Source organism: Streptomyces sp. NPDC055099 (assembly GCF_053607685.1).
On record NZ_JBSGUA010000011.1, the window covers coordinates 274,495 to 330,327 of the forward strand.

Genomic DNA, 55,833 nt, shown 5'->3' on the forward strand with positions numbered 1-55,833 from the left:
GCCGCGTGGCGCTGACGATGCGGAGTCACAGCACCCTCCGCACTCTCCGCCCCCGCCGCCCGCGTCGGCACGCTTCCCCGACGCGCCCCCGCCGCCGCCGACGAGGCGGACACCCGCGCGCACCGCGGACCCTGCCCAGCCCCCGCCACCCCCTGCGGCTCCGCCGCACGTCGCCGACTCGTACATGGAGGAGGAGCGGCACACCGCGGAGTACGGGTTCCGCCCGCTCCCCGACGCACCGCCGCCGTCGGCGACGACGCGGACACCCGCGCGCGCCGCGGACCCCGCCCAGCCCCCGCCGCCCCCTGCCGCTCCGCCGCACGTCGGCGACCCGTACATCGAGGAGGAGCGGCACACGGCGGAGTACCGGCTCCGTCCGCTCCCCGACGTGCCCCCGCCGTCTGGGGCGACGAGGGCATCCGCGCACACCGCGGACCCTGCCCCGGGCGCCACTCAGCCCCCGCCGCACGTCGGTGACCCGGACGCGGAGGAGGAGCGGCACACGGCGGAGTACCGGCTCCACCCCCCGCCGCACATCGGCGACCCGGACACGGAAGAGGAGCGGCACACCGCCGAGTACCGGCTCCGGCCGCCGATGCCTTCGGTGGCGCCGCCGGACGCGACGGTGGTGGGCATACCTGGCGAGCCGTCGCGACTGGTCACCGGTTCCGTGACCGAACCCGTGGATACCGGCGCCGTGGCACCCCCTTCAGAACCCCCGCCCGTCCGCGAGGCAAGGAGCCCCGTGGCCCCGCCCGCCCCCGCACACCCCCACACACCCGAACCCATATCCCCGCCCCCGCCGTCCCCCCGAACGGCCGCTGCCCGCCGCGCCGTCGGTGCCGTCGATCTGACGCCCGGGCCCGGAGCGGGGCGGCCCTTCGTGTCGTTCGCCCGGCCCGCCATGTACGACGACAGCACCACGCGGCTGCGTCCCGTCCGGGCCTGGGCACAGCCCCGCGTGACCGCCGCCGCTGCCTGTGTCGTGCTCGGTCTCGGCCTCATCGGCGGCGCGGCGACGGGGAGTTGGCTGACCGGGGGCTCCGAAGGAACGGCCGTCACGCGCAACGCGTACGCCGCGGCGGGCGAGCTCTGGCACAGCGTGCCCGTCGACCAGCTCTTCCCGGCCACCATCAAGGGAGAGGGCGCGGGCCCCGGCGGAGCCGACCGCACCTGGACCCGCGTCGCCGTCGCCCCCGACTCCCACTGCAAGAGCGCCTTCGATCCCCTCCTGCGCAAGGCCCTGGCCCCCGCGGGCTGCCTGCGGCTGCTGCGCGCCACGTATACGGACGCCACCCGCAGCCATGTCACCACCGTGGGCCTGCTGTTCACCAAGGCCGACGCCGACGCGATGCGCTCGCTGCGCACCCGCTTCACGGAGGAAGGCCTCGACCGGCGCCCCGACCTGATGCCACGGCCGTACGCCGCCAAGGGCACCCCGGCCGCGGACTTCGGCGACGCCCAGCGCGCCTCCTGGACCGTCTCCGTGCTCCCGGACGCCCCCGTGGTCGCCTTCTCCGTCTCCGGCTTTGCCGACGGCCGCACGCTCACCGAACCCGAGCCCGCCGAAGAGGCCATGAAGACCTCCGCCACATCCGCCCCCGCCCAGGCGGGCCTCGGGCATGAGGCGCAGGGCATCGCCGACCGCGTGGAGCGGCGCCTGCGCAAGACCATCGCGGCCACGGAGGAATCATGAGAATCCGCCGGCCGGCCGTCGTCGCCCTCGCCGTCTCGCTCGCCCTCCTGCCCGCGACCGCCCACGCCGACGACGGCATACGAGCCCAGCAGTGGGCCCTCGACGCCATGCACACCAGCCAGGCCTGGCAGACCACGAAGGGCAAGGGCATCACCGTCGCGGTCCTGGACACCGGCATAGACGGCGACCACCCCGACCTGGCCGGCAGCGTCCTCGAAGGGAAGGACATGGTCGGCTTCGGGGCGAAGAAGGGCGACCGCCCCTGGGCCCGGCACGGCACCGCCATGGCCGGCATCATCGCGGGCCACGGACACGGCGCGGGCCGCGAGGACGGAGTGGTCGGCATCGCGCCGGAGGCCAAGATCCTGCCGATCCGCGTGATCCTCGAGGACGGGGACCCGGACCGCTCGAAGGCCCGCAACACCCGGGGCAACGCCCTCGCCGACGGCATCCGCTGGGCCACCGACCACGGCGCCGACGTCATCAACCTCTCCCTGGGCGACGACTCCAAGTCCGCGCACCCGGAGCCCGCCGAGGACGCCGCCGTCCAGTACGCCCTGAAGAAGGGCATCGTCGTCGTCGCGTCGGCGGGCAACGGCGGCGAACGCGGCGACCACATCTCGTACCCCGCGGCCTACCCCGGCGTCATCGCCGCCGCCGCCGTCGACGAGAGCGGCGAACGCGCCTCCTTCTCCACCCGCCGCTGGTACGCCACGGTCAGCGCCCCCGGCAAGGACATCGTCATCGCCGACCCGGACCGGGAGTACTACGAGGGCTGGGGCACCAGCGCAGCCTCGGCGTTCGTCTCCGGCGCCGTCGCCCTCATCCGCGCCGCCCATCCCGGCCTGACCCCGGCCCAGATCAAGCAGCTCCTCCAGGACACCGCCCGCGACGTGCCGAGCGGCGGCCGCGACGACTCACGCGGCTTCGGCTTCATCGACCCGGCGGCCGCGATCGCCGAGGGCGGCAAGAAGAAGCCCGAGGGCCTGAAATCGGCGACGTACGGAAAGAAGTACTTCGGCCCAGGCCCGGACACGGACCGGGGCGACGACGGACCCGCCGGCTGGGTGGGGCCGGTGGCGGGCGGTCTCGGCGTCGTCCTGCTCGGCGCGGGCGTGTATCTGTGGCGTGGCCGCAGGGAAGCCCGCCCCGGCACCGCCCGAGAGGGCCGGGCCGGCGGTCGATAGGCTCGTGACCGTGGCGAACAAGAACATCCCCGACCCCGGCTTCTCCGACGACGACGGCTCAGCCGACCCCCGGCTCACCGCGGCGCTGACCGCGTGGGCCGAGGACCGCACGGCCCACGGCCCCGTCCTGGAGGCGCTCACCGGCGCCCGGCTGCTCGTCCCGGTGGTCGCCGTACTGGGCGAGGTCGAGGAGGACGAGAACGGCCTGCGCCGCGAGAAGTCCAGCGACATGGCGGTGCCCACCCTCAAGGCGGGCGACCGCAAGGCCCTGCCCGCGTTCACGTCGACCGAGGCCCTCGCCCTGTGGGACCCGGCGGCCAGGCCCGTCGCCGTCCCCCTGCACCAGGCGCTCCAGGCCGCCGCGCACGAGCAGGCCGACACGATCGTGCTCGACCTCGCGGGACCCGTCGCCTACGAGATCAACCGGCCCGCCCTGATCGCCCTCTCCGAAGGCCGCCACACCCCGGACCCGCTCTCGGACCCCGCGGTCACGGCCGCCGTGCGTGCGTCCGTCGCCGCCGAGCCCGCCGTCCTGCGCGCCTACCTCGGCGCGGGCACCGCGGACGGCACCCTCGCGCTCGTCCTGGACCCGTCGGCGGACCCCGCCGAAGCCGCCCAGCGCGTGGCCCGGCACATCGCGGCCGACGAAACACTGAGGGCCCGCCTGGTCAGCGGCCTCGACCTGGCACTGCTGCCTGCCGAGGCGACGCCACCGGGCGAGCCCTTCTACGTACGTCCGTGACGCACGTGGTGCACGTGTCCCACGTGACCGCTCAGCCGAAGACCGGGCCCGTGTACTTCTCGCCCGGGCCCTGCCCCGGCTCGTCCGGGACCTCGGACGCCTCGCGGAAGGCCAGCTGCAGCGACTTCAGGCCGTCGCGCAGCGGGGCCGCGTGGAACGAGGAGATCTCCGTGGCGCTCGCGTCCATCAGGCCGGCGAGGGAGTGGATCAGCTTGCGGGCCTCGTCGAGGTCTTTGTGGCCCTCGCCGCCCTCGGCGAGACCGAGGTTCACGGCCGCCGCGCTCATCAGGTGGACGGCGACCGTGGTGATCACCTCGACCGCGGGGACGTCCGCGATGTCACGGGTCAGGGTGTCGAAGTCGGGGGAGTCGGGCCCGGGGGCCGCGGACTCGGGAGTGGGGGTCGCGTCGCTCATGTCCCACACGATAAGCGGAGCCCCGTCCGGAGCGGTCCGCGGGAGGCCGCGGCAGCCCGTGGGCGCCGTTGGTTAGCCCCACCCCCGCGGAGCTGCTAACCTTGTGTAACGACCGGCCGGACACTCGCGTGCCACGCAGAGATCCGGCCCACAAGTGGAGGCTCCGCTTCCCACCTGGCCGCTCCCAGAGCGGCGGGTCACCGGTCAGGCGGCCGCAGTCCCCGAGACTACGGCAGGCCCGAGTTGCGCCCCGCGATCACCGCGGAGGTGCTCCGGTAGTAATGGAGCCCCTTCCTGTGATCGGTTGGGGCATTTTTTGTGTACTCACTCGGTTGGTCGAGATAACAGACGTAACGCGGCTGTCCGCCAGACCGCCGCGTGGTGCTACCGAGGAGGATCCATCAGCGCCGAGCCCCGCATCAACGACCGGATTCGCGTTCCCGAGGTGCGACTTGTCGGTCCCAGCGGCGAGCAGGTCGGGATTGTTCCGCTTGCCAAGGCCCTTGAGCTCGCACAGGAGTACGACCTCGACCTGGTCGAGGTGGCGGCGACCGCCCGTCCGCCCGTGTGCAAGCTCATGGACTACGGGAAGTTCAAGTACGAGTCGGCCATGAAGGCCCGTGAGGCGCGCAAGAACCAGGCGCACACGGTCATCAAGGAGATGAAGCTCCGGCCGAAGATCGACCCGCACGACTATGACACCAAGAAGGGTCACGTCGTCCGGTTCCTCAAGCAGGGCGACAAGGTCAAGATCACGATCATGTTCCGTGGTCGCGAGCAGTCCAGGCCGGAACTCGGCTACCGATTGCTGCAGCGTCTCGCGAACGACGTCGAAGACCTCGGGTTCATCGAGTCGAACCCGAAGCAGGACGGCCGAAACATGATCATGGTCCTCGGTCCGCACAAGAAGAAGACCGAAGCCATGGCCGAGGCTCGCGAGGCCCAGGCGGTCCGCAAGGCGGACGCGAAGGCCAACCCGGGTCGCTCGCAGAACTCCGCCGAAGGCGAGGAGCCCGCAGGGGCCCCTGCCGAGGCCGCCGCCGAAGCTCCTGCCGAGGCCCCGGCCGAGGCTCCCGCCGAGGCCTGATCCCAGGACGCGAGTCCGGGGATCGCCAACTGACACATACGGTTCCCGGATGCCCGGTTTCACGACCGGGCATCCGAGTGCCACTGACGAGGAGAGAACGGCGCTATGCCGAAGAACAAGACGCACAGCGGTGCCAGCAAGCGCTTCAAGATCACCGGCTCCGGCAAGGTGCTCCGCGAGCGCGCCGGCAAGCGCCACCTGCTCGAGCACAAGTCGTCCCGTCTGACGCGTCGCCTCTCCGGCAACGCCGAGATGGCCCCGGGCGACGCCAAGAAGATCAAGAAGCTTCTCGGCAAGTGAGTTCCGGCGCACACCGCGCCTGAACTCTGACCGGGACCCAATCGATACCGGGTCGTGTGAGTCCAACCACGGCCCCGCTACAAGGAGTTAACAAGTGGCACGCGTCAAGCGGGCAGTCAACGCCCACAAGAAGCGTCGGGCGATCCTCGAAGCGGCCAGCGGCTACCGCGGCCAGCGTTCGCGCCTGTACCGCAAGGCCAAGGAGCAGGTCACCCACTCCCTGGTCTACAACTACAACGACCGCAAGAAGCGCAAGGGCGACTTCCGTCAGCTGTGGATCCAGCGCATCAACGCCGCTGCCCGCCAGAACGGCATGACGTACAACCGCCTCATCCAGGGTCTGAAGGCCGCCAACATCGAGGTGGACCGCAAGATCCTCGCGGAGCTCGCCGTCAACGACGCGAACGCGTTCGCCGCGCTCGTCGAGGTTGCCCAGAAGGCTCTGCCTTCGGACGTCAACGCACCCAAGGCCGCCTGAACCTTGCGTTGAGCTGTACGTGACCGGACCCGCAAGCCTGTGGCTTGCGGGTCCGATTGCGTCCGCTGTCCGCCGACCGCGGGCCGTGGGGGCTTGTCGCGCAGTTCCCCGCGCCCCTGACGGGGCCCCGCGCGCGCCCCGATCCGTTCTCGTTCCACGAAGGTGACTTGATGCCCGCCGCCCCCGAGTTGATCTCCCCCAAGTCCCCCCGCGTCAGCGCCGCCCGGCGGCTCGCCAAGCGGAACTTCCGGGGGAAGGAGCAGCTGTTCCTCGCCGAGGGGCCGCAGGCCGTGCGGGAAGGGGCCGCGCATCCGGACACGCTCGTCGAGCTGTTCGCCACCGTCGAGGCCGCCGAGCGGTACGCCGACATCGTGGGGGAGGCCCGTGCCGCGGGGGCCCGGGTGCACCTCGCCGACGAGGACGTCATCGCCGACATCTCCACGACGGTCACGCCGCAGGGGCTCGTCGGTGTCTGCCGGTTCCTGGACACCTCCTTCGATGGCATCCTGGCCGCAAGGCCGAAGCTGGTCGCCGTCCTCGCGCACGTCCGTGACCCCGGGAACGCCGGCACCGTGCTGCGGTGCGCCGACGCGGCGGGGGCCGACGCCGTCGTCCTGACGGACGCCTCCGTGGATCTCTACAACCCCAAGTGCGTGCGCGCCTCGGTCGGTTCGCTGTTCCATCTGCCCGTCGCCGTCGGCGTACCCGTGGAGCGGGCCGTCCAGGGGCTGAAGGACGCGGGCGTACGCATCCTCGCCGCCGACGGAGCGGGCCAGGACGACCTCGACGACGAGCTCGACAAGGGCACCATGGGCACGCCCTCCGCCTGGGTCTTCGGCAACGAGGCCTGGGGGCTGCCGGAGGAGACCCGCGCACTCGCCGACGCCGTGGTGCGCGTTCCGATCCACGGCAGAGCCGAAAGCCTCAATCTCGCGACGGCCGCGGCCGTGTGCCTCTATGCGTCCGCCCGTGCACAGCGTGCGGCTGGAGGGTGCCGTTCCGTCACTCCCAGCTAGTAGGGTGACGGGCTCGGAGGCCTCCTGCGCCGGTCCGAGAGGTGGGGTACGGGGAATGAGCATCGGCACGAGCAGATCACCGGGAGTACGGGACATTCTGTCCACTCGCGCGGACCATGGCGCCCTCGGTGACCTCGGCGGCCTCGGTGTCGACCCGGACGACCTGCCCGACGGCCTCGTGGTCGCGGACGAGGCGGGCCACGTCATCTGCTTCAACGCGGCGGCCGTGCGGATCACCGCGGTGGACGCCGACGAGGCCCTGGGCGCGCCACTGGAACGAGCTCTTCCGTTAGAGGACCTCGAAGGCCGCCGCTGGTGGCAGCTGACCGATCCGTACGGCGGCCTCGCCACCCGCTTCGCCCAGCCCGAGCGCAATCTGCTGCTCCCCGGCGGGCGTGAGGTCCTCGTCTCCGCGCGCTATGTGCGCACCGCGCCCACCGGCCCCGTCCGCCGCGTCGTCGTCTCCCTGCGCGACACCGAGGCCCGCCGCCGCACCGAGCGCAGCCACGCGGAGCTGATCGCCACCGTCGCCCACGAGCTCCGCTCGCCCCTCACCTCCGTGAAGGGCTTCACCGCGACGCTGCTCGCCAAATGGGAGCGCTTCACCGACGACCAGAAGAAGCTGATGCTGGAGACGGTGGACGCCGACGCCAACCGCGTCACGCGGCTCATCGCCGAACTCCTCGACATCTCCCGCATCGACTCCGGCCGCCTCGAGCTGCGCCGCCAGCCCGTCGACATCGGCGCCGCCGTGGGCCGCCACATCCAGGCCCATGTCGCCTCCGGCCAGGACGCGGACCGCTTCCTCGTCCGGATACAGCAGCCGCTGCCCGACTGCTGGGCCGACCCCGACAAGATCGACCAGGTGCTCAGCAACCTGCTGGAAAATGCCGTGCGGCACGGCGAGGGAACCGTCACCATCGACGTGGCAGCAACCTCGTCGATGGCATCCCCGCGTGAGCGGGGCGGGGCCGAGACGGCCGTGACCGTGAGCGATGAGGGCACCGGCATTCCGGAGGAATCGATGGGCCGCGTCTTCACCCGCTTCTGGCGGGGCAGCAAGCGCGGCGGGACGGGACTCGGCTTGTACATCGTGAAGGGCATCGTGGAAGCGCACGGCGGGACGATCACCGTCGGCCGCGCGCCCGGCGGCGGCGCCCAGTTCCGATTTACGTTGCCCGTGGGCACTCCGGCGTATCTCCTGTGACCTTCCCCGGTCACCACTGATCACCTCTGATCCGCCTGAGCACCGCCCGCGGGCTCATTCACCCGCGTCACCCCCGTTAGACTCGATCCTTGGCACGTTTGCGTCCCTGATCTGTGGACGATTCGTCTCCGAGTCGTAGACGGGGACCATCACCAGCCAACCGGAAGCACGGGAAGAGATGTCGGCACCGAACAAGTCGTACGACCCTGTTGAGGTCGAGGCACTGAAACCTGAAGAGATCGAGCGCATGCGGGACGAGGCGCTCGCCGCCTTCGCCGCCGCCGGCGACCTCGAAAAGCTCCAGGAGGCCAAGGTCGCGCACACCGGCGGCACCTCGCCGCTGGCCCTCGCCAACCGCGAGATCGGCGCGCTGCCCCCGCAGGCCAAGGCCGAGGCCGGCAAGCGCGTCGGCATGGCGCGCGGCGCGGTCAGCAAGGCGCTCGCCGCCCGCCAGACCGAGCTGGAGGCCGAGCGCGACGCCCGGGTGCTCGTCGAGGAGGCAGTGGACGTCACGCTGCCGTACGACCGCGTCCCGGCCGGTGCCAGGCACCCGCTGACCACGTTCATGGAGCGTGTCGCCGACGTCTTCGTCGCGATGGGCTACGAGATCGCGGAGGGCCCCGAGGTCGAGGCGGAGTGGTTCAACTTCGACGCCCTGAACTTCACCCCGGACCACCCGGCGCGGCAGATGCAGGACACGTTCTTCGTCCAGGGCCCGAAGGGTACTGATGGGGACGAGTCCGGTGTCGTGCTGCGGACGCACACCTCGCCCGTGCAGGCCCGCGCGCTGCTCGAACGCCGCGAGCCGCCCGTCTACATCGTCTGCCCCGGCCGCGTGTACCGCACGGACGAGCTGGACGCGACGCACACCCCGGTCTTCCACCAGATCGAGCTGCTCGCGGTGGACGAGGGCCTGACCATGGCCGACCTCAAGGGCACCCTGGACCACATGGTCCAGTCGCTCTTCGGCGCGGACATGAAGACCCGCCTGCGCCCGAACTACTTCCCGTTCACCGAGCCGTCCGCCGAGATGGACATGGTCTGCTACGTCTGCCGTGGCGAGTCCGTGGGCAACCCCGACCGCCCCTGCCGCACCTGCGGCAGCGAGGGCTGGATCGAGCTGGGCGGCTGCGGCATGGTCAACCCGAAGGTGCTCACCGCCTGCGGCGTCGACCCCCAGAAGTACAGCGGATTCGCCTTCGGGTTCGGCATCGAACGGATGCTGATGTTCCGCCACAACGTCGAAGACATGCGAGACATGGTCGAGGGTGACATCCGGTTCACCCGGCCGTTCGGGATGGAGATCTGATGCGGGTCCCGCTTTCCTGGCTGCGGGAGTACGTCGATCTCCCCGCCACCGAGACCGGCCGTGACGTCCAGGCCAAGCTGATCGAGGTCGGCCTCGAGGTCGAGACCGTCGAGCAGACCGGCGCCGGACTGACCGGCCCGCTGGTCGTCGGCAAGGTCCTCACCATCGAGGAGCTGGAGGGCTTCAAGAAGCCCATCCGCTTCTGCACGGTCGACGTCGGCCAGGCCAACGGCACGGGCGAGCCGCAGGAGATCGTCTGCGGCGCGCGCAACTTCGCCGTCGGCGACAAGGTCGTCGTCGTGCTGCCCGGCGCCGTCCTGCCCGGCGACTTCAAGATCGCCGCGCGCAAGACGTACGGCAAGACGTCGCACGGCATGATCTGCTCCGGCGACGAGCTGGGCATGGGCGACGACGGCAGCGGCGGCATCATCGTCCTGCCGCCCGAGCACGAGGCCGGCACCGACGCGATCAAGCTGCTCGAACTGGTCGACGAGGTCCTGGACATCGCCGTCACGCCCGACCGCGGGTACGCGCTCTCGATGCGCGGTGTCGCCCGCGAGGCCGCCATCGCGTACGGCCTGCCGCTGCGCGACCCGGCGCTCCTGGACGTGCCCGCGCCGAACGCCCTCGGCTACCCGGTCAAGATCTCCGACCCGATGGGCTGCGACCGCTTCACCGCGCGCACGGTCACGGGCCTGAAGCCCGAGGCCCGCTCGCCGATCTGGCTGCAGCGCCGCCTGCAGAAGGCGGGCATGCGCCCGATCTCGCTCGCCGTCGACATCACCAACTACGTGATGCTGGAGCTCGGCCAGCCCCTGCACGCCTACGACCGCTCCCGCATCGAGGGCACGATCGGCGTGCGCCGTGCCGAGCAGGGCGAGAAGTTCACGACGCTCGACGGCGTCAAGCGCGTCCTGGACGCCGAGGACCTGGTCATCACCGACGACCGCGGCCCGATCGGCCTCGCGGGCGTCATGGGCGGCGCCAACACCGAGATCGCGGACCACGAAGAGGCCGCCGGGACCACCGACGTCGTCATCGAGGCCGCGCACTTCGACGCGATCTCCATCGCCCGCACGGCCCGGCGCCACAAGCTGCCCTCCGAGGCGGCCAAGCGCTTCGAGCGCGGCGTGGACCCGCAGGCCGCGTCCGCCGCCGCGCAGCGCACGGTGGATCTCCTCGTGCTGCTCGCGGGCGGCACCGCCGAGGCCGGCGTCACCGAGGTCATCGCGCCCTCCGCGCCGCACACGATCGCCATGCCCGCCGATCACCCGGACAAGGTCGCCGGTGTGGAGTACGGCCGCGAGACCGTCGTGCGCCGCCTCCAGGAGGTCGGCTGCGACGTGTACGGCCAGGACGCCCTGACCGTCACCGTGCCGTCCTGGCGTCCCGACCTCGCCGAGCCGAACGACCTCGCCGAAGAGGTCATCCGCCTGGAGGGGTACGAGAACCTCCCCTCCACGCTGCCCAAGCCCCCCGCGGGCCGTGGCCTGACCGACCGGCAGCGGCTGCACCGCCGCGTCGGCCGCGCTCTGGCCGGAAGTGGCTTCGTCGAGGCGCCGAACTACCCCTTCATCGGCGAGCAGGTCTTCGACCAGCTGGGACTCGAGCCCGGCGACCCCAAGCGACGGGTCGTGAAGCTGGTCAACCCGCTCTCCGACGAGGAGCCCGCTCTTCGTACGACGCTGCTGCCGGGTCTGCTCGGCGCGCTGCGCCGCAACGAAGGCCGCGGCAGCCACGACCTGGCGCTCTTCGAGACCGGCCTGGTTTTCCAGCCTCGTGACGAAGCCCGCGTCGCGGTCCGGCTGCCCGTCGACCGGCGTCCCACGGACGAGGAGATCGCCTCCCTGACCGAGGCGCTCCCCGTGCAGCCGCGGCACGCCGCCGTCGTGCTGTCGGGCGCCCGTGAGCAGGCCGGCTGGTGGGGCAAGGGCCGGCCGTCCGAGTGGGCCGACGCGATCCAGGCCGCCCGCGTCCTGGCCGCCGAGTCGGGCACCGAACTGCTCGTGCGCCAGGGCCAGTACGGCCCGTGGCACCCGGGCCGGTGCGCCGAGCTCGCCGTCGTGATCGACGGAGCGGAGCAGGTCATCGGGCACGCGGGCGAGCTGCATCCGCGCGTCGTCAAGGCGCTCTCGCTGCCCGCGCGCACCTGCGCGATGGAGCTGGACCTCGACCGTCTGGAGGAGGCGGGCACCGGCGTCCCGCAGGGCCCGAAGATCTCCACCTTCCCGGTCGCCACGCAGGATGTCGCGCTCGTCGTCGACGGGGGCGTGCCCGCCGCCGACGTGGAGAAGGTGCTGCGCGAGGGCGCGGGTGAACTCCTGGAGTCCATCCGGCTGTTCGACGTCTTCGAGGGCGAGCAGATCGGTGAGGGCAAGAAGTCCCTGGCGTACGCGCTGCGCTTCCGTGCGGCCGACCGCACGCTGACCGTCGACGAGGCCTCCGCGGCCCGGGACGCGGCCGTCGCCCTGGCGGCCGAGCGGACCGGCGCGGTGCTGCGCGGAGCGTAGTCACCGCCAGTAGTCGCCGCCAGGCGCACAAGAGGCGCAAAGAAGGGCGTATCCGGACCTCCGGATACGCCCTTCACTCGTTTGAGTGACAACTAAGCCCTCTATGGTCCGATCGGCTCATACGGTCGACAGAATCGGTGCGGCCGCAGGGCCTTGATCTGTACGGCCTGCGCGGTCCGCACGCTGAACAGGGCCGTAGGGGGGCCGTCGGCATGATCCGTATCAGGGCTGGAGATCCCCGCCGGGCGTTGCTCCGGGCGAGGAGCCGGGCCAGGCTCCGGGTGAAGGCCGGGACGCGGGTGTCCCGGGTGGAGCCGCCACGCGTCCGGCGCGTCCTCACGCTCGGTCTTCCCACGGCGTGGGGCGCGGCCGCCATCACGTACAAACTCGTCTGCCCGCTCGCCCAGCAGGACGGCCTGGGGGCCCGGATCGTCACCAGCGCGGTCTTCTTCGCGGTCGGCACCGGTCTGATATTGCAGGTCCGCGGCGCTCTGCTGCGGGAGCTGCGCCAGCTCCGGGAGATCGCGGGCGCCGCACAGAACGTCCTGCTCCGCCCGCTGCCGCCGCGCGTCGAGGGCCTCACGGTCGCGGCAGGACGGGTCTCCGCGTCCCGCGGCGCCTCCGTCGGCGGGGATCTGTACGAGGTGATGGCCACCGATCATGGCGTGCGGGTGGTCATGGGCGATGTGCGCGGGCACGGCCTGCCCGCCGTCGGCACGGCCGCCGCGGTGCTCGGCAGCTTCCGCGAGGCGGCGCACGAGGAGCCCGAACTGCCTCATGTGCTGCGGAAGTTGGAGCGTTCCCTGGAGCGGCATCTACGGGAGCGGTCGCGGGCCGAGCATCCGGCCAACGGCGCTCCGGTGCCGGAGAGTCCACCGGCCGAGGAGTTCGTCACCGTCCTGCTGATGGAGATCGGCCCCGAAGGCGAGCTGACCGCGCTCAACTGCGGTCATCCCTGGCCGTACCGCCTGAGCGGGCACGCCGAGCCGGTCTCCGACGGGGACCCGCTGCCGCCGCTCGGCCCCTTCCCGCTCCCCGCCGAACTGCCCCTGCTGCACTGCGGGCCGCTCCTGCCGGGGGAGGCGCTCGCCCTGCACACGGACGGCATGGAGGACGCGCGGGACGCGGCCGGCCGTTTCTTCCCGCTCCAGGCGGCGCTCACCGAAGCGGTGCGGGTCCCGCCGGTCGCACCCCAGTCGGTGATCCGTGCGGTGTACGCCCAACTCGCGCGCCACGCGGGGCGGTTGCCCACCGACGACGCCGCGCTGCTGGTCCTGCGGAACGACCGCCGACGGGTGCCGGTCCAGCAGGGGGAGACGGTGCGTCGGCAAAGCACCATGACGTGACGCACCGTCAACCTCCACCGGCCTTGCGCCGCCCGGTCCCGCCTGTAGGTGTCGGGCAGACGGCGGGGCGGGCGGCGCCGGTGTGGGCCGCCGTACTTTTCGAGGGGGAGCCGGCGGCCCGGCCGGCCTCCTTGTGAGGAATCTCAGTCAAGCGTGACGGGAGTGGCGACGGCAGAGCGCACACCCCCCGGATTCGGGCGTTCCGTTCACACCCCGTGTGAAGTCACCTCTACTACGCTGGCCACACCGAGCCACCGGAGGGCCTCCATGCAGCCCAATACCCTGCTCGACGCGATCCTCGACGAGGCGGGAATCTCCCACGCGGGCCTGGCTGCCCACGTCAATCAGGCGGGGAAGAGGCGAGGCCTCGCCCTGCGGTACGAACACACCGCCGTGTCACGGTGGCTGAAGGGCCAGCGCCCACGAGGCCAGGTGCCCGACCTGATCTGCGAGGTACTGGCGGGGCGGCTCCAGCGCACCGTCACCCTCGACGACATCGGCCTCGGCGTGCCGGGGCTGCCGGCCGTCGGGCACCACTCCATGGCCTCGACGCTCTCCGGGTTCGTGGAGCGGGCCACGGCCCTGTGGCGCTCGGACGAACAGCAGCGCCCGCACCTCCTCGGCGCACCCGCGGTCACGGGAACCCCCGCGGTGATGCCGGTCTGGGAGTGGGAGAACCCGCCCGAGGACGTGGACGTCTCACGGGGTGGCAGGCATCCGGTGAGCACGGCCGACATCGACATGATGCGCGCGGCCCGCGCCCACTACGAGCAGATGTACCGCAAGACCGGCGGCATCGCGACCCGCACCCGCATCGTCGGTTTCCTCAACGCCGAGGCCGCGCCGCTGCTGCGCGGCAGCTACACGGACGAGACGGGGCGCCAACTGCACAGATCCACCGGCGGGTTGGTGGCCATCGCGGGGATCTGCGCCTACGACTCGGACGCGCACGGCCTGGCCCAGCGCTACTTCCACCAGGCCCTGCGCCTGGCGAAGGCCAGCGGCGACAGGGGCCTTGGCGCCTACGTCATCGCGCTGCTAGTCAACCAGTCGCTGTTCATGCGCGAGTACCGCCAGGCGGTGGCCTTCGCGGAGGCCGCGCTGCGCGCCGCGGGGCGCGAGCTGACCCCGGCCCTGGCCTCCGATCTCTACGCCATGCAGGCCAAGTCGTACGCACACCTGGGCGATGGCAGCAGCGCGCTGTCGTGCATCCGGCGTGCGGAGGTCGCGGCGGATCGCATCCGGCGCGGACGTGAGCCGGACGAAACCGGCTATGTCCAGCCCGGACTCGTCAACGTACAAGTGGCGGAGGCGCTGCTCAGCCTCGGAGACCTCTCGGGGGCGTACGAACACGCGGCCGCGGCGGTGGACACTCCGGCACATGACAGGGGCCGGGTCCACCGGCTCGCCATGCTCAGCCAGATCGAACTGCGCCAGGGGAACACCGACGAGGCAGTGGCCACGGCGGTGGAAATGGCAGAACAGGCACGGGGGATGGAGTCCCAACGGCTGCGCGACCGCCTCCGGGCCGTGCGGGAACATCTGGTGCGCAGTGACTGCGCGGGCACGGCCGAGGCAGCCGAACTCATCGACGGGGCGTTGCGCGTACCCCTGTGACGTGCACCGCCCGGCACTGCTCTGAACACCCTCCTGCTGCGATATTGCCATCTACTCGGCGGAAGGTGGCAGAACCGTGCAGTGGACGAAACAAAGCGAACAAACTGTGTATGGAAATCGATGGTTCACGGTCAATTTGGCAGACGTGGAGCTGCCCGACGGCCGGCACCTCGATCACTTCCTGATACGGCTGCGGCCCGTCGCCGTGGCCACCGTGGTCAATGAGGCCAACGAGGTGCTGCTGCTCTGGCGGCACCGCTTCATCACCGACAGCTGGGGCTGGGAACTCGCGGCCGGCGTCGTCGAGGACGGGGAGGATCTCGCGTACGCGGCCGCCCGGGAAATGGAGGAGGAGACCGGCTGGCGGCCGGGCCCGTTACGACACCTGATGAGTGTCGAGCCGTCCAATGGGCTCACCGATGCAAGGCACCACATCTACTGGTCCGACGAGTGCACCTACATCGGTCATCCCGAGGACGACTTCGAGTCCGACCGCCGTGAATGGGTCCCACTCAAACTCGTCCCTGACATGGTGGCCCGCGGAGAAGTACCCGCCGCCAACATGGCGGCGGCACTACTCCTCCTGCACCACCTGCGTCTGGGCCAGGACGCGCACTAACGGCCGATGGCCTGCCAGATCGCCACGGCGAGCGCGCCGACCGCCGTCAGGGCGAGCAGGGCGGGCAGCGGCCATCGAGTGTGCTCGAGTGCGGTGATCCTTACGGTCAATTCATCCTGGTTCTTGACGCTTTGTTCGTCATGTTGGGTGAGCAACGCCAGCTCTCCGTCGACGCGGGTCAGCCCCACGTCCAAGCTGCGGCGTAACTCGGCGAGTTCGTGCGGGACCACGCGATGCTCGGGGTCGGCGGTCACTGGTCCGCTCCTCTCTGTAGCTGTCGATCCCCCTGCTACGCACGGAAAAGTGAACCTGCCTGGTGGCCGGGACGGGAGAGTGTGCGAAGGGCATATGCGAGCCCATGGCGCACACGGTGTGTGAACGCCGCGGGCCCGGCACTCGATCGAGTGCCGGGCCCGCGTGCGGTGCGAAGCGCCGGGTGCAGGTGTGAGCCGCCTCAGCCGTAGGGGTAGAAGCCCGAGCCGGACTTGCGGCCGAGCCTCCCCGCGTCCACCATCCGCTGGAGCAGCGGGGGAGCGGCGTACAGCGGCTCCTTGTACTCGGCGTACATGCTGTCCGCGACCGAGGCGACGGTGTCGAGGCCGATCAGGTCGGCGAGCTTGAGCGGACCCATCGGGTGGGCGCAGCCCATCTCCATGCCGTTGTCGATGTCCTCGCGGCTGGCGATGCCCGACTCGAACATCCGGATCGCGGAGAGCAGGTACGGGATGAGCAGGGCGTTCACCACGAAGCCCGAGCGGTCCTGGGCGCGGATCGCGTGCTTGCCGAGCACCTTCTCGACCATGGACTGCGCGCGGCTGATCGTCCCCTCGGACGTCGTGAGCGCGGGGATCAGCTCGACGAGCTGCTGCACCGGTGCCGGGTTGAAGAAGTGGATGCCGATGACCGCGTCCGGGCGGGACGTCGCGACGGCCAGCTTCACCAGCGGGATGGACGAGGTGTTGGAGGCGAGGATCGCGTCCTGCCGGGTCACCACCTGGTCGAGCACCTGGAAGATCTCGGTCTTGACCGCCTCGTTCTCGACGACCGCCTCGATGACGAGGTCGCGGTCGGAGAACTCCCCGAGGTCGGTCGTGAAGCTGAGCCGGGCGAGCGTCTCGTCCCGCTCCTCCTCCGAGATCTTGCCGCGTTCGGCGGCCTTGGAGAGAGAGTTGTAGAGCCGGGTGCGGCCGATCTCCAGGGCCTCGCCGGTGGTCTCCGCGACCATCACATCCAGTCCGGAGCGGGCGCAGACCTCCGCGATCCCGGCGCCCATCTGGCCACAGCCCACTACTCCGACGCGTGCGATGTCGGGCATAGAGTCGGTCACCTCGTGCCTTTCGCTGATCAACGGGCGGGCAGTCCCCCGTACGGTTGCGGTGTCTGCCCCAGCGGTGAACGTTACCGCCGAACCTCCGGTGCATGACGTGCCGGGTCGGGCATGCTGTCCGGTACAAGCAGCGGTTCCGGCGGATATGCAGGCCAGGGGGCGAGCGGATGAGGCGTATGTCACGCCGAGGTTTCACGATTGCGGCAGCCGCGATGGTGGCGGGGCTCACAGCCGCGGGGGACGCGGCCGCCGTGCCCGGGAAGGCCCGCTCGCGCCGTGAGCTGCGGGGCATGTGGCTGGCGACCGTCGCCAACCGTGACTGGCCGTCGAAGCCCGGACTCACGGTGGCCGAGCAGCGCGCCGAACTGATCGGGCACCTCGACACGGCCGTACGGCGTCGGCTGAACGCCGTGATCTTCCAAGTGCGGCCCACCGCCGACGCCTTGTGGCCCTCGCCGTACGAACCGTGGGCGGAGTGCCTCACCGGCGTGCAGGGCAAGCACCCCGGCTGGGACCCGCTGGGCACCGCCGTGGCCGAGGCGCACCGCAGGGGCCTTGAACTGCACGCGTGGTTCAACCCCTTCCGCATCGCCAACCACACGGACCCCTCGCGGCTCGTCCCGACACACCCGGCGCGACTGCACCCCGACTGGGTCGTGCCGTACGGCGGGAAGCTCTACTACAACCCCGGCCTGCCCGAGGTGCGCCGCTTCGTCCAGGACGCGATGCTCGACGCCCTGCGGCACTACGCCATCGACGCGGTGCACTGGGACGACTACTTCTACCCGTACCCGGTCGCCGGGCAGGTCTTCGACGACGACGAAGCCTTCGCGCGCTACGGCGGCGGTTTCCCGGACCGGGCCGCCTGGCGGCGCGACAACATCGACCGCCTGGTGCGGGAGATGGCGACGCGCGTGAAGAAGGTACGCAAGCACGCGCAGTTCGGGATCAGCCCGTTCGGGGTCTGGCGCAACGCCTCGACCGATCCGCTCGGTTCGGACACCCAGGCCGGCGTGCAGACCTACGACAACCTGCACGCCGACACCCGCGGCTGGGTCAAGAAGGGCTGGCTCGACTACATCTGCCCGCAGCTCTACTGGAACATCGGCTTCACCGTGGCGGACTACGGCAAGCTGTTGCCCTGGTGGGCCGATGTCGTCGAGGACACGGGCGTGCGCCTGTACGTGGGGGAGGCCCTCTACAAGGCGGGCGACCCCGCACAGCCCGCCGCCTGGCAGGATCCCGCCGAGCTGTCCCGCCACCTCACGTACGCCAAGGGGTTCCCGCAGGCCCGCGGGCATGTGTACTTCTCGGCGAAGGAAGTGGGCGTGGACAGGATCGGCGCGATGGCGCGCGTGGTGGCCGACCACTACCAAAAGCCGGCCAAGCCACCCCGCTGACGCCGGTCGGGTTTCTCGCCGGATGTTATTCGGGTCTCTCGCCGGACGTTATGAGGCCGGGTCCTGGTGCCGTACGACGGTGTCGGGGCCCGGTGACAGCAGCGTCTCGTGACCGTCGTCGAAGCGGACGCGATACGGCGGGCCGCCGTCCGCGCCGAGCACCTCGACGACCTGTGCGATCCGGTCGTGCTGCCCGACGGTCCTGCCGTGCAGCACCAGCTCGTCGCCTACGGTTGCACGCATCTGGAGCGACCTCCTCGTCCCACCCTGCGGTTGCTTTCCGTGGCCGCAAGTCTACGTCCGGTGGCGGGACCTTGAGCCCCGGCCGTCGGCGGCAGAAGGGCCCTAACCGCGTGCCCGCTGGGTCACCGCGATGCACACGAGGACGGCCGCGGCGGTCAGTGGCGCGGCCGGGGTGAGCTGCTCGCCGAGCAGGAACACCGACCAGACCAGCGTGAGCAGCGGCTGCGCCAGCTGGAGCTGGCTGGCCTTGGGCACGCCGATCGCGGCCATGCCGCAGTACCAGACGACCAGGCCGAGGAACTGCGAGCCGATGGCGGCGTACAGCAGCCCCGCGGTGCTGTGCCCGGTGAGCTGGAAGGGCTCGTGCTGGAGGGCGACGGCGGCCCCGATCGCGGCGAGCGGCAGGCACAGGACCAGTGCCCAGCCGATGACCTGCCAGCCCGGCATCTCGCGGGCGAGACGGCCGCCCTCGGTGTAGCCGGCCGCGCAGATGAGGAGCGAGGCGAAGAGGTAGAGGTCGGCGGTCGACAGGGCGCCGCCGCTCTGCTGGACCGTGAACGCGATCACCGCCGCCGCGCCGGTGAGGGCCGCGGCCCAGAACGTCCGCGAAGGACGTGCCCCGGTGCGCAGCGCCGAGAACACGGCGGTGGTCAGCGGGAGCAGGCCGACGACGACGGCCGCGTGGGCGGTGGTGGAGGTCTGCAGGGCGAGCGTGGTGAGCAGCGGGAAGCCGACGACGACCCCGGCGGCCACGACCGCGAGCCCGGCCCAGTGGCGGCGGGCGGGCAGCGGGACGCGCAGGGCGAGCAGGGCGCCGCCCGCGATGACCGCGCTCAGGACGCAGCGCAGGGCCACGAACGTCCAGGGGCCGATGCCTTCGAGGCCCCAGGCGGTGGACGGGAAGGTGAGCGAGAAGGCGGTGACGCCGAGCGCGGCCATGACGGTGCCGCTGCGGCGTGCGCCGTTCCGGGAGATCGGGGTCGTGGTGACCGCTATCCGGCTTGGGCGAGTAGCGCTATCCTGTGCTGTCATGCACGAGAGTAGCAGTGTCGCTGAGTTGGCCAAACGGTTGCGGGACGAGCTGGACCGCTACTCTCCAGGTGGAAAGCTGCCGTCGAGCCGGGCACTGGTCGACCGGTTCAGGGTGAGCCCGGTGACCGTGTCGCGGGCCCTGGGGCAACTGGCCGCCGAGGGCCTGGTCGTCACCCGGCCCGGCGCCGGAGTCTTCCGCGCCGAACCGCAGGCCGCCGCGGCGCCGGCGGGGGACACCTCCTGGCAGGAGGTGACGCTGAGCGCCGACGCGGCGACGGAGCTGGTGCCGCGCGCGGTGGACGCCTCCGGGGTCCTGGCCACGCTGGCGGCGCCCTCGCACGGCGTCATCGAGTTCAACGGCGGCTATCTGCACCCCTCGCTGCAGCCCGAGCGTGCGATGGCGGCGGCCCTCGCCAGGGCGGGGCGGCGGCCCGGGGCGTGGGGGAGGCCGCCGATCGACGGCCTGCCCGAGCTGCGGGAATGGTTCGCGCGGGGGATCGGCGGCGCGATCACGGCCGCCGAGGTGCTGATCACCGCGGGCGGCCAGAGCGGGCTCACCACGGCGCTGCGGGCGCTCGCCCCGCCGGGCGCGCCCGTCCTGGTCGAGTCGCCGACGTACCCCGGCATGCTGGCCATCGCCCGCGCGGCGGGACTGCGGCCCGTTCCGGTGCCGGTGGACGTGGACGGCGTACGGCCGCACCTGCTCGCCGCGGCGTTCAAGGCCACGGGGGCGAGGGTGTTCGTCTGCCAGCCGCTGTTCCAGAACCCGACGGGGGCGGTGCTGTCCGCCGAGCGCCGCCCGGAGGTGCTGCGGATCGCGCGGGAGGCCGGGGCCTTCGTCATCGAGGACGACTTCGTGCGCCGTCTCGTCCACGAGGACGCGGGGCCGCTGCCGAGGCCCCTGCAGTCCGACGACCCCGACGGGGTCGTCGTGCACGTCTGCTCGCTCACCAAGGCCACCTCGCCGAGCTTCAGGGTGAGCGCGCTCGCCGCGCGCGGACCGGTCCTCGAACGGCTGCGCGCGATCCAGGTCGTCGACCACTTCTTCGTGCCGAGACCGCTTCAGGAGGCGGCGCTCGAACTGGTCGGCTCCCCGGCCTGGCCGCGCCATCTGCGCAACGTGGCTGCCGAGTTGAAGGACCGCAGGGACGCGATGGCCGCCGCCCTGCGCCTCCACCTGCCCGAACTCGCCCTGCCGCACATCCCCGCGGGCGGCTACCTCCTGTGGCTGCGCCTGCCCGACGGCACGGACGAGGCGGCCCTGGCGGGAGCGGCACTGCGCGCGGGCGTCGCGGTGGCCCCCGGCCGCCCCTACTTCGCGGCCGAACCCCCGGCGGCGCACGTGCGGTTGAGCTTCGCCGCGGTCGCGGGGACCGGAGAGATCGCCGAGGGGGTGCGCAGGCTGCGCGGGGCGTGCGACGAGGTGCGGGGGAGCGCCCGCTGAGGCTGCCTGCCGGAGCGGCCGCGAGGCCTGCGCCCATGACCGGCGCACACCACACGCTCCCCACCGGTCACGAGACGCCCACCGCGTCTACCTCGGATCGGCCCGCTCACGACGCTCCTCGGGTTCAGCTCGCGTGTAGGCCGTCGTGAGGATCAGGTCCTTCGCGGGGCCCGCGACGCGCCACCGCATGCGCCAGCGCCGCTCGTCGTACACCTCGAACTCGCCGCGGTAGAGGTCGAGTCCGCACGGGTGGTCGGCGGTGTGGCTGCCGGTGCGCAGGTTCAGGTCGTGGAAGGGACGGCCGTCGGCGAACAGGACGTGCGCGGTGGCCGGGTCGTCCCCCGGCATGAAGCGGAGGGTGCGCTCGGCGGGGCGGGGAGTGCCGCGCCAGGTGAAGGTGCCGGACTCGTGGTGCAGAAGGCCGCCGCCGCCGTCGTCGGACGGGGTGAACACCGTGGTGCCCGAGAAGTGCCCCTCCGCGTTGCCCGCCAGATCCCGCGCCGTCCGTTCCACCCGCCAGGTCCCGGCCAAGTACGCCAGCACGTCCGGCACGCCGTGGAAGGTCTGGAGGCCTCCCACGTGTCGCGTGCCGTCGTGCGCGGCTGCTTCATCCGGAAAGGGCATGACCGCAGGCTACGCGGCCACCGCCCCCGGCCCGCGCCCCGGGATGTCTACTTGTCGACGAAACCGAGACTGTTCTCGTCGTACCGCGTCCCGGCGACCGCATGCGCGGGTGCCGCCGCGTCGATGGCGGCGAGATCCTCGGCGGAGAGCTCGATGGCCAGCGCGCCCAGGTTCTCCGTGAGGTACTTCTCCCGGCGCGTGCCCGGGATCGGCACCACGTCGTCGCCGCGGTGCTGGACCCAGGCGAGGGCGAGCTGCCCGGCGGTGACGCCCTTCTCCTCGGCCAGGGCGTTCAGGGCGGTGACGATGGGCAGGTTGCGCTCCAGGTTCCCGTCGGCGAACCGCGGCTGGTCGCGCCGCATGTCCCCTTCCTGAAGACCGGCGGCCGAGGTGTAGCGCCCGGTCAGGAAACCGCGGCCGAGCGGCGAGAACGGCACGATGCCGACGCCGAGTTCGCGGCAGACCGGCGCGATCTCCGCCTCCAGGTCCCGCGTCCACAGCGACCACTCGCTCTGCAGTGCGGCGATCGGATGCACCGCGTACGCCCGCCGGATCGTCTGCGCGCTCGCCTCGGAGAGCCCGAGGTGACGCACCTTCCCGGCCTCGACGAGCTCGGCCATCGCGCCGACGGTCTCCTCGATCGGCACGTCCTGGTCGACGCGGTGCAGGTAGTACAGGTCGATGTGGTCGACCCCGAGCCGCCGCAGCGAGGCGTCGCACGCCTCTCGTACGTAGGCCGCGTCGCCCCTGATCCGCGTCGGCTCGCCGAGGCGGTTGGCGAAGCCGAACTTGGTGGCGAGGACGGCCTGCTCGCGGCGGCCGGCCAGTGCGCGGCCGATCAGCTCTTCGTTGTGCCCCGCGCCGTAGAAGTCGGACGTGTCGAGCAGGGTGACGCCGAGGTCGAGGGCGCGGTGGAGCGTCGCGATCGACTGCGCGTCGTCCGAGGCGCCGTACGCGTGGCTCATCCCCATGCAGCCGAGCCCCTGCGCCGAGACGGTCAGTGCGCCCAGACGGCGGGTGGGAATGCTGGTCATGCCGGTACCTCCAGGTGGAGCCGTGAGCCCGTGTCGGGCGGACGGCTCCGACCCTAGGAGCTGGAGTCGACTCCAAGTCAAACCATTTGGGCGGGCGTTGGGACGGTCACTTCTGGTCCGCCGCCGCGTACAGCGCCGCCACGTCGATCTTCTTCATGCCGAGCATGGCGGTCATGGCGCGCTGCGCCCGTGCCTCGTCGGGGTCGGAGACGAGCTCGCCCAGGGCGGCGGGGACGACCTGCCAGGAGAGGCCGAACTTGTCCTTGAGCCAGCCGCAGGGGCCTTCCTCGCCGCCCTCGGAGAGCTTCGTCCAGTAGTGATCGACCTCTTTCTGGTCGGCGCACTCGATCGTGAAGGAGACCGCTTCGTTGAAGGTGAACTCGGGACCGCCGTTGAGTGCCAGATAGGGCAGGCCGTCGAGCTCGAAGTCGACGGTCATCACGGTCCCGGCCGGCCGCGGCCCGGCGGCGCCGTAGTGGACGACGTTCGTGATCTTCGAGTTGGGGAAGACCGACACGTAGAACTTGGCGGCGTCCTCGCCCTGCGTGTCGAACCAGAGGGTGGGCGTGATGCGAGGCATGACTCTCTCCTGTCGTCAGCTTTGAACGGCACGGCGTGTGTCTGTCTGTACTGACCCTCGCTCGGGCGTGAACTCATCGCCATTCGCGTGACCGTGAGCGAAAAGCTGTGGCGCCGACGGCCTCCCGGTCTCTGGCGGCGGCCCGCGCGCCGTGAGATCGTCCGCGGGTGACCGACTCTGCCGGCGGGCCGGCGACCTCGACGCGACCGGACGACCGCACCGCGTCCGCCCTGCGCTTCACGACGGAACTCGTCGCGTGGGTGGCCACCCCCTGGGCCCTTGCCGAGTACTCATGGCTGCTGGCGGCCCTGTCCGTGGTGGTCCTGATCGGCCTACCGACGCTGTTCTCGACCCCGGGGGACAAGGCCCATGTGATCATCGCCGTGCCGGGCCCGGTCACGATCCTGCTCGTGCTGCTCCAGCTGGTCGCCGCCGTGGCTTCCTCGTGGGCGGCCTGGCCGGTCTGGGCGGCGGTCCCCGTGATCCTGCTGGCCACCGCCACCCTCGTCACGGAACGCCGCCGCTGGCAATGGCTGTGTCACTGAGCTGACGGGGCGCTCAGCTCGATGGCGCGCTCCATGCAGCGCAGCCGGGCGCGCGAGAAGTCGTACGGCATCTTGCCGATTGCCTCGAAGGCGCTCATCGACGCGTTCTCCTCGCCCGTCAGGTCGGCGTCGTACAGGTCGAAGAGCTCTTCCTCGGCCTCTTCGAGCCCGGCAGCCTCGATGGCCTGCTCCAGGGCCTTCTGGAAGGCGCATCGCCGGACGGCGATCTCCTCGACGCGCGGGTCGTGAGGATCGACGGTGTCGTCCAGCGCCTCCTCGGCTGCGTCGAGGCGGTCGGCTTCGGCCCGTAGCTCGGGGTCGGCCGCGAGCACGATGCACACACTGGCCTGGAGGGCGGAACCCAGCGGGCCGAAGATCCGTTCCGATACCAGCAGGCTGTCCAGGTCGGACTGGCGCAGGGCGTCCGGGGGCAGGTCCCGGAGCCGGCTGGTGACCAGGGGAGAGAGAAGGCCCAGAGGGCTGCCCGCCTCCCGAAGCCGGTGCACGGCCGCGCGCCGGCGCCGGAGGGCGGCTTCCTGGGCAGCCAGCGTCTCTTCAAGGCGCTCCAGGGTCTCGTCGATGGTCCGAGTGCCGTCGAAGGAGGTCCGGATGTCGTCCAGGCCGATGCCGGCGTCCGTCATCTTGCGGATCCACAGCAGGCGGATCATGTCGTCGTACCCGTAGCGGCGTTTTCCGTCCCCGCCCCGTTCGGGCTCCGGCAGCAGACCGATGGCGTGGTAGTGCCGGATGGCTCTGGGCGTGGTTCCGGCGAACGCGGCGGCATCACCGATCCTGACCTGCCGGGGCGTGCTGAGGGGGAAGTCCATGAGGAGCCTTTCGTGCAGTACTTCCTTCACGACAGCACATGACGCCACGGCAGGTGCAAGGTCTCGCAGCACAGGGCCCGCGGCACCTTCGTTGCATAAAAGTGCGGCCCTGCGTATAGTCATGCCATCCAAGAGGAGGGTTCCATGGCGGTACGTGCAGCAGTGGCGGGAGCGAGTGGGTACGCGGGCGGTGAATTGCTGCGGCTGCTGCTCGTCCACCCCGAAGTGGAGATCGGCGCCCTCACCGGCAACTCGAACGCGGGCCAGCGTCTGGGCGCGCTGCAGCCGCACCTGACGCCGCTCGCCGACCGTGTCCTGGAGCCGACCACCGCCGAGGTGCTCGCCGGTCACGATGTCGTCTTCCTCGCCCTGCCCCACGGCCAGTCCGCCGCCGTCGCCGAACAGCTCGGCCCGGACGTCCTCGTGGTCGACATGGGCGCCGACTTCCGGCTCAATGACGCGGCCGACTGGGAGAAGTTCTACGGCAGCGAGCACGCCGGGACCTGGCCCTACGGCCTGCCCGAGCTGCCCGGCGCCCGCGCCGCCCTGGAAGGTTCCAAGCGCATCGCGGTGCCCGGCTGCTATCCCACGGCCGTCTCGCTCGCGCTCTTTCCCGCGTACGCCGCCGGGCTCGCCGAGGCCGAAGCGGTGATCGTCGCCGCGTCCGGGACCTCGGGCGCGGGCAAGGCCGCCAAGCCGCATCTGCTCGGCTCCGAGGTCATGGGCTCCATGTCGCCGTACGGCGTCGGCGGAGTCCACCGGCACACCCCCGAGATGATCCAGAACCTCTCCGCCGCCGCGGGCACCCCCGTCGCCGTCTCCTTCACGCCCACCCTGGCCCCGATGCCCCGCGGCATCCTCGCCACGTGCAGCGCGAAGGCGACGCCGGGAGTCACCGCCGAGAGTGTGCGGGCCGCGTACGAGAAGGCCTTCGCCGACGAGCCCTTCGTCCGGCTGCTCCCCGAGGGGCAGTGGCCCGCGACCGCGGCGGTGTACGGCTCGAACGCCGTGCAGATCCAGGTCGCGTACGACGAGGCGGCGGGGCGCGTCATCGTGATCAGCGCCATCGACAACCTCACCAAGGGCACCGCGGGCGGCGCCCTGCAGAGCATGAACATCGCCCTCGGCCTCGACGAGGCCACCGGGCTCTCTACGATCGGAGTCGCGCCGTGAGTGTGACGGCAGCTAAGGGATTCACGGCGGCGGGCATCGCCGCCGGGATCAAGGAGAACGGCAACCCGGACCTGGCCCTCGTGGTCAACACCGGGCCCCGCCTGGCCGCCGCGGGCGTCTTCACCTCCAACCGCGTCAAGGCCGCCCCCGTCCTCTGGTCGGAGCAGGTCGTCAAGGGCGGACTCGTCTCGGCCGTCGTCCTCAACTCCGGTGGCGCCAACGCCTGTACGGGCCCGCAGGGCTTCCAGGACACGCACGCCACCGCCGAGAAGGTCGCCGAGACGCTCGACCTGAACGCCGGCGAGGTCGCCGTCGCGTCGACGGGCCTCATCGGCGTCACGCTCCCCATGGACAAGCTCCTGCCGGGCGTCGAGACGGCAGCGGCCGAACTCTCCGCGCACGGCGGCGAGAAGGCCGCCATCGCCATCAAGACCACCGACAGCGTGCACAAGACGGCCGTGGTCACCAAGGACAACTGGACGGTCGGCGGCATGGCGAAGGGCGCGGGAATGCTCGCCCCCGGACTCGCCACGATGCTCGTCGTCCTGACCACGGACGCCGACCTGGAGGCCGACGTCCTGGACAAGGCCCTGCGGGACGCCACGAAGGTCACCTTCGACCGGGTGGACTCCGACGGCTGCATGTCGACGAACGACACAGTGCTGCTTCTCGCCTCCGGCGCTGCTCAAGTCGCCCCGGAATACGCCGAGTTCGCCGAAGCCGTCCGTACCGTCTGCGACGACCTCGCACGCCAGCTCATCGGCGACGCCGAGGGCGCGAGCAAGGACATCCGGATCGAGGTCGTCAACGCGGCCTCCGAGGACGACGCCGTCGAGGTGGGCCGCTCCATCGCCCGCAACAACCTCCTCAAGTGCGCCATCCACGGCGAGGACCCGAACTGGGGCCGGGTGCTCTCCGCCATCGGCACGACGAAGGCCGCCTTCGAGCCGGACCAGCTGAACGTCGCCATCAACGGCGTATGGGTCTGCAAGAACGGCAGCGTGGGTGAGGACCGCGACCTCGTCGACATGCGCTACCGAGAGGTCAAGATCACCGCCGACCTGGCGGCAGGCACCGCCGAGCCCGTCGTGATCTGGGCCAACGACCTCACCGCCGACTACGTCCACGAGAACAGCGCGTACAGCTCATGAGCGGCAGCACGAGCGGCAATCCGACCGCGCGGAAGCACACCGCGCTCCCCAAGGCACAGATCCTCATCGAGGCGCTGCCCTGGCTGACCCGGCACCGCGGCAAGACCGTCGTCATCAAGTTCGGCGGCAACGCCATGGTCGACGAGGAGCTGAAGGCCGCGTTCGCGCAGGACGTCGTCTTCCTGCACCACGCGGGCCTCAAGCCCGTCGTCGTGCACGGCGGCGGCCCGCAGATCAGCAAGGCCCTCGACCGGCACGGCATCGTCAGCGAGTTCAAGGCAGGCCTGCGCGTCACCACCGAGGACGCCATGGACGTCGTACGCATGGTGCTCGCCGGACAGGTGCAGCGTGAGCTCGTCGGGCTGCTCAACCAGCACGGCCCGCTCGCCGTCGGCCTCACCGGCGAGGACGCGCACACCATCACCGCCACCAAGCACCAGCCCCGCATCGAGGGCGAGTTGGTCGACATCGGCCGCGTCGGCGAGATCACCGAGATCGACACCGGCGCCATCGAGGCGCTGCTCGCGGACGGCCGTATCCCGGTCGTCTCCTCGATCGCCCGCTCCCAGGACGACGGACATGTCTACAACGTCAATGCTGATACGGCGGCTGCGGCACTTGCGGCTGCGCTGGACGCCGAAACCCTGATGGTCCTCACGGACGTCGAGGGCCTTTACGAGGACTGGCCGAACAGCGACGAGGTGATCAGCCGCCTGACCGCCAAGGAGCTGGAGAAGCTCCTGCCCGAGCTGGCCAGCGGCATGGTCCCGAAGATGGAGGGCTGCCTGCACGCCGTGCGCAACGGCGTCGAGACGGCCCGCGTGATCGACGGCCGGGTCCAGCACTCGATCCTGCTCGAGATCTTCACCGACGAGGGCATCGGCACGATGGTCGTGCCCGACGCGCCCGGCGTATCCGACGACGCGACAGAGGGGGAAGCGGCATGACCGGCAACGAGGAGCTGACCAAGCGCTGGCAGGATGCGCTGATGGACAACTACGGCACCCCCAGGCTGCCCCTCGTCCGCGGCGCGGGCAGCAAGCTCTGGGACGCCGACGGCAAGGAGTACGTCGACTTCGTCGGCGGCATCGCGGTCAACGCGCTCGGCCACGCCCACCCGGCGGTCGTCGAGGCGGTCAGCACCCAGATCGCCTCCCTGGGCCACGTGTCGAACCTCTTCGTCGCCGAGCCGCCGGTCGCCCTGGCCGAGCGGCTGCTCCAGCTCTTCGGGCGCGAGGGCCGGGTGTACTTCTGCAACTCCGGCGCCGAGGCCAACGAAGGCGCCTTCAAGATCGGCCGCCTGACCGGGCGTTCGCACATGGTCGCCACGGACGGCGGCTTCCACGGCCGGACCATGGGGGCGCTCGCGCTCACGGGCCAGCCCGCCAAGCAGGAGCCGTTCCTGCCGCTGCCCGGCGACGTCACCCACGTGCCGTACGGCGATGCCGAGGCCCTGCGGGCAGCGGTCACCGAGGAGACGGCCCTTGTCGTCATCGAGCCCATCCAGGGGGAGAACGGCGTGGTCGTGCCGCCCGCCGGCTACCTCAAGGCGGCCCGCGAGATCACCAAGGCCACCGGAACCCTCCTCGTCCTCGACGAGGTGCAGACCGGAATCGGCCGTACCGGCCACTGGTTCGAGTACCTCGCGCACGAGGGCGTGCAGCCCGACGTCGTCACGCTCGCGAAGGGTCTCGGCGGCGGTCTGCCGCTCGGCGCGACGGTCGCGTTCGGCGCGGCGGCCGAGCTGCTCAAGCCCGGTCACCACGGGACGACGTTCGGCGGGAACCCCGTGGCGTGTGCCGCGGGACTCGCGGTGCTCGACACGATCGAGGCCGACGGACTCCTGGAGAACGTGAAGCGGGCGGGCGAGAAGCTGCGCGACGGAATCGAGTCACTCGGGCACCCGCTGGTGGGCCATGTCCGGGGCGCGGGCCTGCTGCTGGGTATCGTGCTCACCGAGCCGCTCGCGCCCCAGGTGCAGCAGGCGGCTCAGGACGCCGGCTTCCTGGTGAACGCGCCCGCCCCTGATGTCGTACGGCTGATGCCGCCGCTGAACGTGCGCGACGACGAGGTGGACGCGCTCATCGGGGTCCTGCCAGGCGTGCTTGACCAGGCCACCGCGGCCGACGGGGACGGACGATCCGGAGAATGAGACGACGATGAGCCAGGCGCAAGGCAACGAGCACGCGGAACACCCGGATCACGCCGGGCCCGCCGTGCCGCAGACCCGCACCGCACGCCACCGCCGGATCGTGGACATCCTCAACCGGCAGCCGGTGCGCTCCCAGAGCCAGCTGGCGAAGCTGCTCGCCGACGACGGCCTCACGGTCACCCAGGCGACGCTCTCGCGGGACCTGGACGAGCTGAACGCCGTGAAGATCCGCAACGCCGAGGGCGACCTCATCTACGCGGTGCCGAGCGAGGGCGGCTTCCGCACGCCGCGCGCGCCGCTGGGGGAGTCCGCCAAGGAGGAGCGGATGCGCCGCCTCTCCGCGGAGCTCCTGATCTCCGCGGAGGCCTCGGCCAACCTGGTGGTCCTGCGGACGCCGCCGGGCGCGGCCCAGTTCCTCGCCTCGGCGATCGACCAGGCGGAACTGCACGACATCCTGGGAACGATCGCGGGCGACGACACCCTGATGCTGATCAGCCGGGAGGCCACGGGGGGCCAGGCGCTGGCCGATCACCTGCTCAGGCTGGCGTCGAACGAGCACTAGCCGGGCCCCTGGCCTTGGCCCCCCCTGTCACCGGCTTCGCCGAGTTCGTCCTCAATCGCCGGACGGGCTGAGTCTCTTCAGCCCGTCCGCCGTGCCCGGTGCGCCATCCACGCGGCGACCAGCGCCCCCGAGATGTTGTGCCACACGGAGAACACGGCGGCGGGCAGTGCGGCGAGCGGGCTGAAGTGGGCGGTGGCGAGTGATGCCGCGAGCCCCGAGTTCTGCATGCCGACCTCGAAGGCCATGGCACGCGACGCGGGCGGCCCGAGCCGGGCCAGCTTGCCCGCGCCGTAGCCGAGCGCGAGGCCGAGGCCGTTGTGCAGGACGACGGCGACGAACACGAGCAGGGCGGCGGACTTGATGGCCGCCGCGCTGCCCGCCACCACCACGGCCACGATGACGGCGATGGTCAGCGCGGACAGCCACGGCAGCGCGCTGAGCACCCGCCCGATGTAGCGGCCGAATAGCAGGCGTACGACGAGACCGGCGAGGACCGGGAGCAGCACGGTCTTGAGGATGTCGGTGACCATCGATCCCGCGTCCACGGGCAGGTACTCGCCCGCCAGGAGCAGGGTCAGCGGCGGCGTGATGAGCGGCGCGAGCACGGTCGAGACGGTCGCCACCGAGACGGACAGGGCCACGTCGCCGCGCGCCAGGTAGGTCACCACGTTGGACGCGGTCCCACTCGGCGCGCAGCCCACGAGGATCACGCCGGCCGCCAGTTGCGGCGAGAGCCCGAGCGCGTGGGCGATCAGCCAGCCGAGCCCCGGCATGATCACGTAGTGCGCGACCAGGCCGAGTGCGACGGCCCAGGGCCGCTTGACGACGCCCTGGAAGTCGAGCGGGGTCATGGTGAGCCCCATGCAGAACATCACGAGCCCCAGGAGGTACGGGACGTTCGTGCCCCAGCCCTTGAAGGTGTCCGGCGTCAGCAGGCCGAGCGCGCCCGCGGCGAGCACGAGGACGGGGAAGACCGTGACGGCGAGGCGGGCCGCCCTGTCGCCGCTCTTCGTTGAACTGGGGATCGTCTGTTCGGTTTGCACCCGGCGATGCAACGCCGCCGCGCAGCACGGCGCAAACCCGTCTCGATATGTGGTCGCTACACGGAGCTGGCGCGGACGGGCGGCCGAGCGTGGTCGTGCCGTCCGGCGTGGTAGCTCAGTAGCGCGTGATGTCGGTCGCCCCCGACGCCGTCCCGATCGCCATGTGCGGCCGCCGCTCCGGCTCGGCCCAGTCCAGGATGCGGGCCATGGCCCCGCCCGGCACGGACACGCAACCCGCCGTCGCCCCGCGGCCGTTGACGTGTAGGAAGATCCCGGCGCCGCGGCCGCGCACCGGGCGGTCGTAGTTGAAGCTGATCACGAGGGCGTGCGTGTACTGGGGGTCGTACGTGATGAGGTGCTCGGACTCGGCGGCGCGGCAGTCGGCGGGGCGGGGCTGGGTCCAGCGGTTGTAGGAGCGGGAGTCGTTGTCCTGACACCACCAGGAGTCCTTGGTGACCCGGCGGTACGGATAGGTCGTGCCCGACGGCTCGGCCCTGATCCCGAAGGCGTACGGGAGGCGGAAGAGCCCGGTGGGGGTCGTGTTGGTGCCCTGCTTGCGGGAGCGGCCCTCCGCCAGGCCGTTCGCGCCGAAGCGTGCCGCCACCGACCCGGTCTTCGTCCAGCGCCCGCCGCGCCGGTCCCACCAGGTGACGGTGCCGGTGGTGGAGCCGGTGCGTGCGGCCTCGGCGGTGATGAGCTGGCTGCCGCCGCCCGTGTCGGCCATCCGGTCCGGCAGCGGCGGGGCCGTGCCCGGCGCGGCCCCGAGGGTTCCGGTGACGGCGAGCACGAGGGCGGCTGCGGAGGCGAGAACGGCGGCACGGGGGCGCATGGCTCAGACCGTAGTGGGGGGCAGGGGCAACGGCAGGCCCGGCAGGCCGTCGATGCTCCGTGCGATGTACTCCTTCTTGCTGAAGTAGGCGTTCAGCGACGCGTCGTCCTCGCGGGCGAAGCGCTTGGCGTGCAGATCGCGGTCCTCGTCGTACGACATGAAGGGCACCGCGTATCCGCAGGTGTCGCGGATGAGTTCGGCCGTCACGACGATGATGGCGCGCAGGCCGTGCGGGGTCGGGTCTATGTCGGGGAAGTGCCCGAGGAGTTCCGCCCAGCGCGGGTCGTCGCGGAAGACGGGTTCGCCGCGCCCGTGCACGCGGACGATGTTCGGCGGGCCCTGGAAGGCGGTCCACATCAGGGTGATGCGGCCGTTCTCGCGCAGATGCGCGACCGTCTCCGCGTTGCTGCCCGCGAAGTCCAGGTAGGCGATGGTGAGATCGTCGATGACGGCGAGTGAGCCGGTGAGGCCCTTGGGCGAGAGGTTGATCGTGCCGTCGTCGGCCAGCGGCGCGGTGGCGGTGAAGAAGACGGGCTGAGCCTCGATGAAGGAGCGGAGCCTGCCGTCGATGCGTTCGTGAGTCTTTCCCATGGTCAGGGATTATTCGCCGAGATACTTCGCCTGTCTAATGACTTCACGCGCCGCCGCACGCCATGGCTGGATTGACGAAACATACGGAGTTCTGCATACTCATGCATGACGGCGATTGCAGGCTAAGGAGTACGTGAAGTGAGCAGCAACAACGGCGGTGACGTCCGGCTCTGGGGCGGCCGGTTCGCGGACGGCCCGGCCGAGGCCCTGGCCAAGCTGTCGGCGTCGGTCCACTTCGACTGGCGCCTCGCGCCGTACGACATCGCCGGGTCCCGCGCCCACGCGCGCGTGCTCCACAAGGCGGGGCTGCTCACCGAGGACGAGCTGACCCGCATGCTGGGCGGCCTCGACCAGCTCGAGGCCGACGTGGCCGATGGCTCCTTCGTGGGCACCATCGCCGACGAGGACGTCCACACCGCCCTGGAGCGGGGCCTCCTCGAACGCCTCGGGGCCGACCTCGGCGGCAAACTGCGCGCGGGACGCTCGCGCAACGACCAGGTGGCGACGCTCTTCCGGATGTATCTGCGGGACCACGCCCGCATCATCGGCGGCCTGATCGCCGACCTCCAGGGCGCGCTCGTCGGCCTCGCCGAGGCACACCCCGACGTCGCCATGCCGGGCCGTACGCACCTCCAGCACGCCCAGCCCGTGCTCTTCGCGCACCACGTGCTCGCGCACGTCCAGTCCCTCTCCCGGGACGCGGAACGCCTGCGGCAGTGGGACGAGCGGACGGCCGTGTCGCCGTACGGCTCGGGTGCGCTCGCGGGGTCCTCGCTCGGTCTCGACCCGGAGGCCGTCGCCGCGGACCTCGGCTTCGAGCACGGCTCGGCCGCCAACTCCATCGACGGGACGGCGTCCCGGGACTTCGCGGCGGAGTTCGCCTTCATCACCGCGATGATCGGCGTGAACCTCTCCCGGATCGCCGAGGAGATCATCCTCTGGAACACGAAGGAGTTCTCCTTCGTCACGCTCCACGACGCCTTCTCGACCGGCTCGTCGATCATGCCGCAGAAGAAGAATCCGGACATCGCCGAGCTGGCGCGCGGCAAGTCCGGGCGGCTCATCGGCAACCTGACGGGCCTGATGGCCACGCTCAAGGCGCTGCCGCTCGCGTACAACCGCGACCTCCAGGAGGACAAGGAGCCGGTCTTCGACTCCTGCGACCAGCTCGAGGTCCTGCTCCCCGCCTTCACCGGCATGATGGCGACGCTCACCGTGCACCGCGAGCGCATGGAGGAGCTGGCCCCGGCCGGCTTCTCGCTCGCCACGGACATCGCCGAGTGGCTGGTCAAGCAGGGTGTGCCGTTCCGTGTGGCACACGAGGTCGCGGGCGAGTGCGTCAAGGAGTGCGAGGCGAACGGCATCGAGCTCGACCAGCTCACGGACGAGCAGTTCGCCAAGATCTCCGAGCACCTGACCCCCGAGGTCCGCACCGTCCTGAACGTCCCCGGCGCCCTGGCATCCCGCAACGGCCGCGGCGGCACCGCCCCCTCGGCCGTCGCCGCCCAGCTCGCCGAGGTCAAGGCCGATCTGACGGTCCAGCAGGAGTGGGCCGCGGCGCGTAAGTGACGCCGGGGCAGCGCGTGCCGCGTTGACGTGGGCATCGCGGGTTACGTTGGTCGTTCTTCCGCAGGAAGCCGAAGGAGCCGACCGAACGGAGCCCGCGATGCCTTTCGCACGTCTGGCCGCAGCGACCACCCCCACCGCCCACATCGGCTTCGGCCTGGCCGCCGTCGGCAGGCCCGGCTACATCACGCTCGGCCGCGACGCCGACCTGCCGCCCTCCCGCAGTGTCGAGGCCCTGCGCGAACGCACCCTCGAACTCCTAGATGCCGCCTACGCGTTGGGCGTGCGGTACATCGACGTGGCGCGCTCCTACGGCCGCTCCGAGGAGTTCCTCGCCGACTGGCTGCACGCCAGGCCCGACATCCACGACGTCGTGATCGGCAGCAAGTGGGGCTACACGTACACGGCCGCGTGGAACGCCGACGCCGCGGGCCCGCACGAGGTCAAGGACCACAGCCTCGCCGCGTACGTCCGCCAGCGCGAGGAGAGCGCCCAGCTGCTCGGCGAGCGGCTCGACCTCTATCAGATCCACTCCGTGACTCCGGAGAGCCCCGCCCTCACCGACAAGGAACTGCAGGCCAAGCTGGCCGAGTTGGCGTCCACGGGCGTGACGGTCGGGCTCTCCGTCAGCGGTCCCCGGCAGGCGGCCGCGATCCGCGCCGCGCTCGAAGTGACCGTCGACGGCGAGCCGCTCTTCCGTACGGTCCAGGCGACGTACAACGCCCTGGAGACGTCGGCGGGCCCCGCGCTCGCCGAGGCCCATGACGCGGGGCTCACCGTGCTGATCAAGGAGGCCATGGCCAACGGCCGCCTGGCCGGCCCGCAGGCTCCGGCCGCCCTGCGCGAGATCGCCGAAGCCACCGGGTTCGGCTGTGACGCCGTCGCCCTCGCCCTGGTGCTCCGGCAGCCGTGGGCGGGCGTGGTCCTCTCCGGCGCCGCCACCTCCGTTCAGCTCGTCTCCAACCTGCACGCGGCGGCCGTGGACCTCGACGCGGGGCAGCTGGAGCGGCTCGCGGGCCTGGTGGAGGAACCCGCCGCGTACTGGGAGCGGCGCGGGCAGCTGCCCTGGCACTGAGAAAACCCCGTAGGCCACCCTCTGCTGAGAGGTATGCGTATCCCATGAGACAAAAAAGTCTCATGTGGCTTATGGTTGTCTCATGTCAGTCGATCGCGATCAGGTGCTGCGCAGCGCCGCGGCGCTCCTCACCCGCAAGGGCTCGGCCACGATGGACGAAGTGGCGCGCGCGGCGGGGATCAGCCGCGCCACCCTGCACCGCCACTTCGCCGGGCGCGACGCCCTCGTGCGCGCCCTGGAGGAGCTCGGCATCCAGGAGTGCGAGGCCGCCCTGGAGGCGGCCAGGCTCGGCGAGGACAGCGCCCAGGAGGCACTGCGCCGCCTGGTGAAGGAGATCCAGCCGGCCGCGGGCCTGCTCGCGTTCCTCGTCACCGAGAACCAGCTGTTCGAGGACGACGCCCCGCACGAGGGCTGGTCCCGGCTCGACGACAGCATCGGCGCCCTCTTCCGGCGCGGCCAGGAGAGCGGAGAGTTCCGCATCGACCTGAGCCCCGTCTGGCTCACGGAGGCGCTGTACGGCCTCATCGGCGCGGGCGCCTGGGCCGTACTGGACGGCCGCGTGGCCGCCAAGGACTTCACACACATGATCGCCGAGCTGCTGATCGGCGGCGCACAACGGAGAGTGGAACCATGACCAGCATCGAACAGCGGACCGCGTCGGCGGAGGTCGAGCGCAGCCCCGGCCGCTGGCTCGCGCTCGCCGTGCTGGTCCTGGCCGTGCTGCTCGTCGCCGTGGACGCGACGGTGCTCGGCCTCGCCACCCCCTACATCAGCGAGGACCTCAAGCCGACCGGCACGCAGCTGCTGTGGATCGGCGACGTGTACTCGTTCGTCATCGCCGGTCTGCTCGTCTCCATGGGCAGCCTCGGCGACCGCATCGGCCGCAAGAAGCTCCTGCTGGTCGGCGCCGTCGCCTTCGGCGCGGTCTCGGTCCTGAACGCCTACGCGACCACGCCCGAGATGCTCATGCTGGCCCGCGCGCTGCTCGGTGTCGCGGGTGCGACGCTGATGCCGTCCACGCTCGCGCTGATCCGCAACATCTTCCACGACCCCCGCGAGCGCAGCCTCGCGGTCGGCATCTGGGGCGCGATGGCGTCGGCGGGTGCGGCCGTCGGTCCGGTCGTCGGCGGCTTTCTGCTCGAACACTTCTGGTGGGGCTCGGTCTTCCTGATCAACCTGCCCGTGATGGCGGTCCTGGTCGTCGTCGGCATCAAGCTGCTGCCCGAGTCGAAGAACCCGGCGCCGGGCCCGTGGGACCTGATCAGCGTCGTGCTCTCGCTCATCGGCATGATCGCCGTCGTGTACGCCATCAAGGAGGCGGCCGCGCACGGCGTCCGCTGGGACATCGGGGCGGCGGCCGTGCTCGGCGTGGCGGCGCTCACCTGGTTCGTACGGCGCCAGCTCACCCTGAACGCACCCCTCCTGGACATGCGGCTCTTCCGCAACCGGGGATTCTCCGGGGCGGTCCTCGCCGACCTCCTCACCGTGCTGGGGCTCTCGGGCCTGGTCTTCTTCCTCTCCCAGTTCCTGCAACTGGTCCAGGGACGGCGGCCGTTCGAGGCGGGCCTGGCCGAACTGCCCGCCGCGGTGGGCGCGGTGGCGGCCGGTCTGATCGCGGGCGTGGTCGCGCGGCGGTTCTCCGTGCGCGCGGTGGTGGCCGGCGGACTCGCGGCGGTGGGCATCGCCTTGGCGGCGCTCACCACGCTGGAACAGAGCACCGGCTATCCGCTGCTCGGCGCCTCGCTCCTGGTCGTCGGCATCGGCGCGGGTTTCTCGTTCACGGTGACCGCCGACGTCATCCTCTCCAGCGTGCCCAAGGAGCAGGCCGGTGCCGCGTCCGCGGTCTCGGAGACGGCGTACGAACTGGGCGCCGCCCTCGGCATCGCCCTGCTCGGCTCCATCGTCACCGGGGTCTACCGCGACTTCACCGCCCCGGCGGGCACCCCGCCCGAGGTGGCCGCGGCGGCGCACGAGTCGCTGGGCGGCGCGGTGGAATCCTCCGCGAGCCTGCCCGCCCACGAGGCCCAGGCCATGCTGGCCTCGGCCCAGGACGCCTTCGTCGACGGCCTGCGCCTGGCGGCGGGCGTGGGCGCGGGAGTACTCATCGCCACCGCGGTGGCGGCATGGTTCCTCCTGAAGGGCTCAAAGCTGGAGGACGGCGTCGAGCACTAGTCGTTGACCGCTGACACGAAGGAGGGCCGTACCCCGTGGGGTACGGCCCTCCTTCGTGCGTCACGTACCGTCAGGCGGCCTTCGCCTTTGTGGCGTACATGTCCACGTACTCCTGACCGGAGAGCTGCATGACCTCCGTCATCACGGAGTCCGTCACGGCGCGCAGCACGTAGCGGTCGCGGTCCATGCCCTCGTAGCGCGAGAACTCCATCGGCTCACCGAACCGGACCGTCACGCGGCCCGGGCGCGGCAGGCCCTTGCCGCCGGGCTGGAGCTTGTCCGTGCCGATCATCGCGAAGGGGACGACGGGCGCGCCGGTCATGAGGGTCAGCCGGGCGATGCCGGTGCGGCCGCGGTACAGGCGGCCGTCGGGGGAGCGGGTGCCTTCGGGGTAGATGCCGAAGAGCTTGCCCTCCTCCAGCACGCGCCGCCCGGTCATCAGCGCGGCGACACCGCCGTGGCCGCCGTCGCGGTCCACGGGGATCATGCCGGAGCCGGTGAAGAACCAGGCCATGAGGCGGCCCTTGAGCCCCTTGCCCGTGACGTACTCGTCCTTGCCGATGAAGTACACCGGGCGCGGGCAGACGAGGGGCATGATCATCGAGTCGATGAACGTGAGGTGATTTCCGGCCATGATGACCGGGCCAGTACCCGGAATGTTCTCGGCGCCTTCCACCCGAGGGCGGAACATCAGACGCAAGATCGGTCCGAGCACAGCCTTGATGAGCGCGAGACGGGACAACGGGCCCTCCGGTGTCAACGGGTCGACGACGAGTATGTGCAGGTGAGGACGATACTCGCGGGTCCACGCTCACCGCACATCGGGTTCACGCACTGGATACGCAGAGTTGACATGCAGGTGCGTGGTGTAGCCCTCGGACCGCTCTCCCTGTGATGACGTTATCTCCGTGTGCCCCATGTGGCGCGTCCTAGTGGTCCTTGTCACGCACCGAGGTCACGCGCTGCCACGGAGTTCCGACGCGGTACGCGCGCACCGATGCCCACCGAAAGGACCCCACCCCGCACACCAGTCGCCATCCGGCGTCACCCTTACGTTCGGTCCAGGGTCTCCCGTCCGTCACGTGAGGCCACCTACGATCGTGCCGCTTTGTCAGGTGCAAGGCAGTACATCGGGAGGAGCGCTCAATGGCCACACAGAAGTCGGGTCGGTCGGGGTCGGGGGAGCGGAGCCCGGGGCGACGCGCGGTACTGGGAGCGGCGGTCCTCGGGGCGGGCACCGCCGTCGTGGGGCTGCCCGGCGTGGCGAGAGCCGACGCCAGGCACGGGCACGGGCACAGAGACCTGCCGGTGCCCACGGTCGTCGCGCACCGCGGCGCCAGCGGTTACCGGCCCGAGCACACGCTCGGCGCGTACCAGCTCGCCCTCGACATGGGCGCGCACGTCATCGAGCAGGACATCGTGCCCACCAAGGACGGCCATCTCGTATGCCGTCACGAGAACGACATCACCGCGACCACGGACGTCGCCGCGCACCCCGAGTTCGCGTCCCGCAAGACCACCAAGTCGGTGGACGGCACCTCGTTCACCGGCTGGTTCACCGAGGACTTCACGCTCGCCGAGCTGAAGACGCTGCGCGCCAAGGAGCGCATCCCCGGCACCCGCCAGCGCAACACCCTCTACGACGGCCGCTGGGACGTGCCGACCCTGGAGGAGGTCCTCCGGTGGGCCGACAAGCAGGGCCGTGAGCGCGGCAAGCGGGTCTGGCTGCACATCGAGACCAAGCACCCCACGTACTTCCGCAAGCTGGGCCTCGGCCTGGAGGAGCCGCTCGCCAAGCTGCTCCGCAAGTACGGCCGCCACAAGAAGAGCTCGCCCAACTTCCTGCAGTCCTTCGAGCCCAGCAGCATCCAGCGCCTGAACAAGCTGGTCGACGCGCCGCTCGTGGTGCTCCTGTCCTCCGCGGCCTCGCGCCCCTGGGACTTCGTCGAGGCGGGCGACCCGCGCACCGTCGCCGACCTCATCAAGCCCGAGGGCCTGAAGTGGATCGCGTCGTACGCGCAGGGCATCGGCCCCACGCTCGACCTGATCATCCCGAGGAAACCGGACGGCAGCCTCGGCACCCCGACCACCCTGGTCGACGACGCGCACAAGGCGGGCCTGATCCTCCACCCGTACACGATGCGCAACGAGAACACCTTCCTGCCCGCGAACTTCAGGAAGGGCACCGACCCGGCGGCCTACGGCGACGCCTTCGGGGCCTTCAAGGCGTACTTCGAGACGGGCATCGACGGGATCTTCTCCGACAACTGCGACACCGCGCTGCTCGCCCGCGAGGACTTCGTCAACGGCTGACCGCCCGGCCCCGGTTGGGGTGACAGACGCCCGCCCCGGCAACCTCCTGCCGGGGCGGGCGCGTCACGCCCTGCATGACTCACTCGCTCATCCCCACGCTGCGCCCGCTCCTCGCCGCCGAGGCCTCCGCCGCGGCGCACGGCTCCGGCGCCGACCCCGGTGACCTGGAACAGGCCGTCTGGCTGCGGCTGCTGGAACGGATGGACGCCGCCGACCCACCCGCCGACCCGGCCACCTGGCTGCGCGCCGCCGTCGCCTCCGAGGCGCGCCGCACCCGCCGTACACAGGAGCGCGAGGTGGCGTACGCGGCCGAGCCCGCCGACGACTCCGAGTGCGGGCCCGAGCAGCGCGCCCTGCGGGCCGACCGCGACCGCACCCTGCACGCGGCGGTGCGCAAACTGCCCGGCCGGTGCCCCGGACTCATGGCGGCGCTCCTTTCCCCCAAGGACCTCACCTACCGGGAGATCGCAGGTGAGTTGGGAATGTCACAGGGCAGCCTGGGGCCTGAACGTTCCCGTTGCCTGGGATGCCTGCGCAGAATGCTCGCGGCGGAGGTTGCAGCTCCTGACCCGCGGGGAATGGAGCGATAGACAACCGGCGGAGCAGGTGAGCGGGAGGCATGCACACATGGGCATGAGCGTGACCATCTCGGAGGCGGGCGGACAGGACGCCGAGAAGATCCTCAAACTGCAGTACCTGTGCTACCAGAGCGAGGCCGAGCTGTACGGCGACTATTCGATCGAGCCGCTCACGCAGTCCCTCGACTCCATCAAGGCCGAACTGACCACCGGGAACGTGCTGGTGGCCCGCCTCGGGGACGAGGTGGTCGCGTCGGTGCGCGGCACGGTCGACACCGACGGAACGGCGCGGATCGAGAAGCTCATCGTCCACCCCAGGATGCAGCGCCACGGCCTGGGCGGCCGGCTCCTGAACGCGATAGAGGGACGCCTGGGCGCGGGCGGCACCGCCAAGTGCTTCCAGCTCTCCAGCGGTCACCGCAGCGAACAGAACCTCCAGCTCTACCGCAAACACGGCTATACGGCCGTGAACACCCGGCACGTGAACGACCGGCTCACACTGGTCACACTCGCCAAGGAGTCCGCCGCGCAGGCCTATGTGACCCGGGCCTAGCGCCCCGCTTTCCGCGCCTTGTTCAGCCAGAAGATCGCCGTGACCGGGAGGATCACCGGGATGAACAGATAGCCCATCCCGAAGTCCGACCACACCGTGGCGTCGGGGAAGGCGGACGGCTCGACGAGCGTCCACGTCCCCACCGCCAGGACGCCCACCAGCTCGGCGGCGCAGCACACCAGCGCCGCCTTGCGGGCCTTCTCGCCGCCGCGCACGAGCGAGTACGTGATGAAGCCGTAGACGAGACCCGCGAGCGCGGACAGCGTGTACGCGAGCGGGGCCTTGTGGAAGTCCGACGAGATCTGCACGGCCGAGCGCGACACGGCGCCGACCACCATCACCCCGTACAGCCACACCAGAAGGATGCCCGGCCCGGTGATGAGCCTCTGCTTTCGCCGCGCGGGTTCGGTCACCGTCACCTCAGCCTCCCCAGATGTCGTAGAGCCGCACCTGGAGCACGGCGAGGACCACGCCACCCGCGGCGACCGTGATGGAACCCCAGCGGGTGCGCTCGGCCAGGGACATGAAGCCCGCCGCCGGGATACAGGCGAAGGAACCGATCAAGTACGCGATGAAGATCGTCATGCCCTGCTCGGGCTTCTCGCCCCGCGCCAGCTGGACGATGCCGACGATCAGCTGGACCGTGGCCAGGAAGGTCACCACGCCCATGCCGATGAAGTGCCAGTCCTTGGTCGGCTGGTCCCGGTAAGCGGCGAAGCCGCACCACGCGGCGAGCGCGAGCGCGGCCACGGCGGTCGCGATCGTCAGGGCAACAAGCATGCCGTGACTTTATTACGGGCCCTATGACCCGATGCGCGCACCCCTAAGACCCCATGCGCCTGCCCCTGAGGTGCCCCGTACGCTCGGACATCATGAAGATCCACGCTGAAGCGCTCCTGTTCGACAACGACGGCACCCTCATCTCCTCGATGGAGTCGGTGTACCGCTGCTGGACGCGCCTGGCGCAGGAGTACGGGATCACCGCCGAGGAATTTGCCAAGGTGGAACTGCACGGCCGTCCCGCCGCCGAGATCATCGCCGACATGCTGCCCGCCGAGCGCGTGGCCGAGGCCGTCGCCCGCATCGAGGAGCTCGAGGTCTCGGACGTCGCGGGCGGCGTCGTGCTGCTGCCCGGCACCCGTGAGCTGCTCGCGTCCCTGCCCCCCGAGCGCTGGGCCGTCGTCACCTCCGCCGGGCGGCGCCTCGCCGAGGCCCGGCTCGCGGAGGTCGGCATCGACGCCAAGATGGTGATCGCCGCCGACGACATCACGCGCGGCAAGCCCGACCCGGAGCCCTTCCTGCTCGCGGCCGCGAAACTGGGCGTCGACCCGGCGCGCTGCGTGGTCTTCGAGGACGCGCCCGCGGGTCTCACGGCGGGACGCGCGGCCGGGATGACCACCGTGGCGTTGGCCACAACGCACACCGCCGGCGAGCTCACCGCCGACGTCGTGGTGAAGGACCTGTCGGCCGTGTCCGCACAGGCCACCGAGGGCGGCGTGGAGATCACCGTCGCGGGCTGAACGGCCGCCCCCGACGTCCGTACCTGTCCACCGGCTGTCCGTATACCGGACAGCCGTGGCGGTGCGTGACCGCACGCGTGTTTTACTGGTCCACATGACCACGACGAGCAGCCGCACCCCTGCGACCGAGGCGATCACGACGCCCGGTGCTCGTTGTATGTGTCGAATGTGCGCCTTCTGAGGGCCCCCGCACCACTCTTGAGCATCGCGCCCCGAAGCGAAGCCGCTGTGCCGCGCCCCTGTGCGACGTACGCCTTACCGGCGGACGAGACGTAGGAAGCGAGCCTGCCCCGCGCACACCTCCTCCGGTTCCTTTCGCCACCGCGAGAAACCGTGCCGCGTTCCCCACGAATGCCCCGTGCCCGGCGAAAACCGCGCCGCGCACTCGACAGTGACGGAAACCCCTGTGATCACCACTTCCGGCCTGACCAAGGTCTACCGCTCACGCGGTCGTGAAGTAACTGCCCTCGACGGCGTCGATCTGCATGTCCGCGAAGGCGAGGTGTACGGCGTCATCGGCCAGTCCGGCGCCGGAAAATCCTCGCTGATCCGCTGCGTGAACCTTCTGGAGCGCCCTACCGCCGGCACCGTCAGCGTCGCCGGCCAGGACCTCACCGCCCTCGCGGGGCGCGGCAGCCGCGCGAGCAAGGACCTGCGCCGGGCGCGCAGCCGCATCGGCATGGTCTTCCAGCACTTCAACCTGCTGTCCTCGCGCACCGTCAAGGACAACATCGAGCTGCCCCTGGAGATCCTCGGGCTCAGCGGCGCCGAGCGCTCCCGCAAGGCCCTCGAACTCCTCGACCTGGTCGGCCTCGCCGACAAGGCGAAGTCCTACCCGGCGCAGCTCTCCGGCGGCCAGAAGCAGCGCGTCGGCATCGCCCGCGCGCTCGCCGGCGACCCGAAGGTGCTGCTCTCGGACGAGGCGACCAGCGCTCTCGACCCGGAGACCACGCGCTCCATCCTGAAGCTCCTGCGCGACCTCAACCAGCAGCTCGGCCTGACCGTCCTGCTGATCACGCACGAGATGGACGTCGTCAAGAGCGTCTGCGACTCCGCCGCCCTCATGGAGAACGGGCGGATCGTCGAGTCCGGCACCGTCACCGAGCTGCTCGCGACGCCCGGCTCCGAGCTGGCCGCCGCGCTCTTCCCGGTCAGCGGCGCGGCCACGGGCGCCGACCGCACCGTCGTCGACGTGACCTTCCACGGCGAGGCCGCGACCCAGCCGGTCATCTCCCAGCTGTCGCGCACGTACAACATCGACATCTCGATCCTCGGCGCCGCGATGGACACCGTCGCGGGCAGGCAGGTCGGCCGCATGCGCATCGAGCTGCCCGGCCGCTTCGAGGAGAACGTCGTGCCGATCGGCTTCCTGCGCGAGCAGGGACTGCAGGTCGACATCGCGGGCGAGGACCCCGTGACCACGCCCGAGGACGACGCCACGCTGCTGGTCAAGGAAGGTGCCAAGTGACCTGGTCGGAGATGCAGCCCCTGCTGGAGCAGGCCTGTTGGGACACCCTCTACATGGTCGGCTGGTCGACGCTGATAGCCGTCGTCGCCGGACTTCCGCTCGGCATCTTGCTTGTCCTCACGGACCGCGGCGGGCTGCTGCAGAACACGGTCGTGAACAAGCTCATCGGGCAGATCGTGAACATCGCGCGCTCGATGCCCTTCATCATCCTCATGGTCGCCCTGATGGGCTTCACGCGCTGGATCACCGGCACGACGATCGGCCGCGAGGCCGCCATCGTGCCGCTCGCGATCGGTGCGACGCCGTTCTTCGCGCGGCTCGTGGAGACCGCGGTGCGTGAGGTCGACGGCGGCCTCGTCGAGGCCGTGCAGTCGATGGGCGGCAACACCTGGACCGTCGTACGCAAGGTCCTCGTGCCGGAGGCGCTGCCCTCGCTGATCTCCAGCACGACCACGACGATCGTCACGATCATCGGCTACTCGGCCATCACCGGCGCCGTCGGCGCGGGCGGCCTCGGCGACATCGCCATCCGCTACGGCTACCAGCGCTTCGAGACCGAGCTGATGTGGATCACCGTCGGTGTCCTCGCCGTCGTCATCTCGATCATCCAGTTCGCGGGCGACTACGCGGCCCGCAGGCTGCACCGGCGCGGCGGCCACTCGGGCGCCGCCCCCAAGCTGCGGCTGCTCAAGCTCAAGACGCCGCCCCCGACCCCGTCGGTCTGAACTCACCCCGCACACCCCATCGCGGGGCGTACCACCCATGGAGAAAGGCACTTTTCGTGCGTAACACCGCCAAGATCACCACCGCTGTCCTCGCCACCGGCGCCCTCACCCTCGGGCTCTCCGCGTGCGGCTCCGACAAGGGCTCCGCCGCGGGGGACAAGGACGGCCCGCTCATCGTCGCCGCCACTCCCACGCCGCAGGGCGAGATCCTCGACTACGTCAAGAAGAACCTGGCGAAGAAGGCCGGTCTCGACCTCGACGTGCGCGAGTTCACCGACTACGTCACGCCGAACACCGCCGTCGAGCAGGGCGAGGTCTTCGCCAACTACTTCCAGCACAAGCCGTACCTGGACGACTTCAACAAGAAGAACGGCACCGACATCGTGCCCGTCCCGAACGCGACGGTGCACCTGGAGCCGCTCGGCGTCTACTCCAAGAGCGTCAAGAAGCTCGACGACCTGAAGAAGGGCGCCACGGTCGCCCTGCCGAACGACACCACCAACGAGGCCCGCGCGCTCAAGCTCCTGGCCGAGAACGGCCTGATCGAGCTCAAGAAGGGCGTCGGCTACGAGGCCACCCCCAAGGACGTCTCGAAGAACCCGAAGAACCTCAAGTTCAAGGAGATCGAGGCGGCCCAGGTGCCCCGCTCCCTCGGCGACGTCGACGCCGCGGTGATCAACGGCAACTACGCCCTGGAGGCCAAGCTCAGCCCGGCCAAGGACGCCATCGTCGCCGAGCCCGCCAAGGGCAACCCCTACGGCAACTTCCTCGCCGTGAAGAAGGGCGACGAGAACGACCCGCGCGTGAAGAAGCTCGCCAAGCTCCTCACCTCGCCCGAGGTCAAGAAGTTCATCGACGACAAGTACGACGGCGCCGTCGTCGCGGCGTTCTGATCATGCGTACGCCCGTCATCGCGGCCGCGGGAGCACTCGCCCTCACGCTCGGGCTGACCGCGTGCGGCAGCGGATCCGGCTCGGGAGGCGGCGACGGTGACACGCTCACCGTCGGCGCCACCCCGACCCCGGCCGGCGAGGTCCTCACGTACATCAAGCAGAACCTCGCGGAGAAGAAGGGACTCGACCTGCGGATCACGGAGTTCACGGACTACGTCACGCCGAACACCGCGCTCCAGGAAGGCTCCCTCGACGCCAACCTCTACCAGCACACCCCGTACCTCGAGGACTTCAACAAGTCCAAGAAGACGGAGCTCACGCCGGTGACCGAGGTCTATCTGCCGCCGATGGGGGTGTACGCGAAGAAGGCGAAGGACGTCACCGAGCTGCCCGCCGGTGCGACCGTCGCCATCCCCAACGACACCACCAACGAAGGCAGGGCGCTGCAACTCCTCGCCTCCAAGGGCGTCATCGGGCTCAAGAAGGGGGCCGGTTCGACCGCCACCCCCGGGGACATCACGTCCAACCCGAAGAAGCTCACCATCAAGCCGCTGGAACCCGCCCAGCTGCCCCGCTCCCTGGAAGACGTCGAAGCCGCGGTCATCAACAACAACTACGCGCTCGACGCCGACCTCAGCCCCAAGAAGGACGCCATCCTTCTTGAGTCGTCCAAGGACAATCCGTACAACAACGTGCTCGCCGTCAAGAAGGGCGACGAGGACGATCCCAGGGTCGAGAAGCTGGCCGAACTGCTCACTTCACCCGAGGTGAAGCAGTTCATCAAGGACAAGTACAAGGGCTCCGTCCTGCCCGTCGAAACAAGCTGACACACAGTCCGTTTCCGTCCCCACCACGGGGTCCGCTCCTGATGAAGGAGCGGACCCCGTGGTGCGTTTGCGCGCCGACATGCTGCATGCTGGGCTCTTCAGCAGGCCCGAGGGTTCCAGGTTACGGAGCAGCGCATGACTACCTTCCCCGATATCTCCATCAGCACGGAGCGGTTGGTGCTGCGCCCGTTCGAGGAAGCCGACGTCTCCGCGTACGCGGAGATGATGAACGACGAGATGGTCACCGCCTGGACCTCCGTGCCCCAGCCCTACACCGAGGACGACGCCCGCGACTGGATCAACCGCCTCGCGCCCGCCGAGCGCACCGAGGGCCACGGCATCGCCCTGGCCGTCACGGAGTTCCTCACCCAGCGCCTGGTCGGCATCGTGCAACTGCGCGACACCGACTGGCGCGTACGCTCCTGCGAACTCAAGTACGTCGTCGCCCCCTGGGCCCGCGGCGAGGGCTACGCGTCGGAGGCGGCGCTCGCCACCGCCCAGTGGCTCTTCAACGACCAGCGCTTCGAGCGCATCGAGCTGCGCACCGCCGCCGACAACACCGCGGCGCAGCAGGTCGCGCAGAAGATCGGCTGCATCAGTGAGGGAGTCCTGCGGGGCGCCTGGATAGCGCGTACGCGAAACGGCGGGGACCCCTTCGGCGGCTGGATCGAGGTCCGCACCGACCTCATCGTGTGGAGCCTGCTCCCCGAGGATCTCGAAGGAGTCGGCGAGCAGCTCGCCGACAGCGGGTTCACGGCTTTCTCCGACTGGAACTGACCCCACAAGCACCTCAGGGCCCCACCAGGTACGCTCGCCCCTGGCCGCACGCGGTTGCCCCCTACACGCGACACCCGGCCTCTCAGACATTCCGCGAGAAACCAGGAGACAGACGACGATGGCCGACCGCGTCACGGTGATCGGCTGGGACGGTTCGCCGCTGACCGCCGCGGCGCGCTCGGCGCTCGGCGCCGCCACACTCGTCGCGGGCGCCGCCCACCACCTCGCGCTGACCGCGGTCCCGCCGGGCGCGGAACGGATCCGCCTGGGCAGCGTGAGCCTGGCCGCCCGCCGCATCGCCGCCCACCGCGGCACCGCCGTGGTCCTCGCCGACGGCGACCCCGGGTTCTTCGGCGTCGTACGCACGCTGCGCGCCCCCGAATTCGGCCTCGAGGTCGAAGTGGTGCCCGCCGTCTCCTCCGTCGCCCAGGCCTTCGCCCGCGCCGGGATGCCCTGGGACGACGCCGAGGTCGTGGTCGCCCACCCCCGCACGCTGCGCCGCGCCGTGAACGTCTGCCGCGCGCACTCCAAGGTCGCCGTCCTCACCTCGCCCGGCGCGGGCCCGGCCGAGCTCGGCCTGCTCCTCCAAGGCGTGCACCGCACCTTCGTGATCTGCGAGGAGCTCGGCACCGAGCGCGAACAGGTCACCGTCCTGACCTCGGACAAGGCCGCCGACCACACATGGCGCGACCCGAACGTCGTCATCGTCATCGGCGGTCCGGCCCCCACGACCGACACCGGCTGGATCGCGGGCCGCGATCCGGGCACCCCGCGCGGCTGGGCGCTGCCCGCCCCCGCCTACGGCGGCGACGCCCACCTCGGCGAGGGCGAGAGCGACCGGCTGCGGGCCGTCCAACTCGCCCGCACCGGGCCGCGCGTGGGCGACCTGGTCTGGGACATCGGCTGCGGCAGCGGCGCCTTCGCCGTGGAGGCGGCACGTCTCGGCGCCGCCGTCATCGCCGTCGACGCCGACCCCGACGCCTGCGCCCGCACCACGGCGGTCGCCCGCCACTTCGGCGTACAGCCGCAGATCCTGCACGGGACCGCGCCGCACGTACTCGAAGACCTGCCCGAGCCCGACGTCGTACGGATCGGGGGCGGGGGAGCCGAGGTGGTCTCCGCCGTCGCCGACCGCCGCCCCGCGCGCATCGTGACGCACGCGTCCACCCGCGACGACGCCGAACTCATCGGCAGGGGCCTGACGGAGCACGGCTACACCGTCGAGTGCGCGCTGCTCCAGTCCGTCGAACTCGACACGCGCGCGTGGACGGAGCGGGAGCGGACCGTGGTCTTCGTGCTCTGTGGACAGTTGCCCGATCGCGCCCCGTGACCCTGCCGCCGCACGGTGCGGGGTAGGCTGGCCGATCGTTGTACCGCACCGAGTGTCCGGCAAATAGTTGGTCAATGTCCGGAAAGCTCGCCCGTTTTGGGGGGTGTGTGGTACGGCAGGACCGGAGGGCGCGCAACGTGGCGCAGCCCACAGCGGGCCGTTGCGGATCAAGGCGCCGTGGTGGCAGCCAGACCGGGACAATGCCTGTTGTCCGTACGCGGTTCGTGCCGCGTGGCGCGCACGCTCGTTGACACTGACGGGCGGTTGGTGCGCCGCTCCGGGCAATGGGGCTTCCCCGGCCGACGGCTGAGGGGCGGTCGAAGAAGCACTAACCGATGGGCGAGGGGTTACGCATGACCGACACCGGCCAGGTCCCGGGCGAGGGACTGCCGGAGAACGCAGGCATGGTGGAGCAGCCGGGCGTCCCCGCCCCGGGCGCGTACACCTACCTCGACCCCTCCGAGAGTCCCGCCGAGAGCGTCGCCCCCGCGGACGATGACGACCTGCTGTTGATGCCGGGTGCCCAGGGCGCCTGGAGCGAGCCGCATTCGGCGGGCGGTCAGCAAGGCATGCCGGTGGGCGAGGCGGCGACGGGCGGCCTGCCGCACGGCGGCCAGCACGCGGCGGCACCGCAGGCGTTCGCCCAGCAGTCCGTCGGGCAGCCGCACGCCACGCACCAGCCGGGCCCGCACGAGACCGGCGGCCGCGACAGCGGCTCGGTCGACCTGAACGGCGTCCAGTTGCCCGGTGCCCCCACGCCCGCGCCCGCTTCGCACCCCGGCCCCTCCCGCCGCCCGCTCCACCGGGGGCCGTCGGGCCCCGCCGTGCCCGACGGCTCGGGCAGCCCCGTGCGCTCCCTCGCCGACCGCGGCCCGGCCGGTGCGCCGCAGCACGTGGCACCCGTACGGCACGCGGGGCCGCCCACGGTGGGCCCCGAGTACCTCGACATTCCGCGTGACGAGGAAGGGATGCCCAGAGGGACGCAGCTCGGCGAGAACGTGCCGCAGGGCGCGACGCCGTGGACGCCGCAGCCTCAGCCGCAGGCCGCGCAGCCCGCGCCCGAGTCGCCGCAGCCCGTCGCACCAGCAGAAACGGTCGTCCCGGACGTCACTCCCGTCACAGAGGAAACACACGTCGCGGCACAGGATGCACAGGGCACGCTGGACGCGCCCGCACCCGCACCCGCGCCCGAGGCCCCGCAGCCCGTGGTGACCGACCCCGCGGGTCCGGCCGCCGCAGAGACGCCCGCAGCCGCCTTCCCGCAGGCCGCGGAGGCCGCCGACCCGGCGATCGCGCAAGGCACCGAGGCCGACGCCCAGTTCGCGCACGCCGCCGCCGAAGCAGGGCAGCCCGCGTTCGCCGTGGACGCCGAGCAGCCGTCGGCCGAGCAGTCGTCCCCCGCGCAGCCGTTCGCCGGGGACCCGGCCGCCTCCGCTCCCGAGGCGAGTCAGGAGCCCGCGCTCGCACAGAACTCCGGTCAGCCGCAGTTCGCCATGGCGGGCGCGCAGCCCTGGTCGGACGCGCCGCTCGCCGGCGCGGGACCTGCGGCCCAGGGCCCGCACGTCCACCAGGCTCAGCAGCCCCAGCAGATGCAGCAGCCCCAGCAGTACGCCGAGGTTCCCGTGGCGCAGGCGCCCCAGGCCGATGAGCTCCCCGGAGGCCCGGACCAGCACTTCGCGGACCCGCAGGCGCCCGCGCCCCTCGGCCAGTTCGTGCCGGTCGAGGGCTCGGTGCCGACCACACCGCACTTGGCGCCTACGCCTCCGCACGCCCTGTCCGTACCGCCCGAGCACTTCGAAGCCCCGCAGCCGCAGCCCGTCGTCGCCCCCGAGGTGCAGGCGGAGCCCGCGGAGGCAGCGGCCGCCCCGTCGGCAGCCGACGCCCCGGAGCCGCAGGCCACGGTGGAGACCCCTGAGGTCCCCGAGGTCCCCGAGACCGTCGAGGCTCCCGAGACCCCCGAGGTCCCCGAAGACCTCGCGGCCCAGGAGCCGTCGGCTCCCGCCGAAGCGGCCGAGCCCGCCGAAGCCGCTGTTATCCCCGAGACCCCCGAGACCCCCGAGACCCCCGAGGCTCCCGAGCCCGCCGAGGCCCCGGAGCCCGTCGCCCCGCAGCCCGCGGCCACCGTGCCCGCGCCGCGTGACGGTGGAGAGTCCGCGGTGGCTCCGGCCCCGGAGGCGGCGCAGGAGCCCGTGACCGTGGCGCCCGAACCCGTGGAGGCGGCAGCCGAAGCCACCCCCCTTGAGGTGGTCGAGGCGCCCGCAGAAGCGGAGGGCGTGGCGGTGGCCGAGGCCCCCGAGCGCTTGCTCATCGTCGAGGCCGGGCCCGCCGAGGTGACCGAAGCCGCCGACCCGGTGGCGGCCGACGACGCCCCCGCCGAGCCCGTTCAGCAGCCGGAGCCGGTCCAGCAGCCGCAGACACCCGCCGCCCCCGCGTACGACGACGCCGAGCGCGAGGCCGTCCTGCGCGTGATGCGCGAACGCCGCGACATCCGCAACGGCTTCCGCAGCGACGCCATCCCGCACGAGGTGCTGCTGCGAGTCCTGGAGGCGGCCCATACGGCGCCTTCCGTGGGCCACTCCCAGCCCTGGGACTTCGTCGTCATCCGCTCGGCGGAGACCCGCCGCACGATGCACGAGCTGGCCATGCGGCAGAAGGACGCCTACGCGAAGTCGCTGCCCAAGGGCCGCGCCAAGCAGTTCAAGGAACTGAAGATCGAGGCGATCCTCGACACCCCGGTGAACATCGTCGTCACCGCGGACCCGACGCGGGGCGGCCGCCACACCCTCGGCCGGCACACCCAGCCGCAGATGGCCCCGTACTCCTCGGCCCTCGCCGTCGAGAACCTCTGGCTCGCGGCACGCGCCGAGGGCCTCGGCGTCGGCTGGGTCAGTTTCTTCGACGAGCGCGAGATGGTCAGGACCCTCGGCCTGCCCGAGCACCTCGAAGTGGTGGCCTACCTCTGTGTCGGATACGTCGACGAGTTCCCGGAGGAGCCCGAGCTGATGCAGGCAGGCTGGTCCAAGCGCCGCCCGCTCTCCTGGGTGGTCCACGAGGAGACGTACGGCCGCCGCGCGCTGCCCGGCGAGGAGCCGCACGACCTGCTCGCCGAGACGGTCTCCAACATCCGCCCGCTGGACGCGAAGGCGCTCGGCGAGGCGTGGGAACGGCAGAAGCGGATGACGAAGCCGCCGGGCGCGCTCGGCATGCTGGAGATCATCTCCGCGCAGCTCTCGGGCCTCTCCCGGCAGTGCCCGCCGCCGATCCCGGAGCCCGCGGCCGTCGCGATCTTCGCGGGCGACCACGGTGTGCACGCCCAGGGCGTCACCGCCTGGCCCCAGGAGGTGACCGCGCAGATGGTCGCCAACTTCCTCGGCGGCGGCGCGGTCTGCAACGCCTTCGCCAACCAGGTGGGCGCCGAGGTCTGCGTCATCGACGTGGGCGTGGCCAGTGAACTCCCGGCCACCCCCGGCCTGTTGCCCCGCAAGATCCGCGCGGGCACGGCCGACATGACGACCGGCCCCGCGCTGAGCCGCGAGGAGGTCAAGGCCGCCGTCGAGGTGGGCATCGAGACCGCCCGCGACCTGGTGGCGGCGGGCAACAAGGCTCTGCTCACCGGCGAGATGGGCATCGCGAACACCACGGCGTCCGCGGCCCTCATCTCCGTCTACACCGACACCGACCCGGGCGAGGTGACCGGCCGCGGCACCGGCATCAACGACGAGATGCACAGCCGCAAGGTCGACGTCGTGCGCCGTGCGCTCGAACTTCACCAGCCCGACCCGGCCGACCCGATCGGCGTTCTCGCGGCGATCGGCGGCCTGGAGCACGCGGCGATGGTGGGCCTCCTCCTGGGCGGCGCCTCCCTCCGTACGCCGGTGATCCTGGACGGCGTGAGCGCCGGCGCGGCGGCCCTGGTGGCCCGTGCCATCGCCCCCGAGGTCCTCGCGGCCTGCATCGCGGGCCACCGCAGCGCGGAACCGGGCCACGTGGCGGCCCTGAACAAGCTGGGCCTGCGCCCCCTGGTCGACCTCGACCTCCGCCTGGGCGAGGGCACCGGCGCCCTCCTGGCCCTCCCGGTGGTGCAGAGCGCGGCGCGCGCCATGCACGAGGTGGCCACGTTCGACTCGGCGGGCGTGACCGAGAAGTAGCCTGACGACGAGGCTCCGGGGCACAGCCCCACCGGCGGAGCCGCAGAGTGACGCAGCCGGGCTCGGGCGGGGCTGGGGGAGAGACCCCGCCCCGCCCCAGCCATACTGAACCCGCACGTCAGAACATCAGCCGCTCCACCGCCGCAGCGGCCCGCACAACCCCCCGCCTCGCGAGGAGCCGCAACGCCATGGCCGAAAGCCCCGCCTACCCCGTAGGCCTCCGCCTCACCGCCCGCCGCACGGTCGTGCTCGGCGGCGGCCAGGTGGCCCAGCGCCGTCTGCCCGCCCTGATCGCGGCGGGCGCCGACATCCTCCTCGTGTCGCCGACGGCGACCCCCTCCGTGGAGGCGATGGCGGACGCGGGGGAGATCACCTGGGAGCGCCGGCGGTACGAGGCCGGTGACCTCAAGGACGCCTGGTACGCCCTCATCGCCACCAGCGACAGCGAGGCCAACACGGCGGCCTCCGCGGAAGCCGAGGCCCAGCGCGTCTGGTGCGTCCGCTCGGACGACGCCGACGCCGCCACCGCCCTGACCCCGGCGACCGGCCGCTCCGAGGGCGTCACGGTCGCCGTCCTCACCACGGACATCCACGGCCGCGACCCCCGCCGCACCGCGGCGATCCGGGACGCGGTCGTCGAGGGCCTGCGCGACGGCACCCTCGTGGCGCCCCACCACCGCACCCGTACCCCCGGCGTGTCCCTCGTCGGCGGCGGCCCCGGCGACCCGGACCTCATCACGGTCCGCGGCCGGCGCCTCCTCGCCGAGGCGGACGTGGTCATCGCCGACCGGCTGGGCCCCCGCGACCTGCTCGACGAACTGCCGCCGCACGTCGAGGTGATCGACGCCGCGAAGATCCCGTACGGCCGCTACATGGCCCAGGAGGCCATCAACAACGCGCTCATCGAGCACGCGAAGCAGGGCAAGTCGGTCGTCCGGCTCAAGGGCGGCGACCCCTTCGTCTTCGGGCGCGGCATGGAAGAGGCGCAGGCGCTGGCGGAAGCGGGTATTCCGTGCACTGTGGTGCCCGGCATCTCCAGCTCGATCTCCGTGCCCGGCGCGGCGGGCATCCCCGTCACGCACCGCGGGGTCGCCCATGAGTTCACGGTGGTCAGCGGCCATGTGGCCCCGGACGACGAGCGCTCCCTGGTCGACTGGCCGGCCCTCGCCAAGCTGCGCGGCACCCTCGTGATCCTGATGGGCGTGGACAAGATCGGCAAGATCGCGGCGACACTGACCGCGCACGGCCGGTCCCCCGAGACCCCCGTCGCCCTGATCCAGGAGGGCACCACCGCTGCCCAGCGCCGCGTGGACGCCACGCTCGCGACCGTCGCCGCCGAGGTCACCGCCCACGAGGTGAAGCCCCCGGCGGTCATCGTCATCGGCGACGTGGTGAACGTGGGGCCGGGCCGCCCCGCCTGACCGCCCCCAGCATCCACGTAACCACCGGTAACCCAACCCCCTCCAAGGCGTTGGCACCACACCCAGGACAAGGCAGTATCACCCTGTGGCTGATCTCATCACCGTTGACGACCCCGCCGACCCGCGCCTGCGCGACTACACGGGCCTGACCGACGTCGAACTGCGCCGCAGACGCGAGCCCGCCGAGGGCCTCTTCATCGCCGAGGGCGAGAAGGTGATCAGACGCGCCAAGCAGGCCGGCTACGAGATGCGCTCGATGCTGCTCTCCGCCAAGTGGGTCGACGTCATGCGGGACGTCATCGACGAGGTCCCCGCCCCGGTGTACGCGGTCAACCCCGACCTGGCCGAACAGGTCACCGGCTACCACGTGCACCGCGGCGCCCTCGCCTCGATGCAGCGCAAGCCGCTGCCGACCTCGGACGAACTCCTCACGAGGGCGCGCCGCGTCGTCGTCATGGAGTCGGTCAACGACCACACCAACATCGGGGCGATCTTCCGCAGCGCCGCCGCCCTCGGCATGGACGCGGTGCTGCTCTCGCCGGACTGCGCGGACCCGCTCTACCGCCGCTCGGTGAAGGTCTCCATGGGCGCGGTGTTCTCCGTCCCCTACGCCCGCCTCGAATCCTGGCCCAAGGGTCTGGACGGCGTACGCGAGGCCGGCTTCAACCTCCTCGCGCTCACCCCGGACGAGAAGGCCAAGACACTGGACGAGGCGGCGCCCCACCGCATGGACCGGGTCGCGCTGATGCTCGGCGCGGAGGGCGATGGCCTCACCACGAAGGCCCTGATGGCGGCCGACGAATGGGTCCGTATCCCGATGGCCCACGGCGTCGACTCCCTGAACGTGGGAGCGGCGGCCGCGGTCGCGTTCTACGCCGTGGCGACGGGCCGCCCTCAGCTCTGAGAGCCCGGCCCCGGATCCTGCCGCTGGCTCTGCTGTACGTCGCGCACATCGTGCACGCCGCTGCCGCCGAGCCCGCGCGCGGGCCCCTGGCACCCCTGGGCCGCCGCGATCCCCAGCGCCACGAGCAGCGTCACGACCACGAAGACGAAGAGCCGCTGGCGCAGCAGCCGCGGGTTGGCGGGCCGCCGCGGGCCACCGGAGCGCGTCGTGTTCCGGGACTGCCCGGGACGCGAGCCGGGCCGCGAGGAACTGGACCCGCCCCGCGAGGGGTGCGGCCGGGAGGAACCCGTGCGCGAGGAGCCCGTCCGGGAGGAACCGGTCCGCGAGGAACTCGGCCGTGACGAGCTGGGCCGCGGCGGGGGAGTGCCCTGCGGATGACGCCGCTGGGTGCGCTGGTCCGCGTACTCCTCGGCCATCCGTCCCGTCGGCCGGTCCAGGTCCTGCCGGGGCGCGGGTGGCCGCGGGTCCGTCAGGCCCTGTGCCTCGCGGGCCGCGATCTCCTTGAGTCTGAGCGACAGTTGAAGCGTGCTGGGCCGCTCCTCGGGGTCCTTGGCCAGGCAGGCCTTGATCAGCGGGGCGAGCGCGTCCGGGACCCCGCCGAGCTGCGCCTCCTCGTGGACGACCCGATAGAGCATGACCTCTGAACTGCCGTGCCCGAAGGGCGAGTCCGCCATGCCCGCGTACGCGAGGGTGGCGCCGAGGGCGAACACGTCCGTGGCGGGGGTGACGGCGGCGCCGCGCACCTGCTCGGGCGCGAGGAAGCCGGGCGACCCGACGGCGGTGCCCACATGGGTCAGCGTCGAGGCGCCGGTCGCCCAGGCGATGCCGAAGTCGATGATCCGCGGCCCCTTCGGGGACAGCAGGATGTTCGACGGCTTCAGGTCGCGGTGCACCACACCGGCTTCATGTACGGCGACGAGGCCCTCGGCCAGCGCCGAACCGACCACCGCCACATCGGCCGCGGACAGCGGCCCCTCGGCGGCGACCTTGTCGTGCAGGGAGGGCCCGGGGACGTACTGCGTGGCGAACCACGGCCGGTCGGCGTCGAGATCGGCGGCGACGAGCCGCGCGGTACAGCCGCCGCGGATGCGCCGGGCCGCGGAGACCTCGCGCGCGAAGCGCGACCGGAACTCCTCGTCCTCCGCCAGATCGGGCCGGATCACCTTGAGGGCGACGCGCTGCCCCCGCCGGTCCGACCCCAGGTAGACGACCCCCATGCCGCCGGCGCCCAGCCGCCTGTGCAGTCTGAACGAGCCGACGACACGCGGGTCCTCGCGCCGGAGCCGCATCATCGCCATGTCCATCCCCGCTGCCCGGTTCGTTGTCGTGCCACAGCTTACGTTTCCGTGGCCGGGCAGGTGCAGAGGCCGCGCCCTCGCGGCCCGACCGATTGTCAGTGCCGGGTGGGAAACTTGAAGAGGGGGCAGGGCGCCGGGGAAAAGCGGCTGTTGTCAGGGTCGTCCACCCCAACCATCCA

54 protein-coding genes are annotated in these 55,833 nt (G+C 71.5%); 38 read left to right on the plus strand and 16 right to left on the minus strand.

The window, feature by feature from the left end:
* The 3 genes from ACWFRU_RS26660 to ACWFRU_RS26670 all read left to right on the plus strand — a co-directional run.
* On the plus strand, positions 1-1,696 hold a 1,696-nt coding region (locus ACWFRU_RS26660), incomplete at its 5' end, for a hypothetical protein (RefSeq protein WP_453690683.1).
* Entirely contained in the window at positions 1,693-2,883 is a 1,191-nt protein-coding gene (gene mycP / locus ACWFRU_RS26665; protein ID WP_453690684.1) for a type VII secretion-associated serine protease mycosin, read from the plus strand. The genes ACWFRU_RS26660 and mycP, both read left to right, overlap by 4 nt.
* Positions 2,884-2,893: 10 nt before the next feature.
* Positions 2,894-3,625 (plus strand): SseB family protein, encoded by a 732-nt coding sequence (locus ACWFRU_RS26670; protein WP_453690685.1) that lies wholly within the window; start codon positions 2,894-2,896, stop codon positions 3,623-3,625.
* A 31-nt stretch (positions 3,626-3,656) separates the two neighbouring features.
* Here the strand turns inward: ACWFRU_RS26670 and ACWFRU_RS26675 are convergent, their stop codons facing one another.
* Positions 3,657-4,040 carry a DUF1844 domain-containing protein gene (locus ACWFRU_RS26675; RefSeq protein ID WP_363210919.1) on the minus strand — a complete coding sequence of 128 codons (384 nt, stop codon included), beginning with the start codon at positions 4,038-4,040 and terminating at the stop codon, positions 3,657-3,659.
* A 400-nt stretch (positions 4,041-4,440) separates the two neighbouring features.
* On the opposite strand from ACWFRU_RS26675, the gene infC reads away from it, so the two are divergent.
* From infC to ACWFRU_RS26725, 10 genes are all read left to right on the plus strand, one after another.
* A complete protein-coding gene (gene infC, locus ACWFRU_RS26680; protein WP_453690739.1) occupies positions 4,441-5,127 on the plus strand; it encodes a translation initiation factor IF-3 in 687 nt (228 codons plus the stop codon).
* Between the two features lie 105 nt (positions 5,128-5,232).
* Positions 5,233-5,427, plus strand: a complete 195-nt coding sequence (gene rpmI / locus ACWFRU_RS26685; protein WP_135330421.1) for a 50S ribosomal protein L35 — start codon at positions 5,233-5,235, stop codon at positions 5,425-5,427.
* A 94-nt stretch (positions 5,428-5,521) separates the two neighbouring features.
* Positions 5,522-5,905 (plus strand): 50S ribosomal protein L20, encoded by a 384-nt coding sequence (gene rplT, locus ACWFRU_RS26690; protein ID WP_003970214.1) that lies wholly within the window; start codon positions 5,522-5,524, stop codon positions 5,903-5,905.
* Between the two features lie 170 nt (positions 5,906-6,075).
* Positions 6,076-6,921, plus strand: a complete 846-nt coding sequence (locus ACWFRU_RS26695) for a TrmH family RNA methyltransferase (protein ID WP_453690686.1) — start codon at positions 6,076-6,078, stop codon at positions 6,919-6,921.
* Between the two features lie 55 nt (positions 6,922-6,976).
* Positions 6,977-8,128 (plus strand): ATP-binding protein, encoded by a 1,152-nt coding sequence (locus ACWFRU_RS26700; protein WP_453690687.1) that lies wholly within the window; start codon positions 6,977-6,979, stop codon positions 8,126-8,128.
* Positions 8,129-8,306: 178 nt separating this feature from the next.
* Entirely contained in the window at positions 8,307-9,437 is a 1,131-nt protein-coding gene (gene pheS, locus ACWFRU_RS26705) for a phenylalanine--tRNA ligase subunit alpha (protein ID WP_453690688.1), read from the plus strand.
* Positions 9,437-11,947, plus strand: a complete 2,511-nt coding sequence (pheT, locus tag ACWFRU_RS26710; protein WP_453690689.1) for a phenylalanine--tRNA ligase subunit beta — start codon at positions 9,437-9,439, stop codon at positions 11,945-11,947. Before pheS ends, pheT begins: the two co-directional genes overlap by 1 nt.
* Positions 11,948-12,246: 299 nt before the next feature.
* Positions 12,247-13,293 carry a PP2C family protein-serine/threonine phosphatase gene (locus ACWFRU_RS26715; RefSeq protein WP_453690740.1) on the plus strand — a complete coding sequence of 349 codons (1,047 nt, stop codon included), beginning with the start codon at positions 12,247-12,249 and terminating at the stop codon, positions 13,291-13,293.
* A gap of 267 nt (positions 13,294-13,560) precedes the next feature.
* Entirely contained in the window at positions 13,561-14,910 is a 1,350-nt protein-coding gene (locus ACWFRU_RS26720) for a transcriptional regulator (RefSeq protein ID WP_363210924.1), read from the plus strand.
* 76 nt (positions 14,911-14,986) lie between these two features.
* Entirely contained in the window at positions 14,987-15,529 is a 543-nt protein-coding gene (locus ACWFRU_RS26725) for an NUDIX domain-containing protein (RefSeq protein WP_160503895.1), read from the plus strand.
* Here the strand turns inward: ACWFRU_RS26725 and ACWFRU_RS26730 are convergent.
* Positions 15,526-15,783: a hypothetical protein gene (locus ACWFRU_RS26730; protein WP_363210926.1), complete on the minus strand. Its 258-nt coding sequence runs from the start codon at positions 15,781-15,783 to the stop codon at positions 15,526-15,528. The two genes, ACWFRU_RS26725 and ACWFRU_RS26730, sit on opposite strands and share 4 nt — an antisense overlap.
* Before the next feature lie 200 nt (positions 15,784-15,983).
* Entirely contained in the window at positions 15,984-16,844 is an 861-nt protein-coding gene (locus ACWFRU_RS26735) for a 3-hydroxybutyryl-CoA dehydrogenase (protein WP_363210927.1), read from the minus strand.
* A gap of 179 nt (positions 16,845-17,023) precedes the next feature.
* Here ACWFRU_RS26735 and ACWFRU_RS26740 point away from each other — a divergent pair, with 179 nt between their 5' ends.
* Entirely contained in the window at positions 17,024-18,256 is a 1,233-nt protein-coding gene (locus ACWFRU_RS26740) for a glycoside hydrolase family 10 protein (protein ID WP_453690690.1), read from the plus strand.
* Positions 18,257-18,304: 48 nt separating this feature from the next.
* Here ACWFRU_RS26740 and ACWFRU_RS26745 read toward each other — a convergent pair whose 3' ends face one another.
* Both ACWFRU_RS26745 and ACWFRU_RS26750 read right to left on the minus strand, forming a co-directional pair.
* A complete protein-coding gene (locus tag ACWFRU_RS26745; protein WP_363210929.1) occupies positions 18,305-18,499 on the minus strand; it encodes a DUF1918 domain-containing protein in 195 nt (64 codons plus the stop codon).
* A gap of 102 nt (positions 18,500-18,601) precedes the next feature.
* On the minus strand, positions 18,602-19,531 hold the full coding sequence (locus ACWFRU_RS26750; RefSeq protein WP_453690691.1) for a DMT family transporter: 930 nt from the start codon (positions 19,529-19,531) through the stop codon (positions 18,602-18,604).
* Between ACWFRU_RS26750 and ACWFRU_RS26755 the strand changes: the two genes are divergently transcribed.
* The gene (locus ACWFRU_RS26755; RefSeq protein ID WP_453690692.1) at positions 19,530-20,975 is read left to right on the plus strand and encodes an aminotransferase-like domain-containing protein; all 1,446 of its coding nucleotides are present in this window, start codon (positions 19,530-19,532) and stop codon (positions 20,973-20,975) included. The two genes, ACWFRU_RS26750 and ACWFRU_RS26755, sit on opposite strands and share 2 nt — an antisense overlap.
* 87 nt (positions 20,976-21,062) lie before the next feature.
* Here the strand turns inward: ACWFRU_RS26755 and ACWFRU_RS26760 are convergent, their stop codons facing one another.
* From ACWFRU_RS26760 to ACWFRU_RS26770, 3 genes are all read right to left on the minus strand, one after another.
* Positions 21,063-21,527 carry a DUF6314 family protein gene (locus tag ACWFRU_RS26760; RefSeq protein ID WP_453690741.1) on the minus strand — a complete coding sequence of 155 codons (465 nt, stop codon included), beginning with the start codon at positions 21,525-21,527 and terminating at the stop codon, positions 21,063-21,065.
* Positions 21,528-21,646: 119 nt separating this feature from the next.
* The gene (locus ACWFRU_RS26765) at positions 21,647-22,633 is read right to left on the minus strand and encodes an aldo/keto reductase (protein WP_453690693.1); all 987 of its coding nucleotides are present in this window, start codon (positions 22,631-22,633) and stop codon (positions 21,647-21,649) included.
* A gap of 106 nt (positions 22,634-22,739) precedes the next feature.
* Positions 22,740-23,213 carry a VOC family protein gene (locus ACWFRU_RS26770; RefSeq protein WP_453690694.1) on the minus strand — a complete coding sequence of 158 codons (474 nt, stop codon included), beginning with the start codon at positions 23,211-23,213 and terminating at the stop codon, positions 22,740-22,742.
* A gap of 167 nt (positions 23,214-23,380) precedes the next feature.
* On the opposite strand from ACWFRU_RS26770, the gene ACWFRU_RS26775 reads away from it, so the two are divergent.
* The gene (locus ACWFRU_RS26775; RefSeq protein WP_453690695.1) at positions 23,381-23,758 is read left to right on the plus strand and encodes a hypothetical protein; all 378 of its coding nucleotides are present in this window, start codon (positions 23,381-23,383) and stop codon (positions 23,756-23,758) included.
* Here ACWFRU_RS26775 and ACWFRU_RS26780 read toward each other — a convergent pair.
* Positions 23,752-24,585 carry a MerR family transcriptional regulator gene (locus ACWFRU_RS26780; protein WP_453690742.1) on the minus strand — a complete coding sequence of 278 codons (834 nt, stop codon included), beginning with the start codon at positions 24,583-24,585 and terminating at the stop codon, positions 23,752-23,754. The genes ACWFRU_RS26775 and ACWFRU_RS26780 overlap by 7 nt on opposite strands.
* Before the next feature lie 144 nt (positions 24,586-24,729).
* Between ACWFRU_RS26780 and argC the strand changes: the two genes are divergently transcribed.
* From argC to ACWFRU_RS26805, 5 genes are read left to right on the plus strand one after another with little or no spacing between them, the layout of a single operon-like run.
* A complete protein-coding gene (gene argC / locus ACWFRU_RS26785; RefSeq protein WP_453690696.1) occupies positions 24,730-25,758 on the plus strand; it encodes an N-acetyl-gamma-glutamyl-phosphate reductase in 1,029 nt (342 codons plus the stop codon).
* Positions 25,755-26,909, plus strand: coding sequence for a bifunctional glutamate N-acetyltransferase/amino-acid acetyltransferase ArgJ (gene argJ / locus ACWFRU_RS26790; RefSeq protein ID WP_453690697.1), 1,155 nt, complete (start codon positions 25,755-25,757; stop codon positions 26,907-26,909). The genes argC and argJ overlap by 4 nt, the downstream gene beginning before the upstream one ends.
* Positions 26,906-27,856, plus strand: a complete 951-nt coding sequence (gene argB / locus ACWFRU_RS26795; protein ID WP_453690698.1) for an acetylglutamate kinase — start codon at positions 26,906-26,908, stop codon at positions 27,854-27,856. The genes argJ and argB overlap by 4 nt, the downstream gene beginning before the upstream one ends.
* Positions 27,853-29,061: an acetylornithine transaminase gene (locus ACWFRU_RS26800; RefSeq protein ID WP_453690699.1), complete on the plus strand. Its 1,209-nt coding sequence runs from the start codon at positions 27,853-27,855 to the stop codon at positions 29,059-29,061. Before argB ends, ACWFRU_RS26800 begins: the two co-directional genes overlap by 4 nt.
* A gap of 7 nt (positions 29,062-29,068) precedes the next feature.
* Positions 29,069-29,623, plus strand: coding sequence for an arginine repressor (locus tag ACWFRU_RS26805; protein ID WP_160503870.1), 555 nt, complete (start codon positions 29,069-29,071; stop codon positions 29,621-29,623).
* 77 nt (positions 29,624-29,700) lie between these two features.
* Here the strand turns inward: ACWFRU_RS26805 and ACWFRU_RS26810 are convergent, their stop codons facing one another.
* From ACWFRU_RS26810 to ACWFRU_RS26820, 3 genes are all read right to left on the minus strand, one after another.
* Positions 29,701-30,666 (minus strand): bile acid:sodium symporter family protein, encoded by a 966-nt coding sequence (locus tag ACWFRU_RS26810; protein ID WP_453690700.1) that lies wholly within the window; start codon positions 30,664-30,666, stop codon positions 29,701-29,703.
* Positions 30,667-30,781: 115 nt separating this feature from the next.
* On the minus strand, positions 30,782-31,495 hold the full coding sequence (locus tag ACWFRU_RS26815; RefSeq protein WP_453690701.1) for a L,D-transpeptidase family protein: 714 nt from the start codon (positions 31,493-31,495) through the stop codon (positions 30,782-30,784).
* Positions 31,496-31,498: 3 nt separating this feature from the next.
* Positions 31,499-32,086 (minus strand): pyridoxamine 5'-phosphate oxidase family protein, encoded by a 588-nt coding sequence (locus ACWFRU_RS26820; RefSeq protein WP_453690702.1) that lies wholly within the window; start codon positions 32,084-32,086, stop codon positions 31,499-31,501.
* Between the two features lie 138 nt (positions 32,087-32,224).
* Here ACWFRU_RS26820 and argH point away from each other — a divergent pair, with 138 nt between their 5' ends.
* From argH to ACWFRU_RS26840, 4 genes are all read left to right on the plus strand, one after another.
* Positions 32,225-33,655: an argininosuccinate lyase gene (gene argH, locus ACWFRU_RS26825; protein ID WP_453690703.1), complete on the plus strand. Its 1,431-nt coding sequence runs from the start codon at positions 32,225-32,227 to the stop codon at positions 33,653-33,655.
* 97 nt (positions 33,656-33,752) lie between these two features.
* A complete protein-coding gene (locus ACWFRU_RS26830) occupies positions 33,753-34,727 on the plus strand; it encodes an aldo/keto reductase (protein ID WP_453690704.1) in 975 nt (324 codons plus the stop codon).
* A gap of 82 nt (positions 34,728-34,809) precedes the next feature.
* Entirely contained in the window at positions 34,810-35,361 is a 552-nt protein-coding gene (locus ACWFRU_RS26835) for a TetR/AcrR family transcriptional regulator (RefSeq protein ID WP_453690705.1), read from the plus strand.
* Complete coding sequence (locus tag ACWFRU_RS26840; RefSeq protein ID WP_453690706.1) at positions 35,358-36,899, plus strand: MFS transporter; 1,542 nt, start codon at positions 35,358-35,360, stop codon at positions 36,897-36,899. Before ACWFRU_RS26835 ends, ACWFRU_RS26840 begins: the two co-directional genes overlap by 4 nt.
* Positions 36,900-36,969: 70 nt before the next feature.
* Here ACWFRU_RS26840 and ACWFRU_RS26845 read toward each other — a convergent pair whose 3' ends face one another.
* The gene (locus ACWFRU_RS26845) at positions 36,970-37,590 is read right to left on the minus strand and encodes a lysophospholipid acyltransferase family protein (protein ID WP_361056899.1); all 621 of its coding nucleotides are present in this window, start codon (positions 37,588-37,590) and stop codon (positions 36,970-36,972) included.
* 455 nt (positions 37,591-38,045) lie between these two features.
* On the opposite strand from ACWFRU_RS26845, the gene ACWFRU_RS26850 reads away from it, so the two are divergent.
* The 3 genes from ACWFRU_RS26850 (at position 38,046) to ACWFRU_RS26860 (ending at position 40,343) form a co-directional block, all read left to right on the plus strand.
* The gene (locus ACWFRU_RS26850) at positions 38,046-39,212 is read left to right on the plus strand and encodes a glycerophosphodiester phosphodiesterase (protein WP_453690707.1); all 1,167 of its coding nucleotides are present in this window, start codon (positions 38,046-38,048) and stop codon (positions 39,210-39,212) included.
* Between the two features lie 74 nt (positions 39,213-39,286).
* Complete coding sequence (locus ACWFRU_RS26855; protein WP_453690708.1) at positions 39,287-39,802, plus strand: sigma-70 family RNA polymerase sigma factor; 516 nt, start codon at positions 39,287-39,289, stop codon at positions 39,800-39,802.
* A 37-nt stretch (positions 39,803-39,839) separates the two neighbouring features.
* The gene (locus ACWFRU_RS26860; protein WP_453690709.1) at positions 39,840-40,343 is read left to right on the plus strand and encodes a GNAT family N-acetyltransferase; all 504 of its coding nucleotides are present in this window, start codon (positions 39,840-39,842) and stop codon (positions 40,341-40,343) included.
* Here the strand turns inward: ACWFRU_RS26860 and ACWFRU_RS26865 are convergent.
* Complete coding sequence (locus tag ACWFRU_RS26865) at positions 40,340-40,762, minus strand: hypothetical protein (RefSeq protein ID WP_453690710.1); 423 nt, start codon at positions 40,760-40,762, stop codon at positions 40,340-40,342. The genes ACWFRU_RS26860 and ACWFRU_RS26865 overlap by 4 nt on opposite strands.
* A gap of 1 nt (position 40,763) precedes the next feature.
* A complete protein-coding gene (locus ACWFRU_RS26870; protein ID WP_365820967.1) occupies positions 40,764-41,123 on the minus strand; it encodes a hypothetical protein in 360 nt (119 codons plus the stop codon).
* A gap of 92 nt (positions 41,124-41,215) precedes the next feature.
* On the opposite strand from ACWFRU_RS26870, the gene ACWFRU_RS26875 reads away from it, so the two are divergent.
* The 10 genes from ACWFRU_RS26875 to ACWFRU_RS26920 all read left to right on the plus strand — a co-directional run bounded on the left by ACWFRU_RS26875 (position 41,216) and on the right by ACWFRU_RS26920 (position 54,356).
* Complete coding sequence (locus tag ACWFRU_RS26875; RefSeq protein ID WP_453690711.1) at positions 41,216-41,863, plus strand: HAD family hydrolase; 648 nt, start codon at positions 41,216-41,218, stop codon at positions 41,861-41,863.
* 406 nt (positions 41,864-42,269) lie between these two features.
* Positions 42,270-43,331: a methionine ABC transporter ATP-binding protein gene (locus ACWFRU_RS26880; RefSeq protein ID WP_453690712.1), complete on the plus strand. Its 1,062-nt coding sequence runs from the start codon at positions 42,270-42,272 to the stop codon at positions 43,329-43,331.
* Positions 43,328-44,056, plus strand: a complete 729-nt coding sequence (locus ACWFRU_RS26885) for a methionine ABC transporter permease (protein WP_453690713.1) — start codon at positions 43,328-43,330, stop codon at positions 44,054-44,056. The genes ACWFRU_RS26880 and ACWFRU_RS26885 overlap by 4 nt, the downstream gene beginning before the upstream one ends.
* 56 nt (positions 44,057-44,112) lie before the next feature.
* Entirely contained in the window at positions 44,113-44,949 is an 837-nt protein-coding gene (locus ACWFRU_RS26890; RefSeq protein WP_453690714.1) for a MetQ/NlpA family ABC transporter substrate-binding protein, read from the plus strand.
* A gap of 2 nt (positions 44,950-44,951) precedes the next feature.
* Positions 44,952-45,776 (plus strand): MetQ/NlpA family ABC transporter substrate-binding protein, encoded by an 825-nt coding sequence (locus ACWFRU_RS26895; RefSeq protein ID WP_453690715.1) that lies wholly within the window; start codon positions 44,952-44,954, stop codon positions 45,774-45,776.
* Between the two features lie 135 nt (positions 45,777-45,911).
* Positions 45,912-46,553, plus strand: a complete 642-nt coding sequence (locus ACWFRU_RS26900; RefSeq protein WP_453690716.1) for a GNAT family N-acetyltransferase — start codon at positions 45,912-45,914, stop codon at positions 46,551-46,553.
* A 118-nt stretch (positions 46,554-46,671) separates the two neighbouring features.
* Complete coding sequence (gene cbiE / locus ACWFRU_RS26905; RefSeq protein WP_453690717.1) at positions 46,672-47,883, plus strand: precorrin-6y C5,15-methyltransferase (decarboxylating) subunit CbiE; 1,212 nt, start codon at positions 46,672-46,674, stop codon at positions 47,881-47,883.
* Between the two features lie 353 nt (positions 47,884-48,236).
* Positions 48,237-52,031, plus strand: a complete 3,795-nt coding sequence (cobT, locus tag ACWFRU_RS26910) for a nicotinate-nucleotide--dimethylbenzimidazole phosphoribosyltransferase (protein ID WP_453690718.1) — start codon at positions 48,237-48,239, stop codon at positions 52,029-52,031.
* Positions 52,032-52,219: 188 nt separating this feature from the next.
* A complete protein-coding gene (gene cobA, locus ACWFRU_RS26915; protein ID WP_453690719.1) occupies positions 52,220-53,452 on the plus strand; it encodes a uroporphyrinogen-III C-methyltransferase in 1,233 nt (410 codons plus the stop codon).
* Positions 53,453-53,537: 85 nt separating this feature from the next.
* A complete protein-coding gene (locus ACWFRU_RS26920; RefSeq protein WP_453690720.1) occupies positions 53,538-54,356 on the plus strand; it encodes a TrmH family RNA methyltransferase in 819 nt (272 codons plus the stop codon).
* Here ACWFRU_RS26920 and ACWFRU_RS26925 read toward each other — a convergent pair.
* The gene (locus ACWFRU_RS26925) at positions 54,347-55,660 is read right to left on the minus strand and encodes a serine/threonine-protein kinase (protein WP_453690721.1); all 1,314 of its coding nucleotides are present in this window, start codon (positions 55,658-55,660) and stop codon (positions 54,347-54,349) included. The genes ACWFRU_RS26920 and ACWFRU_RS26925 overlap by 10 nt on opposite strands.
* Between the last annotated feature and the right edge of the window lie 173 nt (positions 55,661-55,833).

What these genes read in the sequence shown, in the direction of transcription:
- argB (WP_453690698.1), top strand. Translation starts at nt 26,906, where the DNA reads ATGAGCGGCAGCACGAGCGGCAATCCGACCGCGCGGAAGCACACCGCG.
- pheT (WP_453690689.1), top strand. Translation starts at nt 9,437, where the DNA reads ATGCGGGTCCCGCTTTCCTGGCTGCGGGAGTACGTCGATCTCCCCGCC.
- rpmI (WP_135330421.1), top strand. Translation starts at nt 5,233, where the DNA reads ATGCCGAAGAACAAGACGCACAGCGGTGCCAGCAAGCGCTTCAAGATC.
- ACWFRU_RS26895 (WP_453690715.1), top strand. Translation starts at nt 44,952, where the DNA reads ATGCGTACGCCCGTCATCGCGGCCGCGGGAGCACTCGCCCTCACGCTC.
- cbiE (WP_453690717.1), top strand. Translation starts at nt 46,672, where the DNA reads ATGGCCGACCGCGTCACGGTGATCGGCTGGGACGGTTCGCCGCTGACC.
- ACWFRU_RS26695 (WP_453690686.1), top strand. Translation starts at nt 6,076, where the DNA reads ATGCCCGCCGCCCCCGAGTTGATCTCCCCCAAGTCCCCCCGCGTCAGC.
- ACWFRU_RS26805 (WP_160503870.1), top strand. Translation starts at nt 29,069, where the DNA reads ATGAGCCAGGCGCAAGGCAACGAGCACGCGGAACACCCGGATCACGCC.
- ACWFRU_RS26740 (WP_453690690.1), top strand. Translation starts at nt 17,024, where the DNA reads ATGAGGCGTATGTCACGCCGAGGTTTCACGATTGCGGCAGCCGCGATG.
- ACWFRU_RS26755 (WP_453690692.1), top strand. Translation starts at nt 19,530, where the DNA reads ATGCACGAGAGTAGCAGTGTCGCTGAGTTGGCCAAACGGTTGCGGGAC.
- cobT (WP_453690718.1), top strand. Translation starts at nt 48,237, where the DNA reads ATGACCGACACCGGCCAGGTCCCGGGCGAGGGACTGCCGGAGAACGCA.
- ACWFRU_RS26735 (WP_363210927.1), bottom strand. Translation starts at nt 16,844, where the DNA reads ATGCCCGACATCGCACGCGTCGGAGTAGTGGGCTGTGGCCAGATGGGC.
- ACWFRU_RS26840 (WP_453690706.1), top strand. Translation starts at nt 35,358, where the DNA reads ATGACCAGCATCGAACAGCGGACCGCGTCGGCGGAGGTCGAGCGCAGC.
- cobA (WP_453690719.1), top strand. Translation starts at nt 52,220, where the DNA reads ATGGCCGAAAGCCCCGCCTACCCCGTAGGCCTCCGCCTCACCGCCCGC.
- ACWFRU_RS26850 (WP_453690707.1), top strand. Translation starts at nt 38,046, where the DNA reads ATGGCCACACAGAAGTCGGGTCGGTCGGGGTCGGGGGAGCGGAGCCCG.
- ACWFRU_RS26900 (WP_453690716.1), top strand. Translation starts at nt 45,912, where the DNA reads ATGACTACCTTCCCCGATATCTCCATCAGCACGGAGCGGTTGGTGCTG.
- ACWFRU_RS26835 (WP_453690705.1), top strand. Translation starts at nt 34,810, where the DNA reads ATGTCAGTCGATCGCGATCAGGTGCTGCGCAGCGCCGCGGCGCTCCTC.
- ACWFRU_RS26770 (WP_453690694.1), bottom strand. Translation starts at nt 23,213, where the DNA reads ATGCCTCGCATCACGCCCACCCTCTGGTTCGACACGCAGGGCGAGGAC.
- ACWFRU_RS26800 (WP_453690699.1), top strand. Translation starts at nt 27,853, where the DNA reads ATGACCGGCAACGAGGAGCTGACCAAGCGCTGGCAGGATGCGCTGATG.
- ACWFRU_RS26700 (WP_453690687.1), top strand. Translation starts at nt 6,977, where the DNA reads ATGAGCATCGGCACGAGCAGATCACCGGGAGTACGGGACATTCTGTCC.
- ACWFRU_RS26765 (WP_453690693.1), bottom strand. Translation starts at nt 22,633, where the DNA reads ATGACCAGCATTCCCACCCGCCGTCTGGGCGCACTGACCGTCTCGGCG.
- ACWFRU_RS26830 (WP_453690704.1), top strand. Translation starts at nt 33,753, where the DNA reads ATGCCTTTCGCACGTCTGGCCGCAGCGACCACCCCCACCGCCCACATC.
- ACWFRU_RS26780 (WP_453690742.1), bottom strand. Translation starts at nt 24,585, where the DNA reads ATGGACTTCCCCCTCAGCACGCCCCGGCAGGTCAGGATCGGTGATGCC.
- ACWFRU_RS26870 (WP_365820967.1), bottom strand. Translation starts at nt 41,123, where the DNA reads ATGCTTGTTGCCCTGACGATCGCGACCGCCGTGGCCGCGCTCGCGCTC.
- ACWFRU_RS26750 (WP_453690691.1), bottom strand. Translation starts at nt 19,531, where the DNA reads ATGACAGCACAGGATAGCGCTACTCGCCCAAGCCGGATAGCGGTCACC.
- ACWFRU_RS26855 (WP_453690708.1), top strand. Translation starts at nt 39,287, where the DNA reads ATGACTCACTCGCTCATCCCCACGCTGCGCCCGCTCCTCGCCGCCGAG.
- ACWFRU_RS26875 (WP_453690711.1), top strand. Translation starts at nt 41,216, where the DNA reads ATGAAGATCCACGCTGAAGCGCTCCTGTTCGACAACGACGGCACCCTC.
- ACWFRU_RS26845 (WP_361056899.1), bottom strand. Translation starts at nt 37,590, where the DNA reads ATGTTCCGCCCTCGGGTGGAAGGCGCCGAGAACATTCCGGGTACTGGC.
- ACWFRU_RS26745 (WP_363210929.1), bottom strand. Translation starts at nt 18,499, where the DNA reads ATGCGTGCAACCGTAGGCGACGAGCTGGTGCTGCACGGCAGGACCGTC.
- ACWFRU_RS26815 (WP_453690701.1), bottom strand. Translation starts at nt 31,495, where the DNA reads ATGCGCCCCCGTGCCGCCGTTCTCGCCTCCGCAGCCGCCCTCGTGCTC.
- ACWFRU_RS26860 (WP_453690709.1), top strand. Translation starts at nt 39,840, where the DNA reads ATGGGCATGAGCGTGACCATCTCGGAGGCGGGCGGACAGGACGCCGAG.
- ACWFRU_RS26720 (WP_363210924.1), top strand. Translation starts at nt 13,561, where the DNA reads ATGCAGCCCAATACCCTGCTCGACGCGATCCTCGACGAGGCGGGAATC.
- argC (WP_453690696.1), top strand. Translation starts at nt 24,730, where the DNA reads ATGGCGGTACGTGCAGCAGTGGCGGGAGCGAGTGGGTACGCGGGCGGT.
- ACWFRU_RS26675 (WP_363210919.1), bottom strand. Translation starts at nt 4,040, where the DNA reads ATGAGCGACGCGACCCCCACTCCCGAGTCCGCGGCCCCCGGGCCCGAC.
- mycP (WP_453690684.1), top strand. Translation starts at nt 1,693, where the DNA reads ATGAGAATCCGCCGGCCGGCCGTCGTCGCCCTCGCCGTCTCGCTCGCC.
- pheS (WP_453690688.1), top strand. Translation starts at nt 8,307, where the DNA reads ATGTCGGCACCGAACAAGTCGTACGACCCTGTTGAGGTCGAGGCACTG.
- ACWFRU_RS26925 (WP_453690721.1), bottom strand. Translation starts at nt 55,660, where the DNA reads ATGGACATGGCGATGATGCGGCTCCGGCGCGAGGACCCGCGTGTCGTC.
- ACWFRU_RS26820 (WP_453690702.1), bottom strand. Translation starts at nt 32,086, where the DNA reads ATGGGAAAGACTCACGAACGCATCGACGGCAGGCTCCGCTCCTTCATC.